At 70.9% G+C, this 54177-nt stretch carries 48 protein-coding genes; 7 read left to right on the plus strand and 41 right to left on the minus strand.

Annotated features, from left to right (window positions below):
• The 32 genes from HYV93_24415 to pilM form a co-directional block, all read right to left on the minus strand.
• Positions 1 to 2037 (minus strand): FAD-binding protein (locus HYV93_24415; GenBank protein ID MBI2529117.1); only part of this gene is annotated, 2037 nt, incomplete at its 3' end.
• Between the two features lie 3 nt (positions 2038 to 2040).
• Entirely contained in the window at positions 2041 to 2997 is a 957-nt protein-coding gene (locus HYV93_24420; protein MBI2529118.1) for a branched-chain amino acid ABC transporter permease, read from the minus strand.
• Positions 2997 to 3881 (minus strand): branched-chain amino acid ABC transporter permease, encoded by an 885-nt coding sequence (locus HYV93_24425; GenBank protein MBI2529119.1) that lies wholly within the window; start codon positions 3879 to 3881, stop codon positions 2997 to 2999. Before HYV93_24425 ends, HYV93_24420 begins: the two co-directional genes overlap by 1 nt.
• Before the next feature lie 9 nt (positions 3882 to 3890).
• On the minus strand, positions 3891 to 5123 hold the full coding sequence (locus HYV93_24430) for an ABC transporter substrate-binding protein (protein MBI2529120.1): 1233 nt from the start codon (positions 5121 to 5123) through the stop codon (positions 3891 to 3893).
• Positions 5124 to 5163: 40 nt separating this feature from the next.
• Positions 5164 to 6399 carry a 4Fe-4S binding protein gene (locus HYV93_24435; GenBank protein MBI2529121.1) on the minus strand — a complete coding sequence of 412 codons (1236 nt, stop codon included), beginning with the start codon at positions 6397 to 6399 and terminating at the stop codon, positions 5164 to 5166.
• Between the two features lie 16 nt (positions 6400 to 6415).
• Positions 6416 to 7054 carry a GntR family transcriptional regulator gene (locus HYV93_24440; GenBank protein ID MBI2529122.1) on the minus strand — a complete coding sequence of 213 codons (639 nt, stop codon included), beginning with the start codon at positions 7052 to 7054 and terminating at the stop codon, positions 6416 to 6418.
• 315 nt (positions 7055 to 7369) lie between these two features.
• Positions 7370 to 8200, minus strand: coding sequence for a crotonase/enoyl-CoA hydratase family protein (locus HYV93_24445; protein ID MBI2529123.1), 831 nt, complete (start codon positions 8198 to 8200; stop codon positions 7370 to 7372).
• Between the two features lie 40 nt (positions 8201 to 8240).
• Entirely contained in the window at positions 8241 to 8978 is a 738-nt protein-coding gene (locus HYV93_24450; GenBank protein ID MBI2529124.1) for an SDR family NAD(P)-dependent oxidoreductase, read from the minus strand.
• 135 nt (positions 8979 to 9113) lie between these two features.
• The gene (locus HYV93_24455; GenBank protein MBI2529125.1) at positions 9114 to 10463 is read right to left on the minus strand and encodes an FAD-binding oxidoreductase; all 1350 of its coding nucleotides are present in this window, start codon (positions 10461 to 10463) and stop codon (positions 9114 to 9116) included.
• Entirely contained in the window at positions 10451 to 11335 is an 885-nt protein-coding gene (locus HYV93_24460; GenBank protein MBI2529126.1) for a decaprenyl-phosphate phosphoribosyltransferase, read from the minus strand. Before HYV93_24460 ends, HYV93_24455 begins: the two co-directional genes overlap by 13 nt.
• Entirely contained in the window at positions 11326 to 11661 is a 336-nt protein-coding gene (locus tag HYV93_24465; GenBank protein MBI2529127.1) for a hypothetical protein, read from the minus strand. The genes HYV93_24460 and HYV93_24465 overlap by 10 nt, the downstream gene beginning before the upstream one ends.
• An 11-nt stretch (positions 11662 to 11672) precedes the next feature.
• Positions 11673 to 12737, minus strand: a complete 1065-nt coding sequence (locus tag HYV93_24470; protein MBI2529128.1) for a DegT/DnrJ/EryC1/StrS family aminotransferase — start codon at positions 12735 to 12737, stop codon at positions 11673 to 11675.
• A 35-nt stretch (positions 12738 to 12772) separates the two neighbouring features.
• Positions 12773 to 14938, minus strand: coding sequence for an LPS-assembly protein LptD (locus HYV93_24475; protein MBI2529129.1), 2166 nt, complete (start codon positions 14936 to 14938; stop codon positions 12773 to 12775).
• A 45-nt stretch (positions 14939 to 14983) separates the two neighbouring features.
• A complete protein-coding gene (locus tag HYV93_24480; GenBank protein MBI2529130.1) occupies positions 14984 to 16291 on the minus strand; it encodes a bifunctional folylpolyglutamate synthase/dihydrofolate synthase in 1308 nt (435 codons plus the stop codon).
• Positions 16288 to 17148, minus strand: coding sequence for an acetyl-CoA carboxylase carboxyltransferase subunit beta (locus tag HYV93_24485; protein MBI2529131.1), 861 nt, complete (start codon positions 17146 to 17148; stop codon positions 16288 to 16290). The genes HYV93_24480 and HYV93_24485 overlap by 4 nt, the downstream gene beginning before the upstream one ends.
• A gap of 30 nt (positions 17149 to 17178) precedes the next feature.
• Positions 17179 to 18090 carry a tryptophan synthase subunit alpha gene (locus tag HYV93_24490; GenBank protein MBI2529132.1) on the minus strand — a complete coding sequence of 304 codons (912 nt, stop codon included), beginning with the start codon at positions 18088 to 18090 and terminating at the stop codon, positions 17179 to 17181.
• A 61-nt stretch (positions 18091 to 18151) separates the two neighbouring features.
• Entirely contained in the window at positions 18152 to 19303 is a 1152-nt protein-coding gene (gene trpB / locus HYV93_24495; protein MBI2529133.1) for a tryptophan synthase subunit beta, read from the minus strand.
• A 71-nt stretch (positions 19304 to 19374) separates the two neighbouring features.
• Positions 19375 to 19992: a phosphoribosylanthranilate isomerase gene (locus HYV93_24500; protein ID MBI2529134.1), complete on the minus strand. Its 618-nt coding sequence runs from the start codon at positions 19990 to 19992 to the stop codon at positions 19375 to 19377.
• A 5-nt stretch (positions 19993 to 19997) separates the two neighbouring features.
• Positions 19998 to 20789 carry an indole-3-glycerol phosphate synthase TrpC gene (trpC, locus tag HYV93_24505; GenBank protein ID MBI2529135.1) on the minus strand — a complete coding sequence of 264 codons (792 nt, stop codon included), beginning with the start codon at positions 20787 to 20789 and terminating at the stop codon, positions 19998 to 20000.
• Between the two features lie 16 nt (positions 20790 to 20805).
• Positions 20806 to 22023 carry a nicotinate phosphoribosyltransferase gene (locus HYV93_24510; protein ID MBI2529136.1) on the minus strand — a complete coding sequence of 406 codons (1218 nt, stop codon included), beginning with the start codon at positions 22021 to 22023 and terminating at the stop codon, positions 20806 to 20808.
• 170 nt (positions 22024 to 22193) lie between these two features.
• A complete protein-coding gene (gene galU, locus HYV93_24515; protein ID MBI2529137.1) occupies positions 22194 to 23072 on the minus strand; it encodes a UTP--glucose-1-phosphate uridylyltransferase GalU in 879 nt (292 codons plus the stop codon).
• 34 nt (positions 23073 to 23106) lie between these two features.
• A complete protein-coding gene (locus tag HYV93_24520; protein MBI2529138.1) occupies positions 23107 to 23985 on the minus strand; it encodes a mechanosensitive ion channel family protein in 879 nt (292 codons plus the stop codon).
• Between the two features lie 20 nt (positions 23986 to 24005).
• Positions 24006 to 25406, minus strand: coding sequence for a sigma-54-dependent Fis family transcriptional regulator (locus tag HYV93_24525; GenBank protein ID MBI2529139.1), 1401 nt, complete (start codon positions 25404 to 25406; stop codon positions 24006 to 24008).
• A gap of 7 nt (positions 25407 to 25413) precedes the next feature.
• A complete protein-coding gene (locus tag HYV93_24530; protein ID MBI2529140.1) occupies positions 25414 to 26850 on the minus strand; it encodes a PAS domain S-box protein in 1437 nt (478 codons plus the stop codon).
• Positions 26851 to 26867: 17 nt separating this feature from the next.
• Positions 26868 to 28154 carry a type II secretion system F family protein gene (locus HYV93_24535; GenBank protein MBI2529141.1) on the minus strand — a complete coding sequence of 429 codons (1287 nt, stop codon included), beginning with the start codon at positions 28152 to 28154 and terminating at the stop codon, positions 26868 to 26870.
• 4 nt (positions 28155 to 28158) lie between these two features.
• Positions 28159 to 29889, minus strand: coding sequence for a Flp pilus assembly complex ATPase component TadA (gene tadA, locus HYV93_24540; GenBank protein ID MBI2529142.1), 1731 nt, complete (start codon positions 29887 to 29889; stop codon positions 28159 to 28161).
• Positions 29886 to 30257 carry a tetratricopeptide repeat protein gene (locus tag HYV93_24545; protein MBI2529143.1) on the minus strand — a complete coding sequence of 124 codons (372 nt, stop codon included), beginning with the start codon at positions 30255 to 30257 and terminating at the stop codon, positions 29886 to 29888. The genes tadA and HYV93_24545 overlap by 4 nt, the downstream gene beginning before the upstream one ends.
• A 266-nt stretch (positions 30258 to 30523) precedes the next feature.
• Entirely contained in the window at positions 30524 to 32230 is a 1707-nt protein-coding gene (locus HYV93_24550) for an AAA family ATPase (GenBank protein MBI2529144.1), read from the minus strand.
• Positions 32231 to 32236: 6 nt separating this feature from the next.
• On the minus strand, positions 32237 to 33943 hold the full coding sequence (locus HYV93_24555) for a hypothetical protein (GenBank protein ID MBI2529145.1): 1707 nt from the start codon (positions 33941 to 33943) through the stop codon (positions 32237 to 32239).
• A gap of 8 nt (positions 33944 to 33951) precedes the next feature.
• Positions 33952 to 34950 carry a hypothetical protein gene (locus HYV93_24560; protein MBI2529146.1) on the minus strand — a complete coding sequence of 333 codons (999 nt, stop codon included), beginning with the start codon at positions 34948 to 34950 and terminating at the stop codon, positions 33952 to 33954.
• Positions 34947 to 35579 carry a hypothetical protein gene (locus tag HYV93_24565; protein ID MBI2529147.1) on the minus strand — a complete coding sequence of 211 codons (633 nt, stop codon included), beginning with the start codon at positions 35577 to 35579 and terminating at the stop codon, positions 34947 to 34949. The genes HYV93_24560 and HYV93_24565 overlap by 4 nt, the downstream gene beginning before the upstream one ends.
• On the minus strand, positions 35576 to 36604 hold the full coding sequence (gene pilM, locus HYV93_24570; protein MBI2529148.1) for a pilus assembly protein PilM: 1029 nt from the start codon (positions 36602 to 36604) through the stop codon (positions 35576 to 35578). Before pilM ends, HYV93_24565 begins: the two co-directional genes overlap by 4 nt.
• 597 nt (positions 36605 to 37201) lie before the next feature.
• Between pilM and HYV93_24575 the strand changes: the two genes are divergently transcribed.
• From HYV93_24575 to HYV93_24585, 3 genes are read left to right on the plus strand one after another with little or no spacing between them, the layout of a single operon-like run.
• Positions 37202 to 37855, plus strand: a complete 654-nt coding sequence (locus HYV93_24575; GenBank protein MBI2529149.1) for a hypothetical protein — start codon at positions 37202 to 37204, stop codon at positions 37853 to 37855.
• Complete coding sequence (locus HYV93_24580) at positions 37852 to 38535, plus strand: prepilin-type N-terminal cleavage/methylation domain-containing protein (protein ID MBI2529150.1); 684 nt, start codon at positions 37852 to 37854, stop codon at positions 38533 to 38535. The genes HYV93_24575 and HYV93_24580 overlap by 4 nt, the downstream gene beginning before the upstream one ends.
• Positions 38536 to 38546: 11 nt before the next feature.
• Entirely contained in the window at positions 38547 to 40439 is a 1893-nt protein-coding gene (locus HYV93_24585; protein ID MBI2529151.1) for a hypothetical protein, read from the plus strand.
• Here HYV93_24585 and HYV93_24590 read toward each other — a convergent pair.
• Positions 40436 to 40822 (minus strand): hypothetical protein, encoded by a 387-nt coding sequence (locus HYV93_24590; GenBank protein ID MBI2529152.1) that lies wholly within the window; start codon positions 40820 to 40822, stop codon positions 40436 to 40438. The genes HYV93_24585 and HYV93_24590 overlap by 4 nt on opposite strands.
• Before the next feature lie 147 nt (positions 40823 to 40969).
• Here HYV93_24590 and HYV93_24595 point away from each other — a divergent pair, with 147 nt between their 5' ends.
• A complete protein-coding gene (locus HYV93_24595) occupies positions 40970 to 42805 on the plus strand; it encodes an adenylate/guanylate cyclase domain-containing protein (GenBank protein ID MBI2529153.1) in 1836 nt (611 codons plus the stop codon).
• On the opposite strand, the gene HYV93_24600 is transcribed toward HYV93_24595, so the two are convergent.
• Entirely contained in the window at positions 42745 to 43239 is a 495-nt protein-coding gene (locus tag HYV93_24600) for a hypothetical protein (protein ID MBI2529154.1), read from the minus strand. The two genes, HYV93_24595 and HYV93_24600, sit on opposite strands and share 61 nt — an antisense overlap.
• Positions 43240 to 43246: 7 nt before the next feature.
• Positions 43247 to 43624, minus strand: coding sequence for a response regulator (locus HYV93_24605; GenBank protein ID MBI2529155.1), 378 nt, complete (start codon positions 43622 to 43624; stop codon positions 43247 to 43249).
• Between the two features lie 93 nt (positions 43625 to 43717).
• Between HYV93_24605 and HYV93_24610 the strand changes: the two genes are divergently transcribed.
• Positions 43718 to 45709 carry a tetratricopeptide repeat protein gene (locus HYV93_24610; GenBank protein MBI2529156.1) on the plus strand — a complete coding sequence of 664 codons (1992 nt, stop codon included), beginning with the start codon at positions 43718 to 43720 and terminating at the stop codon, positions 45707 to 45709.
• Positions 45688 to 47277 carry a hypothetical protein gene (locus HYV93_24615; GenBank protein MBI2529157.1) on the plus strand — a complete coding sequence of 530 codons (1590 nt, stop codon included), beginning with the start codon at positions 45688 to 45690 and terminating at the stop codon, positions 47275 to 47277. The genes HYV93_24610 and HYV93_24615 overlap by 22 nt, the downstream gene beginning before the upstream one ends.
• Before the next feature lie 45 nt (positions 47278 to 47322).
• Here the strand turns inward: HYV93_24615 and HYV93_24620 are convergent, their stop codons facing one another.
• The 6 genes from HYV93_24620 to HYV93_24645 all read right to left on the minus strand — a co-directional run bounded on the left by HYV93_24620 (position 47323) and on the right by HYV93_24645 (position 53331).
• The gene (locus HYV93_24620; protein MBI2529158.1) at positions 47323 to 48306 is read right to left on the minus strand and encodes a GDP-mannose 4,6-dehydratase; all 984 of its coding nucleotides are present in this window, start codon (positions 48304 to 48306) and stop codon (positions 47323 to 47325) included.
• Positions 48307 to 48312: 6 nt separating this feature from the next.
• On the minus strand, positions 48313 to 49320 hold the full coding sequence (locus tag HYV93_24625) for a kinase (GenBank protein ID MBI2529159.1): 1008 nt from the start codon (positions 49318 to 49320) through the stop codon (positions 48313 to 48315).
• A 90-nt stretch (positions 49321 to 49410) separates the two neighbouring features.
• Complete coding sequence (locus HYV93_24630) at positions 49411 to 49671, minus strand: type II toxin-antitoxin system prevent-host-death family antitoxin (protein MBI2529160.1); 261 nt, start codon at positions 49669 to 49671, stop codon at positions 49411 to 49413.
• Positions 49672 to 49696: 25 nt separating this feature from the next.
• Positions 49697 to 51172, minus strand: coding sequence for a cobalamin B12-binding domain-containing protein (locus tag HYV93_24635; GenBank protein MBI2529161.1), 1476 nt, complete (start codon positions 51170 to 51172; stop codon positions 49697 to 49699).
• Complete coding sequence (locus HYV93_24640) at positions 51165 to 52097, minus strand: NAD(P)-dependent oxidoreductase (protein ID MBI2529162.1); 933 nt, start codon at positions 52095 to 52097, stop codon at positions 51165 to 51167. The genes HYV93_24635 and HYV93_24640 overlap by 8 nt, the downstream gene beginning before the upstream one ends.
• A 19-nt stretch (positions 52098 to 52116) precedes the next feature.
• Positions 52117 to 53331, minus strand: a complete 1215-nt coding sequence (locus HYV93_24645; GenBank protein ID MBI2529163.1) for a DegT/DnrJ/EryC1/StrS family aminotransferase — start codon at positions 53329 to 53331, stop codon at positions 52117 to 52119.
• A gap of 305 nt (positions 53332 to 53636) precedes the next feature.
• Between HYV93_24645 and HYV93_24650 the strand changes: the two genes are divergently transcribed.
• On the plus strand, positions 53637 to 54177 hold a 541-nt coding region (locus tag HYV93_24650), incomplete at its 3' end, for a glycosyltransferase family 2 protein (protein ID MBI2529164.1).

Genomic DNA, 54177 nt, shown 5'->3' on the forward strand with positions numbered 1-54177 from the left:
CCCGGGCTCCGCGCGTGCCGCCGCGAGTCCGGCCGCGGCGCCGAACACCTGCGTCTCGCTCAGCGCGTTCCCGGCCAGGCGGTTCACGCCGTGCACGTTGCCGGTGACCTCGCCCGCCGCGAACAGGCCAGACACCGAGGTGCGGCACTCGGGGTCGATCTCCACCCCGCCGAGGCAGTAGTGGACGCCCGGGTAGACCTCGAGCGGCGTCGTGCGGGGGTCGATCCCGAGCCGGAGCTGGCGCTTGAACTCCCCCGGCATCCACTGCTGGAGGAGCCGCCCGAGCTCCTCCGGGCTCCGGGGCGAGCAGCGGAGGTCGGTCCAGACGCCGCCGTGCGGCGTCCCGCGCCCTTCGGCGACCTCGGCGGCGATGGCGCGAGAGAGCCGGTCACGGACGGGGAACCCACCCAAGAATTCGTCGCCGCGTCCGTTCAGGAGACGGCCGCCGGCGAGCGCCTCCGAGAGCACGAACTCGTAGTAGAAGGCCATGCCCCGGAGCGCGCGGGGATGGCAGACCACGCTGGGATAGAAGAGAACCATCTCCAGGTCGGTGAGCCGCGCCCCCGCCTCCCACGCCGCCACCGTCCCCTCGCCGGTCGCATCGGAGGAGGCGTCGGTGAACGACCAGATTGCCTCGTACCCTCCCGTGGCCAGCACGACCGCCCGCGCGCGCACCCCGCTGACGCGGCCGGTGAGGAGGTCGACCAGGACTGCACCCGTCACGCGCTGCCCATCGGTTACGAGTTCCACAAGCATCGCGTCTTCCAGCACGTCGACGCCGCGCCGGCCGAGCTGTCGATCGAGCGCCGAGACCAGTCCCCACCCGCCGCCCCGCACGTACGCGTTCCGCGGGCGAGAGAAGCCCGGCATGCTGAACAAGCGCAGCGACGCGTCGGGCATTCGCTGGAAGAGCACCCCGTAGCGCTCGAGGTCTCTGAGGCGGGCGGGGGCCTCCTCGACCAGGCGCCGGGCCAGCGCGGGGGAACCGAGGCCGCCGGCCTCGCGAAGGGTGTCTCTCAAGTGGAGCTCGATCGTGTCGGTCGGGTCGAGGACTGCCTGCACGCCCCCGCCCGCCATCGGCGTGTTGCCCGACTTGCCGATGGGCCCCTTGCTCACCAGCAGGGTCCGGGCTCCCGCCGATTGGCTCTCGATGGCGGCCCGCACCGCAGCCGCCCCTCCCCCCACCACCAGCACGTCGGTCTCGATGACGGCGCGCCGCACCTCGGGCCGGGCCCGGCCACCCGGCCGCCTCCGGGTGCGGGTCCCCTCGCCGAGCGCGCTGCCAAGGTACACGCGGCGTACGCGCTCGTCGGTCTGCGCCTGGGCGGGCGTCCCGTCCAGGATCAGCCGGCCCGAGTCCAGGACGACGACGCGCTCGGAGACGTCCATCACGAGCGCCATGACATGCTCGACGAGGAGGATCGTGAGGTCCAGCTCGCTCCGGAGACGGCGGAGAAGGGTCTTGAGCTCCTGGATCTTCGGCCGGCTCAGCCCGGCCGCCGGCTCGTCGAGGAGCAGGAGGCGCGGCCGGGCCGCGAGCGCGCGCACCACTTCCAGGAGCCGTTGGTCACCGAACGAGAGGTCCGCCGCCGGTGTGTCACGCACCGGGTCAAGCCCGACCAGTGCGAGCAACGCCCGCGCCTCCTCCACCGCGCTGGCCTCAGCCCTCACCGCCGACGGCAGCCGGAGCCCCGAGCCGAACAACCCGTGTCGCACCCGGAGATGGCTGCCCACCAGCACGTTGTCGAGCACGCTCAGGCGGCGGAAGATCTCGAGGTTCTGGAACGTGCGCCGGACCCCCAGCGCCGCGATCTGGTTGGGCCGGAGGCCGAGAAGCGAGCGACCGTCAAGCCGGATGTCGCCCCGGGTCGGTCGGACGATCCCGGTCACGGCGTTGAGGAGCGTGGTCTTGCCGGACCCGTTGGGGCCGATCAACCCGCAGATCTCGCGGGGCCCCACCGAGAAGCTCACCTCGCCCAGCGCGTCGAGGCCGCCGAAGCGAACCGTCAGGCGATCGACCTCGAGGAGGGGGGGCACGCCTCAGCCTCCCGCCCGGGCACCCGCGAGCGGTCCGCGACACCAGAGGGCGGCCGCGCGAGCGAGTCCCCACACGCCCCGCGGCATGAAGAGCACCGAGCCGCCCAGGATGAGACCGAACGCCATGAACTGGAGGTCCTTCGTGGTCCGCAAGAACTCGGGCAAGAGCGTGATGATGACGGCGCCGACAATGGCGCCGCCGAAGGTGCCGCGGCCGCCCACCACGATCATCATCACGAACATCAGCGAGGTGATGATCGTGAACGACGCCGGGTCGATGAACCCGATGAGCGGACCGAAGAGGGCTCCGGCGACGCCCGCATAGAAGGTCGAGAGCCCGAAGGCGACCAGTTTCCAGGTGACCACGCTCACCCCCGAGCACGCCACCCCGATCTCGGAGTCGCCGAGCGCCAGGAGCGCCCGTCCGGGGCGGGTGCGCAGGAGGTTCTGCATGAACCAGGCGAGGACGGCGACGACGACGAGGATCAGGTAGAAGTACCCGAGCTCCGGTCGGATTCCGGGGGGGAGCGCGGGCCGTGAGACGGGCAGCCCCGAAGCGCCGCCGGTCAGGGACTCCCAGTGGAGGAAGACCAGGCGGGCGACCTCGCCGAAGGCGAGCGTCATCAGCGCCAGGTAGTGGCCGCTGACGCGCAGGGCCGGGAGCCCGACGACGACGCCCACCGCCGCGGCGATTATCCCCGCGACGGGGAGCGACAGCCAGAAGGGCACGCTCTTGGCCGAGAGGAGTGCGCCGGTATAGGCGCCGATCCCATAGAAGGCGGCGTGGCCCAGGCTGATCTGACCCGCCACGCCCATGAGGACGTCCATGCCCAGCGAGACGATCACCGCGACGCCGGCGAGGCTCATGAGGTAGAGCGCGTAGACGCCGACGACGGGGGCAGAGCCGGCGGCGCCGACGAGCGCCAGGACCCACCAGAGACCGCCGAGCCGCCCGGACATCAGACGCGCCGGACGGCCTGGCGCTCGAAGAAGCCCGTGGGCTTCACCAGGAGGATCGCGCCCAGCACCAGGTAGGCGATCCCGTCCTTGAACGCCATCGAGAGGTAGCCGCCGGCGAGGTTCTCGAGAATACCCAGCAAGAGCCCCCCCACGATCGCGCCAGGCAGGCTCGTGAACCCCCCGATGATGGCCGCAGCGAAGGCTTTCACCGCGACGATCCCCATGGAGGGCTCAGCGTGAATCAGAGGGGCCAGGAGCACGCCGCCCAGCGCCCCCAGCACGCTGCCGAGCGTCCACGACAGCGCGAACATCCGCCCCACGTCGATGCCCATGAGGCTCGCCGCGTCGCGGTTCTGGGCCGTCGCCCGCATGGCCTTGCCCACCCAGGTGTAGCGGAAGAAGGCGAAGAGCGCGGCCATGACGACGGCCGAGAAGGCGATGATCATCAGGCTGAGCGGCGTGATCCGGATCCCGCCGAAGATGACCGGCTCCTTGCCGAACGAGGTGGGCAGCGGATAGGGGTTCGGCCCGAAGATCAGCATGGCCAGGCTGTTCAGCACGATGCCGATGGACAGCGTGAGGATGATGGTGTTGACCAGCGACGACTTGAAGCGGACCAGCATCGTCGACACCGTGCCCCCGACGGCGAGGCCGAGGATCGTGCCCACCGCCACGGCGGCGGCCAGCGCCACCCCGAACGGCAGACCGAGCAGGCTATAGGCGACGATGCCGCTGTAGGCGCCCGCCATCATCAGGTCGCCCTGGGCGAAGTTCACCACGTCGGTGGCCTTGTAGATGATCACGTAGCCCAGCGCGATCAAGGCGTAGATGGACCCAGACACCACCCCGCTCGCCACTTGCTGGAGAAACAGCTCCATGGCCACCGAACCGACCTACGGCTTCATGTTGACGATCTCGTCCAGGACCTTGCGCCCCCCCACGACCACGTTCATCAGCTGGCGCTTCTTGCCGGTGATCTGGAAGAACGTGGCCTCGCTCATACCGTCGTGGTTGGTGGGGGTGAAGCTGATGGACATCATGAGTCCGTCGTGCGAGAACCCGCGGGTCTTCTCCAGCGCGGCGACCAGCCCCTCGCGCGTGAGGTCGGGCCCCGCCGCCTCGATCGCCTTCACGAACAGCCGCGTGGCCACGTACCCGATGATGTCGGGCAGGCCAGGACGCCCGGGATCGATCACGTTCGGGTAGGCTGCCTTCCACTTCTTGGTGAAGGCCACCATCCGCGGGTCGTCGGACTCCTCGATGACGGGGATGTAGGTCAGGAACATGGCCCCCTCGGCGTACTCGCCCGCCAGGCTCACCGTCACGCGCTGGCCGGAGGCCACCGAGCCCACCGTCTTGGCGCTCAGGCCGAGCTCCTTCGCCTGCCGGAGGTAGATGGCCCCGGGGCGGAGGTACGTGTAGAGGATCACCACGTCCGGCTTTGCTTCCCTCAGCTTCAGCACCTGGGCCGAGAGATCGGTGGCGTCGCGGTCGTGCTCGACCACCGCCACCGGCGTCACCTTGTGCTGGGCCTGCAAGCGCTCGATGACGTACTGCGCGCCGACCTTGCCGTAGTCGTCGGACTGGTTGAGGATCCCCACCCGCGCGGGCTTGAGGTGCTGCATCACGAAGTCGGCCAGGAGCCAGCCCTGGAGCTGGTCGTTGAAGGACGCGGCGCGGAAGATCGTCTTGTGGAACGGCCGGGTCACCTTCGGGGAGGACGGGATCTGGACGAACACGGGGACGTTGGACTCCTTGAGGATCGGGAGCGTGGCAACGAAGGGATTGGATCCGCCCTGGTTGATCAGGGCGAAGACCTTGTCGTTGTGGAGGAGCTTGCGGGCGGCAGCGATGGAGCCCGCCGGCGTGCTCCGGTCATCCTCGACGATGACCTTGACGGTGCGCCCGTGAACGCCACCCGCCGCGTTGACCTCGTTGATCACCATCATGGCGCCGTCCCGGGCGCCGGTCCCGTAGAAGGAGCCCGCGCCCGTGTAGAAGCCGAACATCCCGACGGTGATCGTGTCCCTGGTCACCCCGGTGCGGTCCCCCGCCCCGAGCGCCAGACCGGGCACCATTAGCAGCGTCAGCGCGACCGACACGACGAAACTCCGCGTGGCTCTCATTTCGATCCCTCCTCGGCGCTGTGCGTTGCGCGAGCGGCCGCTACGAATCGAGGCCCATGTAGACGGGGACGCTCCCCCGCATCTCGAAGGCGTCCTGCGGGCAGAGGGCCAGGCAGAGCCCGCAGCCATCGCACTTCTCCTTGTCGACGATCGCGATGCGATCGGATCCGAAGGTGATCGCGTCGTAGTAGCACCAGTGCGAACAGTAGCCGCAGCCGTCGCACAGGTCGCGGATCACATCCATGTAGATCTCGCCCTTCGGGGTGCGCTCCAGCGTGTCGAAGGTCCTGAGTTGGGGCAGCGAGATCCCTCGGAGATCGTTCACCGAGGCGTAGCCGTTCTGGACGAGATAGCGGTCCAGGCCACCGACGAGATCGCGGATGATGCCGTAGCCCTTCTTCGAGTACATGATCGCCGTGCAGACCTGGACGGTCGTCGAGCCGACCATGAGTACTTTCACCACATCCTCCCAAGTCCAGATCCCGCCGCTGAACGCGATGGGCAGACCCACCTCCTGGGCCACGCGGACCACGAACTTCTGGACAATGGGGCGCATCCACGGACCACCGCAGCCCGAGAAGCCGCCGGCGAGCAGCGGCCGTCCTGTCTTGAGATCGACCTCCAGCGCCGACGTCCGGTCGCCCACCGTCACCCCTGCCGCCCCGCCCTTCTTCGCCGCATGGGCGCCGCCGAGGATCGAATGGATCCCGAACTCCGAGCCGACCTTGACGAAGATGGGGATGCGGACGCTCTGCACGGCCGTCCCGATCATGTCCACCCACTGGTCGAATGCGAGAGACAGACCGCCCGAGCTCGAGATCGACGATCCGGAGAGGTTCGGGCACGCGAACATCCAGGCCTCGAGCATGTCGCAACCGGCATCCTCGTGAGCGCGCGCGAGGTTCCGCCAGTTCTCGAGCGAGATGGCGCCCATGCTTCCGATCAGCCGGGCATCGTTCTCCTCAGCGTACTTCTTCGCCTGCTTGAGCTCGTTCATCCACTCCTCCGGCCGGTACTCGCAGGCGAACTCGCTGGAGTAGTGGGTGAAGGAGTGAGGGTAGGCCTTCCTGTTCAGAATCGTGAACCGCGGCCGCACGTAGGTGCGCATCGGCTGGCCGCCCATCTCGTCGGGAATCACGGTCTTCGCCACCGCCGCCGCCGCCCCGCTCTCGAACGACCGCCGGAAGAACTCGGCGTTCTTCGTGGGAGTCGCCGAGGCGACGACAAGGGGGTTCTTGAGCTTCACTCCGCAGACGTCTATCTCCAACCGGCTCATCTCGCTGGCTCCTTTCTCACACGCTCCTCAGCAAGTGCTCCCTGCAGAGGGCGATGTGCCGCTGCATCGCCCTCTCGGCCTCATCGGGCTTCCCGTCGCGGATGGCGTCGATGATCTCCTGATACTGTCCATACGCCTCCTGGGCGACGGTCTGGTTAGCGACGAAGATCGCGAAGATGCGGGTCATGTGGCCGTGCAGCGTCTCGAGGATGCCGGCGAGCGTCGCATTGTTGGAAGCCCTGCCAATCCACTCGTGGATCTTCAGCCCCACAGCGATGAGGTCCTGGTACCGCCCGCTCTTGCGCGCCAGCCCCAGCTCTTCCTCGAAGGCGTCCAGCGCCTGCTTGTCCGGGTTCTGGCACGCCAGCCGCGCGGCGAAGCCTTCTAGCATCTCGCGGACTTGGAAGACCTCGTGGAGCTCCTTGAGCGACACGCCGGTGGCGAACACGCCCCGCCGGGGGTGTATGTTCGCGAACCCCTCCTGAGCCAACCGGATGAGGGCTTCCCTGATGGGGGTCCGGCTCGCACGGTAACGCCGGGCGAGGAGCCTGACGGGGATCGGGTCGCCTGGCTTCAGGGCCCCGGAGAGGATGTCGCGCCGAAGCGCCCGGTAGACGCGCTCGGTGAGGCTCGGGGTCACCGGCTGTGCTGACATGGCTCACGGTGCTGACATATCTCTGGCATACCAGCTCTGCTCAGGTTGCACTCTCGTCGCTCAGCCGCGCCGACGTCAATGAGGCGTCTGTCTCAGTCTCGTAGTTCGTCCGGCCTCGGCGAGGGTCGCCGATCGTGCATGCGCCGGTTGGGGCGGGCGTGATCGGCGGGAAGCGACGCGGGCCGAGGAGGGACCCTTTGGCATGAGTCGGCAGGCCTTGTGACCGAGGAGGCCTCCCTCATCCCCGTCGAGGCCGTGCGGACCTGCAGAGAAGTCAGCGAGGTGGAGCGGGCCTGCGCCAACCTCAAGGGTGGGCTAGATTGGCTCGCCGCTGTCCCTTTCGCGGACGGCTTGCTTGAAGCCCACCTGCTCGCAGCGGGTCTTGAAGGCGAAGCCCTCGGGGGTGTGGCGGGTGATGCCGTCGAACAGGGTGGCGATCATCTGCGTGGCGGCGAGCCCCATGTTCTCGTAGGCCTGGTTGACCATGAGCTTCTGCATCATGAGCTGGTTCCGCGGCACCCCGGCCATCCGGGCGGCCAGCCGCTCCACGGCGAGGTCGAGCTCCAGCGCCGGCACAGCCTCGGAGACGAGCCCGATGCGCGCCGCCTCGCTGCCCGTGATCAGGTCCCCCGTGAGGAGCAGGCGCTTCGCGCGCTCGGCGCCGACCCGATACACCCACATGGCTGTGGTGGGACAGCCCCACACCCGCGCCGGCGGATAGCCGATCCGCGCCTCATCGGCCATGACGACCAGATCCGCGCAGAGGGCGATGTCGCTGCCCCCCGCGACGGCGTAGCCATGCACCTTGCAGATCACTGGCTTGAAGCTCCGCCAGAGGCTCATGAAGCAGGCGGTGTTCTCGCTCATCCCCTGGTAGTCGAGCATCGGGTCCCACGGAAGGTCCTGGCTGTACTCCTGGGGCCGGGGCCGCTCGGCGTAGCGCTCGAGGTCGTAGCCGGCGCAGAAGGCCCGCCCGGTGCCCGACAGCAGGATCACGTGGACGGCGTCGTCTCGGCCGGCCTCCTCCACAGCCTGGCGCAGCGCCCGCGGCATCTCGCCGTCGATGGCGTTGAGCTTCTCGGGCCGGTTCAGCGTGATGCGGGCAATGCGTCCGTCTCGGGCGTAGAGCACCGGGGCAGCGGGCATGGCGACCTCCCTGGTTCCGGCATGGGTTGGCGCGGCGGCCTCAGAAGCGGATGCGGCGCATCGCGGCGTGAGGCAGCAAGCGGATGACGAGCATGATCCACCGCCACACCGGCGGGGCATAGACCACGCGCCGGCCAGCATCGAGCGCCTTCAGCACCGTCCGGGCCACGGGCTCCGGCTCCCCGGCGAAGGGCGGCACCGGCAGCCCTTCCGTGAGGCCGGTCCGGACGAAGCCCGGCTTCACGCAGAGCACGCTCACGCCGCGCTCGGCATAGGCATGGCCCAGTCCCTCGAGGAAGGCCGACAGCCCGGCCTTGGAGGCGCCGTAGAGGTAGTTGCTGCGTCGCGGGCGGTCGCCGGCCACGCTGCTGAAGACGCAGAGCCGCCCGCCGCCGCGGGCCGCCAGCCGCTCGGCGGCCAGCTGGCAGAGCACCACGGTCCCCGTGAAGTTCACGTGGAGCAGCTGCTCGAGCCGAGCCATGTCCCGCTGGAGCGCCTCGGACGGATCCAGCAGGCCCCCCGTCACCACCAGCGTGTCGATGCCGCCGAGGGCCTCGTCCGCCGCGGCCAGGGCCGCCTCGAAGCCGGCCGGACGAGCCAGATCCAGAGGTGCCGTCTGCACGGGCCCCGCCGCCCCGCGGGCCTCGAGGTCCCGCGCCGAGGCGGCCAGCTCGGCCGCGTCGCGGCCGAGGAGGCACAGGGCCTCCCCACGCTCGGCCATGAGCCGGCTGAGCGCCCGGCCCATCCCGCGGGTCGCGCCGACGAAGGCGACTCTCATGGGGCTCCCTCACGCTCGCCCGTTCCCATGTCGGCTCGCCTCGCCTCCGGCTGCGGCTCGCCCGGCTCGCTCACGCTCGCCCCCCTCCCATATCCGCTCGCCTCGCCTCCGGCTGCGGCTCGCCAGACAATGTCGTCATTCCGGGTCTCCCAGGAGGCGGACGGACTGGGCCGAGCGGAAGCGCCGCTCGGGGTCCCAGCGGTCGCGCACGGCTTGCCACTCCTTGAGGCGCGGCATCATCTTCTCGAAATCCGCCGCCCGCGTCACGGCGTCCTTGGCCAGGTAGATCCGGCCGCCGGCCTCGATCACCGCGGCGTTCAGGTCGTGGACGAGCGCCTCCGTGGCGGGGCCGCGATACGGCAAATCGAGGGCGAGGGTCATGCCCTCCAGGGGGAAGGAGAGATAGGCCTCGCCCGCCGGGCCGCAGTCCTTGATCACGGCGAGGAAGGAGGCCGCACCCGCGGCCGCGAGGCGCTCGAGCAGGCGGCTGAGCGCGCCGGGCCCCGCGGCCCGGGGCACCACGCACTGATACTGGAGGAAGCCGCGCCGCCCGTACATCCGGTTCCAGTCGCCCACCGCATCCAGCGGGTAGAAGAACGACTCGTGGGGTACCAGCCGCTGGCGCGGGCGGCCGCCGTGGGTCCAGTGGTACATGCGGTTGAAGCCGCGCATCAGCAGCGGGCTCAGGAGCCACTCCGGGGCGTCGGCCGGCACGCGCCAGGGGCGGCGCGGCGCGGGCGCGCGGGTGCCGGCCTCGGCGCAGGTGGCGTGGCGGCCGCGCATGAGCACGCCGCGCCCGAGCGCCCGGCCCCGCGCCAGGCAGTCGATCCAGCCCACCGTGTAGGGCCACTGCCTGGCCGAGGCCGCGAGTCCCGCCACCATGGCCGCCAGATCGGGGACGCCCTCGGTCTCGACCGCCATCCACGGGCTCTCGACGGGGCGCAGCCGGAGCGTGGCCTCCACGATGAGCCCCGTGAGCCCCATGCCGCCCACCGTGGCGAGGAAGAGCTCGCGCTCGAGGTCGGGCCCGCAGTCCACGAGCCGCCCGTCCGCCACCAGAACTGTCAGGCGCTCGACGAAGCGGCCGAAGGAGCCGTCCCGGTGGTGGTTCTTGCCGTGCACGTCGCAGGCCACGCAACCGCCCACGGTCACGTGCCGCGTCCCCGGCGTCACCGGCGGGAACCAGCCCCGCGGGAGGAAGAGGCGCAGCATCTCGCCGACGCTGAGCCCCGCCTCGCAGCGAAGCCGCCCGGTGTGCGGATCCCACCCCAGGATGCGGTCGGCCCGCGTCGTCTCCAGCACCAGCGCCGCCTCGCTGGAGGGTACTGCCGCGTCGCCATAGGCGCGGCCGAGCCCCCGGGCCAGGAGGCACCGCTCCGCGGGGGGCGGCGCGCCCAGGCGCTCCGGCCGTGCCACGCGGCCGCGGCGCCCCAGCCGGCGGCCCCAGCCGGCGACGGGCTCGAGGCGCGGGCTCAGCCTGTCCACGGGGCGTAGATCAGCACCAGGAGCGCGAGCATCCAGAGCGCCGTGTTCACGAGCAGCGCGCGGTCGTTGAGCAGGAGGTCGGAAGGGTTGCCGCCGAGCTGTCGGCGGTAGAGCAGGTAGAGGTAGCGGAAGATGCCGTAGAGCACGAAGGGCAGGGTGAGCGGCAGGAGGCGGGTGTGAAACTTGGCCACCGTCTCGGGGGACATCGTGTAGAGCGCGTAGGCCGTGACGGTGGAGGCGGTGACCACGGCGATCATCTGGTCGAGGAAACCCTCGCTGTACTCCGCCAGGATCGGCCGGTGGGCCGCGGCCTCGCCGTGCAGTGTGAGGTACTCGTGGCGCCGCTTGCCCAGGGCCAGGAAGAGCGCGATGAGGACGGTGCAGATCAGGAGCCACCCGGAGATCTCCACCTCCACGGCGACGGCGCCGGCCACGGCTCGGAGCACGAAGCCCACCGCCACCGTGAGCACGTCCAGGATCACCAGGTGCTTGAGCCACAGCGAGTAGGCGGTGAGCAGCGCGCCGTAGCCCGCCGCCACGAGGCCGAAGCGCCAGGAGAGCGCGAAGGCCCCGGCCAGGCTCGCCCCGAGGAGCCCCGCGCCGAACACCAGGGCGCCCCCGCGCGGCAGCGCCCCCACCGCCACCGGACGGTGGCGCTTGACGGGGTGCAAGCGGTCCTTCTCGGCGTCCGCCACGTCGTTGAGGAGGTACATGGCGCCCGAGAGCGCGCAGAAGAGCACGAAGGCCGCCAGCGCAGGCCAGATGAGCGGCGTGAAGAGCTGCTGGGAGAAGATCACCCCGGCGAAGACGAAGAGGTTCTTCACCCACTGCTTCGGCCTGAGCGAGGCCACCGTCGCCGCGATCACGCGCACGCCACGCCCCCATCAGGGGAGCCCGAGAGCGGTGGGGCCGGGGCGACGTGTCGGATTGCAAGACCTGACCCCCTGGGCTTGGTCGCCGCCGCCGCGACGATCCCCCACACCGAGAGCCCCAGGTGGCGGCACATGACGGCCAGCTCGTTGTCGCCGCGGGCCAGCTGCTCCACCCGCCGACGGTCGGCGTCCACGCCGATCACGGCGAAGCCGGCCCGGGCGAATGCCACCGCCAGAGGCAGGCCCACGTAACCGAGCCCCACGACTGCGACGGTCGCCGACCGCGACTGGAGTCGCCCCTTCAGCGCGCGGGCAAGCGCGTTCATCTGGGCGGCGCTCAGGAGAGGCGCGAGAGCACCGTCCGGACGGCGGCCGCCACGGTCCGCACCTCCTCGTCGGCGAGCTCCGGAAAGCAGGGCAGTGACAGGACCTCGCGCGCGGCCCGGGCGGCCACGGGGAAGGCGGCCTCGCCGCCCGCCTCCCGGAACAGCGGCTGGGCGGGGAGGATGGTCGGGTAGTGGACCGCCGTCCCGACCCCGAGATCCTCGAGCCCTTTCACGAGGGCGTCCCGCTGCGTCGAGCGCACCGTGAACTGGTGGTAGATGTGCTGCGCCGGCGGCCGCTCCACCGGCAGGGTAAGCGGCAGCCCGTCGAGCAGGGCGCGGTAGCGGGCAGCCAGGCGACGGCGCGCCTCGTTCCACTGGGGCAACCGCGGGAGCTTGACGCGGAGGAAGGCGGCCTGCAGCTCGTCGAGCCGGCTCGAGTGCCCCAGCTCCGGGTGCTCGTACTTGCGGAGCGCGCCGTGGTCGCGGAGCCTGCGCACCCGCTGGGCCACGTCCTCTCGGTTGGTGAGCACCATGCCGCCGTCGCCACAGGCGCCCAGGTTCTTCGTCGGGTAGAAGGAGAGGCACGCGGCGTCCCCCCAGGCGCCCACGCCGCGGCCGGCGTAGGTCGCTCCCACGGCCTGGGCGGCATCGGCGATCACGGCGAGCCCCCGGGCGCGGGCCAGGGCGATGAGGGCATCCATGGCGGCGACCTGGCCGTAGAGGTGGACCGGCACCACGGCGCGCGTGCGGGGGGTGATGGCCCGCTCCACCAGCGCCGGGTCCAGGTTGAGGGTGACGGGATCCACGTCCACGAACACGGGCCTGGCCCCGCACAGCGCGATGGTGCTCCCCGAGGCCACGAAGGAGAAGGCGGAGGTGATCACCTCGTCGCCCGGCTGGACGCCCAGCGCCTTGAGGGCGAACAGGAGCGCGTCCGTGCCCGAGTTGACGCCGACCCCGTGGCCGGCCTGGCAGAGGGCGGCCAGCTCGGCCTCGAGCGCCCGTCCCTCGGGACCCAGGATGAACCAGCCCGAGGTGAGGACGCGGGAGGCCGCGTCGAGGAGCTCGGCCCGCATCGCCTCGTGCTGGCGCTTGAGGTCGATCTGCGGGATCACCGGAGGCTCGTGCCGGCGCGCGCGCCGACCTGGCCCAGCCCCAGGAGGTTCACGGAGAAGCGCAGCTCATCCTCGTTCTGGTGGCGCGCCACGTACTCGAGCGCGATAGCCCAGCACTGCCAGCTGAGGTCGAGGCCGAAGCGGTGCTCCACGGCGACGCCCTGGTTTACGTCCCAGCTGGTGGCGGCGCGCGCGGCCAGGTGGCGCGTGAGCCGGCCCGCGACGCCGCCGTCCACCGTGTGGTAGCCGGTGATCTCGTCGAAGCGCGTCCCCACCTCGGCGCTGACGTCCCGGTAGCTGCCCGTGGCGCCGACTCCGGCCGTCCGCATGCCGAGACCGTACACGTTCCAGGCCGCCTCACCCCGCAGGCCGAAGTGCTCGCTGGGCTTGAGCAGCACGTCGGCCCGGAGGTCCTTGAAGGGCTCCGCGGCGCCGGGCAGGAGGTTGTAGGTCTGGCTCACGACGAGCCGCGCCATCTCCCAGCGCACGGCCTCCTGGTTGGGGCCGGCGACGGTCTTGCCGTTCACGCGGTTGGTGAGCGAGTAGGTGACCTGGCTCACCTTGCCGACCCGGTCGATGTCCGTATCGTACAGGGGCAGGGCCTTCTGGTCCTCGCCGCGGATCTCGAGCCACGTTGCGCGGGGCTCGACGAGGTGCTGGACGGCGGCGAGCCCGCCGGCGCCGCCGAGGGCGTAGACGCGCGAGGCGCGGGTCTCGGCCTCCACGCCGCCCTCGACCTGCCGCCTCACCCGGTCCTCGCGCACGGCCTCCTCCACCGGGAACCCGCCGACCCGCGCGTTCCGCTGGCCGATGACGCGCTGGTCGTAATAGGTCGCGCGGCCCCCGGCGAAAGGCGTCAGGGTCAGGAGCCCCGCCACGGGGACGGGCAGGAAGAGGCGCGGGTGGAGATCGAGCCGCGGGCCCTCGGGACCCACGACGCGGACGAACTCGGTGAACGAGGACTCCACCTCGTAGAGGAGGCCGGGCACGCCAGGGACGGGTTGCCGGTGCCCCCGCAGCCGGACCTCCGGCACCCGCTGCAGCTCCACGGGCCGCGTGGTCGTGAGGTCCTGGTACCACAGGACGGCCCCCACGAGGCTCCACGCCTCCCAGCGCTGCGAGAGCGAGACGGTGGTCTCGGTGCGCTGGCTCGTGCGCTCGTGGAGCCGGTCCCCGTACTCCCGGAGGACGAAGTCGTCGGAGACGACGTTCGCGTCGACCTTGAGCGCCATCCGCGGCGCGATCTGCCAGTCGTGCCTCAGGGAGAAGGACTCCCGGTCCTCCCCGTTGCGGGTGTCCTTGCGGCCCTGGGTGTCTCTCAGTGCCTCGTGGATGTAGAAGGCGCGCGCGACTCCGCGCGCCTGCTCCGAGAGGAGGTAGCGGTACTCGCCCTCCAGGCCGACGCCGCGCTTGGCATAGGCGTCGAGCGTCAGGGTGGCGTCCTGGCTGTCGCCGATGGCCCAGAAATAGGGGATCTTGGCGAAGACCCCCTTGGTGCTCGAGATGCCGAGTCGCGGGAACAGGAAGCCCGACTGCCGCTCGCGGCGGATGGCGGCGGCGAAGTAGGGGATCCACGGGATCAGCGGCACCTTGCCGACCCAGAACGAGGCGTCGCGCCCGGAGATGAAGTCGTTGAGGTCGGCGGTGGCCGAGCCGACCCTCACCGACCAGGCGGGCTCGTCGCCCTCGCACGTGGTGAAGACCCCCTGCCGGACCTCGTAGACGCCCTCGCCGACACGATCCAGGCGCTCGCCGGAGAGCGAGTAGTAGGGTGCCGAGAAGGCCGAGCCGTGGTAGACGACGCCGGTTCCCGTCCGCAGGTTGTAGTCGATGCGCTCGCCCACGAGCCGGTCCTCGCCATCGTAGAAGACGACCTTGCCCTGGGCGACTGCCTCGCCCGTGTCGCGGTCAAGCTCCACGCGATCGGCCAGGAGCCGGGTGGCGCCGCGCGTGATCTCCACGTTGCCGACGGCGATCAGGAGGTTCGTCGTCCCACCCACCTGCTGAATGCTGTCGGCCAGGATGCTGATCTCGCCGCCATCCCCGGCGAGGGTCAACGGGGACTGCTGGGCCAGGAGCGGCCCGGGAGCGGTCAAGAGCAGGGCAGCGGCCAGCGTGAGGAGGGTGCTGGCGAGCGGCAGACGCAGGCGCATAGGCTGCATGGGGTCGTCTCGGAGAGGCCCAAACCGGGCCGGGCCCCTATGCTATCAGCCACGCTCAAGACCGCAAAGAATATCGGGAGTTTCGGGGCGCTGGGCCAGGACCTCGCCGATGAGGAAGAGCGAGCCTGCGACACAAACTGTGGGGGTCCGGGGAGCGGACAGGGCCAGGGCTAGGGCTTCGGCCGCCGAGGCCGCCGTCTGGATCGTCGAGCCCGGGGGGCGATTGAGGCCGGCCGCCACCCGGGCCAGCGCCTCCGGGGAGGCCGCCCGAGGGTGAGCGGACGCGGTGACGATGAGCCGCGAGGCGAGGCCTGCCAGCGGCTCGAGGATTCCCACCTGGTCTTTGTCCGCCGAGATCCCGATGACGAGGGTGAGGGGCTGCGCGGGGAAGTGGGCGCGCAGCGAGGCGGCCAGCGCCCGCGCGCCGCCGGGATTGTGGGCGCCGTCGAGCACCAGCGTGGGGTCGCGGCCAAGGACCTGGAAGCGCCCGGGCCAACGGACGGCGGCGAGCCCCGCGCGGATGGCCCGCTCCCCCGCCCCGAGGGCACGGGCGGCAGCCGCGGCGACCAGCGCATTGCCCGGCTGAAAGACACCCAGGAGGGCGCAGCGCACGTCGTCGAGGCGCCAGCCTGGACCGCTCAGGTCGAGGCGCTGTCCCTCGAGGGTGGCCGGTGCCGCCGCCGAGACCCGAAGCTCCCGGCCCTCGAAGGCGAGCGGGACGGCCATGGCCGCGGCGCGCCGGACCAGAACCTGCTCGACCTCCGGCTCCTGACGGGCCGACAACGCGATCCCGCTCCTGATGATGTGGGCCTTCTCGGCGGCGATCTCGGCGAGGGTGTGGCCGAGCTGCGCCTGGTGGTCGTGGTCGATCCGCGCGATGATCTCGACCTCGGGCGACCCCACCGTGGTCGCGTCCAGCCGGCCGCCGAGGCCCACCTCCAGCACCGCGATCTCCACCGCCCGGCGCGCGAAGTGGTCCAGCGCCAGCGCCGTGGCGGCCTCGAACATGGTCGCATCCAGCCGCGCGACGAGGGTGCCGAGCGCCTCCACCCCGTCGGCCACGTCCGCCTCGGCGAGGGGCCGTCCGTCCACGCGGATGCGCTCGCGGAACGAGCAGAGGTGTGGCGAGGTGTAGAGTCCCGTGCGGTGTCCCGCCGCAGTGAGGATCGCCGCGAGCATGGCGGCGATCGAGCCCTTGCCGTTGGTGCCCCCGACCTGCACGATCCGGAACTGGCGCTCCGGCTGGCCGAGGGCGTCGAGCAGCGCGCGGATGCGCGCCAGCCCGGGCCGCATGCCCGCGACCTCCCCACCCCTGAGGCCGAGGAGGCGCGCCACGGCCTCCCCGTACGTCATGGAGCAGGTTGCTGCGGCGGTCCCCCGAAGAAGGCGAGGATGCGCCGGAGCGTCTCCCTCAGCTCGCGCCGCTCGACGACGAGGTCGAGCTGCCCGTGCTGCAGGAGGAACTCGGAGCGCTGGAAGCCCTCCGGGAGGGGCTGGCGGATGGTCTCGGCGATCACGCGTGGGCCGGCGAAGCCGATCAGGGCCCGCGGCTCGGCCATGACGATGTCGCCGAGCATGGCGAAGGAGGCCGTCACCCCGCCGGTGGTGGGATCGGTGAGGAGCGAGATGTACGGCACGCGCTCCTCGCCGAGCCGATGGAGCGCGGCGGCAGTCTTCGCCATCTGCATGAGGGAGAGGATCCCCTCCTGCATCCGGGCCCCCCCGGAGGCGGACACGATCAGGAGCGGGATGCGCTTCTGGAGGGCCAGCTCGATGGCCCGTGTCAGCTTCTCGCCGACCACGGACGCCATGCTGCCTCCCATGAAGCCGAACTCGAAGACGGCGAGGACTACCGGGTGCCCCCCGATGCGCGCGGTGCCGGCGAGCACCGCCTCCTCGAGCCCCGTGGCCTTCTTCGCCGCCTTGATCCGCTCCGTGTACTTCTTGGTATCCTTGAACTCCAGCGGGTCCCGCGAGGCAAGCCCCGCATCGCGCTCCTCGAAGGAGCCCTGATCCACGAGCGAGCCGATGCGCTCCCGGGCCGAGATCCGCAACGGATACCCGCAGCGCGGGCAGACGCGGCCGGCCCGCTCCACCTCGGCGCGGTAGACGATCTCCTTGCACGAGTCGCACTTGAGCCACAGGCCCTCGGCGATCTGGACCTTCTTGGCCCGCTCCTCCCCTTCCTTCTTCTTCCAGAACCACGCCATCGCTATGGGGTCAGGTCTTGCATTACGACATCATCGGCAATGGGGGCGGTCATGTCTTGCGAGATGGGTCAGGGTACGGGTGACCGTGTACCGCCTGGAGCGGAGCCGCGGTGCAGCTGGGGCGACGTGTCGGATTGCAAGACCTGACCCCATCCTTGCATCCTTGAGGGCGGCGATGAAACGGCCGACCTCGGGGACGAGCACGGGGGAGCCCGCATGCTCCTCGACCACGCGCACGATGGCCGAGCCCACGATGACTCCGTCGGCGAGCCGGCCGACGGCGGCGGCCTGCTCCGGCGTGCCGATGCCGAACCCGACGCACACGGGCTTGGTGGTGATGCCGCGAAGCCGTCGCAGGCGCTGGAGGAGGTCGGGCGGCAGCTCCGTCCGCGCGCCGGTGACTCCCGTGAGGGAGATCATGTAGATGAAACCGCTGCTGGCGCGCGCGATCTTCCGCATGCGCGCAGTCGGCGAGGTGGGCGCCACCAGGTGGATCAGATCAAGCCCAGCCGGGCGGGCCTCGGCCTGGAGGGGGCCGGCCTCCTCGGGCGGCAGGTCGGCCACGATCACGCCGTCCACGCCGACCTCCACGGCCGTCTGGCAGAAAGGCTTGAGCCCGAAGGCGAGAAGGGGGTTGTAGTAGGTGAGGAAGACGAGCGGCACCGAGACCTCGGCCCGGAGTTCCCGCACCAGCTCGAGCACCCGCGGCAGCGTCACCCCGGCTCGGAGCGCCCGCTGCGTCGCGCGCTGGATCACCGGTCCGTCGGCCAGCGGGTCCGAGAAGGGAATGCCCAGCTCGATGACGTCGGCTCCCTGGCGCGCGGCCTCGGCCACGAGCTCGGCCGTGAGCGCCAGCGATGGGTCGCCCGCGGTGAAGTACGGGATCAGGGCGGGCTCGCCGCGCGAACGGAGCCTCTCGAAGGTGGCCTGCAGTCTGCTCATCTATCTCGCTTGAACGTGGATGACATCGCGCTGCGGTTGGGCCTCTTCGCGCCTGCGGCGCTCATCGGGATGCCGGGTCCGTCCCGTCGCTGCGCGTGCTGCCGAGCGCGGTGGAGACGGTGTGGACGTCCTTGTCCCCGCGTCCCGACAGCCCGACCACGATCGTCTCGCGCTTCTTCATCTCCCGGGCGGCGCGCATGGCGTAGGCCACGGCGTGCGCCGACTCCAGCGCGGGCATGAGCCCTTCCAGCCTTGCCAGGGTCCGGAAGGCGTCGAGGGCTTCCTCGTCGGTGACGGAAGCGTACCGGAAGCGGCCGAGGTCCCGGTAATAGGCGTGCTCGGGTCCCACCCCGGGGTAGTCGAGCCCCGCCGAGATCGAGTGGGCCTCGGCCACCTGCCCGTCGTCGTTCTGGAGGACGTAGCTCATGCTTCCGTGGAGCACCCCCACGGCGCCGGCGCCGAGGGAAGCCCCGTGCTTGCCACTCGCCAGGCCGTGGCCGCCCGCCTCCACGCCAACGATCCGGACGTCGCGATCGGTGATGAACGGCCAGAACAGCCCGATGGCGTTGGAGCCGCCGCCCACGCAGGCGACCACCAGGTCCGGGAGCCGCCCCGTGAGCCGGCGCGCCTGGGCGCGCGCCTCCTCGCCGATCACCCTGTGGAAATCGCGCACCATCATCGGGTACGGGTGCGGGCCCATGGCCGAGCCGAGGAGATAGTAGGTGGTCCGGACATTGGTCACCCAGTCCCGGAGCGCCTCGTTCACGGCATCCTTGAGCGTGCGGGAGCCCGACTCCACGGGGATCACCGTCGCCCCGAGCAGCCGCATGCGGAAGACGTTGAGCGCCTGGCGCTCCACGTCCACGCTGCCCATGTAGACCTCGCAGGGGAGCCCGAAGAGCGCGGCCGCTGTGGCCGAGGCCACGCCATGCTGACCGGCGCCGGTTTCGGCGATGATCCGCTTCTTCCGCATCCGGGTGGCCAGGAGCGCCTGCCCCAGCACGTTGTTGATCTTGTGGGCGCCGGTGTGGCAGAGGTCCTCGCGCTTGAGAAAGATGCGCGCCCCCCCGCAGCTCCGTGTCAGCCGCTCGGCGAAGTAGAGCGGCGTGGGGCGGCCCGCGTAGTGGGTGAGCAGGTCCCGGAGCCGGCGCAGGAAGCTGGCATCGGCGCGGGCGGCCCCGTATGCCCGCTCGAGATCCATGAGCGGCGCCATGAGCGTCTCCGGCACGAAGCGCCCGCCGAAGCGGCCGAAGTGGCCGGTGGCGTCCGGAAGCGCGGAGGGGTTCACGCGGCGGACCTGGCGGCGGCGATGAAGCGGCGCACCTTGTCGGGGTCCTTCAGGCCCGGCCGCGCCTCGACGCCGGAGTTCACGTCCACGGCATACGGGGCAGCGACGCGCACGGCCTCGCCGACATTGTCGGCCGTGAGCCCGCCCGAGAGGATGATGCGCCAGCCGGCCTCGCGCGACTGCCGCGCCAGCGCCCACGAGATCGGGGCGCGCGCCGCCCCCTCGCTCCAGCGCGCCGGCGAGTCCAGGAGGAAGGCCGAGACGCGGTAGCGCGCCATCCGCCCGAGGGCCTCCGGGCCCTCCACCTTGATGGTCTTGATGGTCGGCAGCCGGTAGCCGCCGAGGTCCTCGGGGGCCTCGTCGCCATGGAACTGCAGCGCCCGGAGCCCGCACTCCTCGGCCACCGCCTTGACCTGGCCGGGGGCGTGGTCCCAGAAGACGCCCACCGGCGTGACGAAGGGCGGGAGCCCGGCGATGACGGCGGCGGCCTGCGCCGGGGTGACCTGGCGCGGCGTCCCTTCCACGAAGATGAAGCCGAGGGCGTCGGCCCCGGCCTCCCAGCAGAGCCGGGCGTCCTCAGCGGTCGTGATCCCGCAGATCTTGACCCGGACCATGGCGCTCACGAGCCCCGGAGCGTCAGCTCGCGAACCTTCGTCGGGATGTCCCCGGCCGTCACGAGCGCCTCGCCCACGAGCACCGCCTGCGCCCCGGCGGCCACCACGCGCTGGACGTCCTCGCCGGTGACGATCCCGCTCTCGCTGACGGCGATACAACCCGGAGGCACCATTGCCAGGAGCGCGAGCGAGGGCGCGAGGCTCGTCTCCAGCGTCTGCAGATCCCGGTTGTTGACGCCGACGACCCGCGCGCCCACGGCCAGCGCCTCCTCGACCTCCGTTGCCGTGTGGGCCTCCACGAGCGTGCCGAGCCCGACGCCCTTGGCCGCCTGGAACAGCTCCCGGAGAGCGCCGCCTCCCAGGGCGGCCACGATCAGGAGTACGGCGTCGGCGCCGGCCGCTCGCGACTCCCAGAGCTGGTACTCGTCCACGATGAACTCCTTGCGGAGCACGGGCAACGCGACCGCGCCGCGGACCGCGGCGAGATCGCCGAGCGTTCCGTGAAAGTACTTCTCGTCGGTGAGGACCGAGAGCGCTGCGGCCCCAGCCGCGGCATAGGCCCGCGCCTGGGCGGCGGGATCGAGGGCGGCGCGGAGCAGTCCCCGGGACGGGGAGGCCCGCTTCACCTCCGCGATGAGCCTGACCCGCTCGCCCGCTGCCGGGCGGAGCGCCCCCTCGAAGTCCGCGGCGGCGGGGAGCGCGCGGCTGGCCGCCTCCAGCGCGCTCAGGGGGCGGGCGGCGCGGCGCCCGGCCACTTCGGCGCGCTTGTGGGAGAGGATCTCATCCAGGATGCCCATGCGGCGGGCCCCGCTCTCAGTAGTCCCCGCGCAGGCCCCGCTCCCGGGAGGCATTGAGGTCGATGCGGGCCATCTGCTCCAGCACGTACTCGCGGATGGTCCGGGGCGCCGGCAGGTCGCGCACGAGGCGGCCGGCAGTGATGAGGGGCTTGAGCAGGGCCTCGGCTTGGCCGCCGTCGGCGGCCACCGGCGCAGGCTTGTGGGCGGGGAGGACGACGTTGTCGACGGCGCCGGGCAGGCGCCACACCTGCTTGGCGCCCGAGCGCTTGCCGCGCTTGGCCATGGGCCGGCCCTCGATCTCCATGATGTCGAGCGCGAACGAGAGCACGGGGGCGTTGGCGATGGCGGTGCCGACCCCGTAGCCGTCCACCAGCGGGTTGAGCCTGAGGATCTCGTACTCGTCGATCCCGCCAGAGGCGAGGATCCTGACGTGCTCGAAGCCGCGGAAGTCCAGCTCCCAGCGCACCTCCTCGAGGATCCGGTAGAAGTCCCCGCGCCGCGAGGACGGGGTGTCGAGCCTCACGGCGTAGAGGTCCCGGCCCAGGGCCTCGGCGACGCGGATGGCCTCGAACTTCTCGTCCTGCAGCGTGTCGATGAGGGCGACGCGGCGCACCTTGGGGTCCACCACCTCGTGGAAGGCCCGGAGCGCCTCCACGGTGTCGCCGAACATCAGCACGAGGGCATGCGGGATGGTCCCCATGGGATCGGCGTCGATCAGCTCGGCGGCCCGGGTGACGGCGACGCCGTCGCAGCCGCCGACGAAGGCGTTGCGCTCGATCATGGGAGCCAGCGCCGGGTGCATGCGCCGGGCGCCGAAGGAGATCACCTGGCGCTCCCCGGCGGCGCGCTTGCAGCGGGCGGCCTTGGTCGCGATGCCCGAGGCCTGGCAGAGGAAGCCCAGCAGCGCCGTCTCATACTCGGCCCAGCCGGTGTAGGTCCCCTCGACGACGAGGACCGGCTCGTAGGGGGTGAAGATGGTCCCCTCGTCCATGGCCCACACGTTCACGGGGAGGCCCTCGAGCAGCGTGGCCGCCTCCTCGATCCCGGCGAGGATGCCAAAGGCCCAGTCGGCCTGGGGGAAGCTCTTCAGCCGGACCTCGGCCTTGACCCGCTTGTTGAGGTCCTTGGACTTCAGGATCTGCACCGTCCTCGCGAAGTAGACGTCCGAGATATGCCCGGTCTTGATGTCGGCTTCGGAGGCGACGTGAAAGGCCCGATTGGGGTGGTTTGGCATATGTGCCCGAAGCCCGCTTGGCGGCAAGCCGTTCAGGTGCGCGGATTCTCCCAGAATCCCCCCGGGAAGTCAATCGAGCGGCGGGTCATCCCGGCCGCAAGTCCCCGTCACAGCGCCAGAATCCGCCGGGCCACGGGCCTCGCCGGCCGGATGCGGAGCAACTCCACAGGTTAGAGGTCGAGGCCCTTGAGGTACCCCCGGAAGGCATCCGCCAGGTCCGGCCTCGACAGGGCGAACTCCACCGTCGCCTTGAGGAAGCCGAGCCTCTCGCCGATGTCGTAGCGCTTGCCCTCGAACTCGACGGCGTAGATGGGGCGCCGGGCCCGGAGCGTCCGCAGGCCGTTGGTGAGCTGGATCTCGCCCCGGCTGTCAGCGGGGGTCTCGGCCAGGATGGCGAACAGGTCCGGGGTGAGGACGTACCGGCCGATGATGGCGAGGTCGGAGGGGGCCTCCGCCGGGGCGGGCTTCTCGACCAGGTCCTGCACTTCGAAGACGTTGCCGCCGAGAGCCCGGGGGGCGATGACTCCGTAGCGGCCGATCTCCTCGCGGGGCACTCGCATGACGGCCAGCACGGGGCCGTCGTGCACCTCGTAGACGTCCAGGAGCTGGCGCATGCAGGGCACCGCGGCCACGATGATGTCGTCCCCCAGAAAGACGCCGAAGGGCTCCTGGCCCACCAGCGGCTGCGCGCACAGGATGGCGTGGCCGAGTCCCAGCGGCTCCTTCTGGCGAACGTAGGAGACGGTCGCCAGCTCCGAGATGCTCCGGATCTGCGCCAGCTCGTCCAGCTTGCCACGGTCCTGAAGGTAGTACTCGAGCTCGAAGGCGGCGTCGAAGTGATCCTCGATGGCGCGCTTGTTCCGGCCGGTGATGAGGATGATGTCCGCGAGCCCGGAGGCCACCGCCTCCTCGACCACGTACTGGATGGTGGGCTTGTCCACGAGCGGCAGCATCTCCTTGGGCTGCGCCTTGGTGACCGGCAGGAAGCGGGTGCCGAGCCCCGCAGCCGGGAACACCGCCTTGCGAACCTTGATCGGGCTCGTCGCCATGAGTCTCTCCCGGAAAGGATCGTCGCCGGCCGCGTCAGGCGCCGGGCTTGTCCGCTCGAAGGTACACGACTCGCTGGGCGGACGGCACCGGGATGCCTTCGAGGTCGAAGGTCTCCTTGATGCGGCGCCGCAGCTCCATCTCGGCGTCCGCGCGCTTGTCCGCCCGCACCTTGACCATCAGCCGCAGGCCCAGCTCCCCGTCACCGAAGCGGACGATGCCCTGTGCCTGCGGCGCCTCGAGCGCGAGCCCGGTCTCCTCCCCCCACTGCCGGGCCGTGCGCTCGAGTACGTCCAGCGCGCGCCTCACGTCGACGTCGTAGGCCACGCTGACGTCCAGCACCGCGCGCGCCCACCCCCGGTTGTAGTTGGCGAACTGGGTGAGCTCGCCATTGGGGATCACGCGCTCGGCGCCGTTGAGCATGCGGAGCTTGGTGACGCGCAGCCCGATGGACTCCACCGTCCCCACATGCGGGCCCACCTCGATGACGTCCCCCACGCCGATGAGCCCTTCGAAGAGGATGAAGAAACCCGTGATCACGTCCTTGATGAGACTCTGTGCCCCGAGCCCCACCGCCAGCCCGAGCACGCCGGCCGAGACCAGGAGCGCGCGGACGTCCACGCCGATCTCCCGGAGCGTGATCATGAGGGCCACGAAGGTCAGCACGTAGCGGATCACGCTCTTCATGAGCGGTCCCAGGGTCCGCGCGCGCTGCACCTTGGCGGGATAGTCGGAGGCGCCCTCGAACGGCCTGAGCAGCCGGTCGACGAGCCGGGAGCCTGCCCGGTACCCCGCGAGCGCCAGCCCGATGGTGGCGAGGACGACGAGGATCCGGGAGACGACCACCACGAGAGGCCACTCGATGCTCGCGAGGCGGCCGAGGAGGGCCGCCAGGGCCTCGGCGAAGGTGTCCATGGGCGTCGTGGCTGGCGGGATCAGGAGACCTCGCCCGGAGGCCTCATTCGGGGGGGGGTCCGCACCTGGATGCCGAGCTTCTTGACCCGGTACCAGAGGCTGCGCTCGGAGATGTTGAGGAGCTTGGCGGCGCGGGCCTGGACGCCGCCTGACTGGCGCAGCGCGTCGAGGATCATGCGGCGCTCCCACTCCGCGAGCACCTCGTCGAGCGAGCCGGAGAGCGACGGGACGGCCGCGGCATCGGGGGGCGCGGTCACGCTCTGCTGGATGGCCGGTGGCAGATGCTCCGGGAGGATGACGCCGTCGGAGAGCACCATGGCGCCTTCCAGCACGTGCTGTAGCTCGCGGACATTGCCGGGCCAGTGGTAGGTCCAGAGACACCGGAGCGCCTCGGTGGAGACGGTGGCCGGCAGCCGCGCCAGCCGGCGCGCCGCGCGCTGCAGGAGATGGGTGACCAGGTCCGGCAGGTCGTCGATCCGCTCGCGCAACGCGGGGATGTGCAGGCGGACGCCCTGCAGACGGTAGAAGAGGTCGGCGCGGAACTTCCCCTCCGCGACCAGGCTGTCGAGGTTCTGGTGGGTGGCGGCGATGACCCGAACATCCACGCTGATGGGCCTGGTGCCGCCCACGCGCTCGATCTCCCGCTCCTGCAGCGCCCGGAGGATCTTCACCTGCATGGCGGGGGGCATGTCGCCGATCTCGTCGAGGAAGAGCTTGCCCGAGCGGGCCAGCTCGAAGCGGCCGGGCTTGGAGCGCACGGCGCCCGTGAAGGCGCCCCGCTCGTGGCCGAACAGCTCGGACTCGAGCAGCCCCTCCGGGATCGCCGCGCAGTTCACCGGGATGAGCGGCCCCTCCTTCCGGGTGCTCAGCCGGTGGATGGCGCGGGCCAGCACCTCCTTGCCCGTCCCGCTCTCGCCCTCGACAAGGATGGTGACGTCGGTGGGCGCCACCCGCTGCGCCATCTCGATCACCCGCCGCAGCGCCTGGCTGCGCCCGATCAGCTCCTCGAAGCCGCTCCCCTGCGCCGCCTGCAGCGCCCTGACCTGCTGCTGGAGACGCCGCCGCTCCAGCGCGCGGGCGACCACCACCTGGAACTCCACCATCTTGAGGGGCTTGGTGAAGAAGTCGTAGGCGCCGCGCGTGATGGCCTCGGTGGCGATCTCCCGTGTGCCGTGCGCGGTCATCACGATGATGGGAGTGTCCGGGGCCAGGTCCCGGCATCGCGGGATGGCGTCGAGCCCGTCCATGTCCGGGAGCTTCACGTCAAGGAGGATCAAGTCCCACGCCGAGGCCTTGAGCTTGTCGAGGAGGGCGCCCGCCGTGGCCGCCACCTCGACCTCGTAGTCCTTCCGGATCAAGGCCTCGCGCAGGACGAAGCCCAGGTCCTCGTCGTCCTCGGCGATCAGGATTCGCTCGGCCATCTCTCGCTCAGCCTCGCGCGGCCGCCACCACCGGGGCGGTGGTGGACAGCTCGACGATGAACGTGGTCTCCGACACGCCGTCACTCTCCACTCTGAGGCTCCCCCGGTGGGCGTCCACGATCTGCCTGGCGATGGCCAGCCCGAGACCCGTCCCCCGGGACTTCGTCGTGAAGAAGGGCTGGAAGATGCGCTCCCGGACCTCGGCCGGGATGCCCGACCCTGTGTTCCGCACCGAGACGCGGACGCGGTCACGGCTACCGGGTCCCACCGTGACCTCCACGGTACCATCCCGCGGCGTGGCCTCGAGCGCATTCTTGATCAGGTTGGCGAACACCTCGCTGAGACGGAAGGCGTCCCCCACGGCGGCGGGCACGGAGCCCGGCGGCCGCGCCAGGCGAAGGCGCGGATCGCCGGGCAGCATGCCGACGACATCGTCCAGCAGCTCGGGCAGAGGCACGGGCTGCCAGTCCTCCGGTTCCGGATGGCTCAGGGTCAGGAGGTTCTCGACCAGGTGGTTCTGCCGGTCCACGGCCTGGAGCAGCCGCTCCATGTACTCGCGCCGCGAGTCCGAGGGGGGCAGGTCGGCCTGCAGGAGCTCGACGAGGCCGCGGATGGTCGCCAGGGGGGTGCGGATCTCGTGCGCCACGCGCGCGGCCATCCCCCCGAGGAAGGCGAGCTGGTCCGCCCGCCGGATCTCCTCCCGGATCCGCTGCTTCTCCGTGGCGTCCCGGAAGAGCAGGACCAGCGCCGTCGAGTCGCGCCCCCACTCGCGGTGCTGCGCCGTGATCTCGAGCAGGAGCTCGCGCCCCTTCGCCGTCGTGGCCGTCACCTCGCTCATGTGCACCGAGCGCTCGCCGACCGTGGCGTCGTCGAGGAGCCGCGCCAGGGGATCATTGCCCTTGAGGGCCGGCAAGGGACCCTGGCTGGACAGCAGGGGCAGTCCGCGGAACGACTCGAGCGACAGCTCCAGCAGCACCTCGGCGGCGGTGTTGAACGACAGCAGCTCGCCCGCGGGCCCCAGGAGGAGCATGCCCTCGGGCAGCCGGGTGAGGATGTCGCTGTCCCGGACGAAGCGATCCATGGACAGCGTGAGCCGGCCCACCGCCTCGTCCAGCGCGCCGATCTCGTCGGTGGCGCGCGACGGGGCGGCCCCGGCCGTCTGCGGGGAGAGCGCCTCTGCCTTCCGGGCGATGCCGCGGATGCGGCCGGCCACCCGCAGGCCGACCACGAGCCCGGCCACGGCCGCGGCAGCCCCCGCCAGCGCCGCGCCCGAGAAGAGAAGCACGGTCGCGCGGGCCGCCTCCTGTCCGCCCAGCTCGGTGATGAACGGCCGGGCGAGGTAGAGGAGGACGAGACCGCTCGCCGTGGCCGCGACGGCCATGAGGAGCGAGAAGACGACGTAGAGCCTGACCGATACGCGGTAGGGCGGAACCCGCTGGGGCATCGCGGCGGCGCTGCGGGTTACTTGATGCTGCCCTTGAGCGCCTGACCCAGAGTGAAGATCGGGAGGTAGAGCGCGAAAATGATGCTCCCGGCGATGGCCCCCATGATCACGATCATGATGGGCTCGATGAGCGTGGACAGGGTGGCCACGGCACTGTCCACCTGCTGCTCGTAGTAGAGCGCGGCCTTGGCCAGCATGGCCGGCAGCGTGCCGCTCTCCTCGCCGGTGGCCACGAGCTGGGTGACCATGCTCGGGAACTCGCCCGTCTGGCGCAGCGTCTCGGCGATGGTGCCGCCGTCCCGCATCCGCTGGGTGGCCGCCGCCATGGCCTCCTCGACGACCTGGTTGCCCGCGACGTGCGACACCGTCTCCATGGCCTCGATGAGCGGGATGCCGCTGTTGAGCAGCCCGCTGCGCGTGCGGCAGACCCGCGCCATGATCGCCTTGCGGATGAGCGAGCCGAAGAGCGGCATCTTGAGCTTGAGGCGGTCGAAGGTCCGGCGCCCGACCTCCGTCTGCAGGGCCGCGAAGACACCGATCACCACGAGCAGGAGGGCCACCAGGACCGTCAGCGTCGAGTCGCGCACCGCGTTGCTGAACGTGATGAGCAGGCGGGTCGGCGCCGGCAGCGTGGCGTTGGCGCGCGCGTAGACCCCCTGGAAGATCGGCACGATCTTCACGACCATGACGAAGACGACGAGGAGGGCGACGGTCAGGATCACGATCGGATAGGCGATGGCGCCCTTGACCTTGCGGCGGAGGTTGGCCGTCTTCTCCAGGTAGACGGTGAGCGTGTCGAGCACCGTCGGCAGGGAGCCCGAGAGCTCCCCGGCCCGGATCACGGCGACGTAGAGCCGGTCGAAGACGTGCGGGTGCGCCCGCAGCGCGTCGGCGAACCCGGTGCCGCCCGTGATGGCGTCGCGGACCTCCTCCAGCACCTTCCGGAAGTTCTTGTTCGTCGTCTCGGCCGCCAGGGCGGTGAGGACCCGGACCAGGTGAAGCCCGCCGGAGAGCATGGCCGCCAGCTGGCCGGTGAACAGCACCATCGTGGCCAGGTTCACGCCGCCCGACACGCGTCGCCACAGCTGTCGCGCCGCGTCCACGGATGGCTGGAGCGTCAGGCCGGCGCCGAGGCCCGTAAGGCCGAGCCCGCCGCCGAGCCGCGCGCCGGTCGGCCGGACCCCCACCACCAGCTGCCCCTGCTCCTTCAGGCGGGCGATCACGTCGCCCTGGGTGTCGGCCTCGGCCCGCCCCCGCGTCACGCCCCCCCGGCGATCCGCGACCTCGTACTCGAAGAACGGCACGGGCTCAGTCCTGGTCGGCGACGACGGCCATGACTTCCTCCAGGGTCGTCATCCCCTCGACCGCGCGCCGGAACCCGGCCTGCCTGAGCGTCACCATGCCGTTGTCGACGGCGTACTTCCGGATCATGTCCCCGTCGGCGCCGTCGATCACCATCCGGCGCACGTTTGCGTTGACCCAGAAGACCTCGTAGAGCGCCAGGCGGCCCCGGTAGCCCAGGTTCCGGCACTCCTTGCATCCCCGGCCCCGGTACAGCATCTCGGGCGCCGGCTCGGGGGCGAACAGGCTGACCTCCTCGGGCGTGGGCCGGTAGGCCTCCTTGCAGTGCTTGCAGATCTTCCTCACGAGCCGCTGCGCGGCCGCCACGTTGACGGCGGTGGCGACCAGGAACGGCTCGACGCCGATGTTGATCAGCCGCACGAGCGTGGACACGGAGTCGTTGGTGTGCAGCGTCGAGAGGACGAGGTGGCCCGTGAGCGCGGCGCGGACGGCGATCTGCCCCGTCTCGGCGTCCCGGATCTCGCCGACCATGATGATGTCGGGGTCCTGGCGGAGGATGGACCGGAGCGCGCGCGCGAAGTCGAAGCCGATCTCGGACTTGACCTGCACCTGCTGGATGCCCGGCTGGCGGTACTCGACGGGGTCCTCGACGGTGACGATGTTCTTCCGCGGCGACTTGATCGCCTTGATCGCCGTGTGCAGCGTCGTGGACTTGCCGCTGCCGGTGGGCCCCGTCAGGAGCACCATGCCCCACGGCCGGAGGATGCCCTTCATGAACGACTCGAGCTGGTCGGGGGCGAAGCCCAGGCTCTCCAGCGTGTAGCTGGTGACGACGGCTTCCTTCTCGAGGAGCCGCAGCACCACCTTCTCGCCCCAGATCGTCGGCAGCGTGGAGACGCGGAAGTCGATCTCCTTGCCGTGGATGCGCGAGGCGAAGCTGCCGTCCTGCGGGAGCCGGCGCTCGGCGATGTCCAGCCGGGAGATGATCTTCAGCCGCGAGACCACGGCCAGGTGCAGCGAGCGCGGCACCTCGAGGAGATCGAAGAGCAGGCCGTCGATGCGGTAACGGACCCGCGTACGGTCCTCGTGGGGCTCCACGTGGATGTCGGAGGCGTGGTCCTCGGCCGCCCGGCCCAGGAGGTAGTTCACGACCTTGACGACGGGGGGATCGTCGGCCTGGGTCCGCAGCTGCTTGACGTCCACCGCCTCCTCGGCGGTGGGAGCCAGGCCGACGCTCAAGCCCAGGTCCTGGCGGAGGGCCTCGTCGATGCCCTCCGTGGAGATCACCTTTCGGTAGCACTTGTCGATGGCTTCCTGGATGGCGCCGCCGGGGCCGATGCGGAAGTCCACGTCGAGCCCCGTGGCGCGCCGGAGGTCGTCGAGAGCGACGACGTTCAGCGGGTCCGCGGTGGCGACGATGAGCCGCCGGCCATGCCGCTCGGCGGCGATGATGCGGTGCTGGCGCGCCACCTCTTCCGGCACGAGCTTGACCACGTCGAGGTCCAGCGCGGCCAGCTCCTGGCGGGTGATGGGCTCCTTCCGGAACTGCGCGCCCAGGTACTTGAGCAGGACCTCCTCATCGATGAGCTTCATCTCGATGAGGACCTGGCCCAGGCGGTCCTTCACCTTGCGCTGGCGATCCAGGGCGGAGGCGAGCTGCTCGTCGGTCAGGATGCCGTCCTGGACGAGCATCTGGCCCAGCGGCACCCAGCCCCAGCGCTCTGTCGGCTGGGTCATTCGCGACCCTTCCGGCTGCTGATCTCCACGAGCCGCCGGCGCACGTCGGCACGGGCGGGATGGTCTTCGGTGCTGAGCGCGAGGAAGACCCTGTAGTGGTCCGCCGCCTCCCGGGGCTTCCCCTGTCGGTCGAGGGCGACGCCGAGGTTCCGCTCGGCCTCGGCATGGGTGGGCTGCAGCCGCACGGCGCGACGGAAGGCCTCCACGCCGGCCGCCACCTCTCCGGTACGGACCAGCGCCACCCCGAGGCCGTTCCAGGCGTCGGGATCGGCCGGCGCCAGCTTGGTGGCCTGCCTCAGGAGCCCCGCGGCCTCGCCGAAGGCGCCGCGCTCCGCGGCTTCGGTCCCCCGGGTCAGCAAGGCTCGCAACCGCTCATCCGCCTCGGAGCGAGAGGATTCCGCCTGGACAACCGGCTGTGGGGAGGGCGCCCGAGCGGCGACCGGCGCCGGGGCTGGGCGGGGTCGCGCGTAAATGGCCAACCCGATGGCTGTCATCCCTCCTAGGATAACCAAAGGGGCGCCCATCCGCCACTTCCGTCGGCGGGCGGTCGGAGGGGCCAGGTTCGGGATCCCGCCGAGGCCGCGGGGCCGGGAGCGGCCGCGATCCAGCCCCGACAGGATGTCCGCCAGCCTGCTCACGGACGCGGGGTTTCGGTGATGGTGGGGCTGAAGCGGCCGGCGATGACCCGGGAGAGGGCCAGCGTGGTCCGCGGCCCGACGATCCCGTCCTCCTTCAGGCCGGTGGCGCGCTGGAAGCGGCGTACCGCCAGCTGGAACCGGTCGCTGTTCCCGGCGGGCAGGGGGGGGCTCAGGTGGCCGAGCTTCTGCAAGCGCAGCGCCAGCGTGGCCACCACCGTCGGCGTCAGCTCCTGGTTCGGGTCGGTCGGGAGCAGGTCGATATTCCTCCAGATGATCCATGCCTCGTGGTTCCAGGCCGCCTCGAGGCTGTCGAGCGCCAGGCGCGCCTCGTCGCCCCGCGGCGTGGCCAGGACAGCCGCGTCTCCCTCGATGCGCCGCAGGAGCAGCGGGCGCGCGCCCTCACCAGAGCCGACCCGCACGAGCGCGGGCAACCCGATCGCGCGCAGCTCGGCAAGTGTCGTCTCGGACAGGAGTGTCACCGAGAGCTGGTAGCGCGCGGCGATGGCAGCCATGTCCGGGATACGGGCGGCGTCCATGGGCCAGGCGGCCACGACGCCGTCGGACAGATCCTCGTTGACGCCCCAGAGCCTCAGCGCCTGCACGAGCAGGCTCGTCATCCCGTCCAGCCGAAAGGCGCCGCGCTCGCCGCGCGCCGCCGGCGGCGGCTGGGCGGCGGGGGGCGCTGTGGGAGGCAGCGGCGCCGCCACTGGCGGGCGCCAGGCGGCCGCCGGGAGATCGGACCGCCCAGGGAACTGGAGGAGCGGAGGCGCCCAGCCCGTCCAGTACCCGACGGCCGCGCCGCCGAGCAGCACGGCCGCCAGCACGCCGGCGGCCACGGCGGCGCGACCCCAGCCCCATGAGGCCCTCGCCGCCCTCGCGCCGCGCCGCCGGCCCCGGCTCTCGCCCTCCAGGTTCTTGACGGCGGCCCTGACGAGCGCTGGCGTGATCTCGCGCGCGCGCGCGCTGTAGGCGGCCATGAGCGCCCGGTCGCAGACCATGTTGATCACGCGGGGAATGCCCCGGCTGTGGGCGTAGATCCGCGCCATGGCGGACCGCGTGAAGGGCAGGGCGCCGGGCAGGCCGGCGATGCGCATCCGGTGCTCGACGTAGCGGAACGTGTCCTTCCTGGACAGGGGCTTGAGGTAGCAGCGGATGCCGATGCGCTGATCGAGCTGGCGCAGCTCCCGTTGCTTGAGCTTCTCCTCGAGCTCGGGCTGCCCCGAGAGCACGATCTGCAGCAGCTTCCGGGTGGCGGTTTCCAGCGTGGAGAGGATCCGGATCTGCTCGAGGGCCTCGACGCTCATCTGCTGGGCCTCGTCGAGGATGACGACCACGGTCTTGCCCTCGCCCCCCGCGGCGAGCAGGTACTGGGAGAGCGCCGTCATCAGCTCGCCCTTCGTGCTGCCGCGGCGCTCGATCCCCAGGTCGTCCAGGATGGTCCCGACCAGCTCGATGTCGGAGAGGTGCGGGTTGAGGACCAGCGCGCTCTGGACGTCCCTGGGGATCTCCTTGAGGAGGGCGCGGCAGAGCGTGGTCTTGCCCGTTCCCACCTCCCCGATGAGCGCCATGAGGCCCTTCTGGCTCGTGATCCCGTAGAGCAGCGTCCCCAGGATCTCGTGGTGCCCCTTGGAGCGGAGCAGGAAGCGGGGATCGGGCGTGAGGACGAACGGGGCGTCCTCGAGACTGAAGAACGCCTCGTACACGCGGGGTTACCTCTTCGCGGCGCCGTCTGGTCTCTTGACGACGGTGGGCGTGAGGATCACGATCAGCTCCTCGCCGTCCGTGCTGGTCTCGCGCTTCTTGAAGAGCCAGCCCAGGATGGGGATATTCCCCAGCAGCGGCACCCCGCGGAGCGTCTTCTCCGCGTTCTCCTTCACGACGCCGCCGATCACGAGCCGCTCGCCCTCGGTCACGACCACCTCCGTGATCGCCTTGCGCTTGAAGATGGCCGGGTTGTCCGCCGTGGCCCGGACCGCCGAGGCCGAGAAGCTCGGCTCGTCGTTCTGGACGATGACCTTCATCCGGATCTTGGTCACGCTGCCCTCGTAGATGACGTTCGGAGTCACCGTCAGCTCGAGGAGGGCGTCCTTGAACTGCACCTGGGTGCCCTGCTGCGAGGTGCTCGTGAAGGGCACCTCGAAGCCGCGCGACATCACGGCCTTGGCGTTCTCGACGGTCACGATCTTCGGCTCGGAGAGCGAGCGCGCCTTGCCCTGGGTCTCCAGCGCCTGGATGGCGAGGTTCAGGTTGAAATCGCTGGCGACGATGCCGAAGAGGAGCCCCAGCGCCGGGTTGGCCGCCGTGATGGGCAGGTTGATCAGATTGCCCCCCACGGGGAAGCCCGTCGTGGGCGAGATGGGCAGGAGGGTGTTGCCGGGACCGAGGAAGTTCGGGTTCTGGCTATAGGTCCCGAGCACGGCCGTGCCGCCGGTGGGGGGCGTGGGGATCTGGCTGCTGCTCCCCTGGGTCACGTTCGACTGGGAGTACCCCTGGCCGATCAGCGCCGGGTCCCTCGGGTGCCGCGGCTGGCCGATCGCCGCCCCGCCCCACGCGATGCCGATCTGCTCGAGGGCACTCTGGGTGGTGATCACCATCTGCGCGGCGATCTGCACCTGGGGCAGCGGGATGTCGAGGGACTCCTTGATCAGCTTCACGATCCGGTTGAGGTCGTTCTCGTAGAAACGGATGAAGATCGTGTTGGTCGGCTTGTAGGCCCTGACGGTGAGCCCCTTGGCGAGCGCCTCGGGGGGTGGCAGGGGGGCCTGGGCGGGCATCGTCGGCGGGGCGGCGGGCTGCGCCGGGATGTTCACGGGTGGGGGCGGCGCGTAGATCTGCGGCTGGAGCGTCGGGACCAGCTCACCCCCGGGTGGTAGCCCCAGGATCCCCGAGATGGTCCTGGCCACCTCCTCGGCGTCCGCGTAGGAGAGCCGGATCGTCATCTCCTTGACGGGCCCCCGCGCCCTGAGCTGCTCGAACTCCTCTTCCTTCTGCCTGGCCTCGAGGATCTTCTGCCGGGTCTCGGCCTCGAGCCGGGTGCGGTCGTCCTGCGCCTTCTGCCGCTCCTCGGCCTCCTGCTTGAGCCGGGTGACGGTGCTCACCCGCAGCACGCCCTGCGCCGCCACGCACTGCAGGTTGGCGGAGTCGATGATGACCTGGAAGACGTCGCGCGCCGGGACCTGGTAGAAGTCGAGCGTCACCGTCCCCTTGACCTCGTCGGTGACCACCAGGTTGACCCGGTACTGCTGCGACAGCAGGCGGAGCGTCGTCTGCACGTTGGCGTCGCGCAGGTTCAGCGTGATGGGCTCGGCGGGGAGCCTGTCGTGACAGCTCTCCTGGGCCGGCGCCGGCCCCGACAGGGACAGGACGAAGACTGCCAAGCCGAGCAGCGCGCACGGGACCCGCATCCAGGACACCATGTTCTCTCTCACCTCCTGAGCCCCGCCGGCGGGGCCTGAGCCAGCCCCGGCAGGGAGATGGTCCGTGTTCCCCCGGCGGGCTCCCGGAGTACCACCGTCTCCTCCGTGATCCGCTCCACGCGGTGCCCGGCGATGCCGTCGCCGACCTTGACGATCTGGTTGTTGACGATGGCGAGAAAGCCGCCTGGGAAGCCCACGATCCCCTTGAGCTCCATCACGACCTTGGGCGTCTCGGCACGCGGAGCGGCGGGCGCACCAGGCGCGGTGCCGGCCGGGGTCCGGCCTGCGGCGACGGGCCGGCGACTGGCCACCGGCGGCGCCGGGGCCCCTGGGGCCGCCGCCGTGGCGCCGAAGGTGAACGGATCGCGGGACTGCGCGACGCCGGCCGCCGGGGTCGGCAAGGGCAATGCCAGCGCGGGCCCGGGGGGGGCCTGGCCGGCCCCGCTGGCCGCCAGGGCTCGCTCGAGGACCCGCTTGGCCTCCGTGGTGAGCTCGAGCGCCGTCATCCTGAACTTGGCCTCGACCTCGTCGGAGCGGCCGGTGCCAGGAAGCACGTTCTTCGGGACGCTGATCGACATGTCCTCGAGGATGCCCCTCTGGGCCTCCACGCGAGCGGCCAGATCGCGCAGCTCCCGGTAGGGCGCCACCAGCTGGATGGGGTGCCACGACTTGTTGAACTGGGCCGTGGCCTGACGCTCCAGGTTGCCGATGCCGACCACCTTCATGCGCTTCTCGCTCGCCAGCTCGGCGAGCCGGGTGAGGAACGCCGAGGGGTCGCCACCGGCCGAGCTCCACTGCATCTCCTGCAGGAGCCCGGCGCTGGCGCGCATCTCCCGCACGATCTCCTCCTCCCTGGACCGGATCTCGCCGCTGAGGCGCACCCGCTCCCCGGCCGCGCGGACGCCCTCGGTGGAGAGCGAGCGCCACTTGCCCAGCTCGTAGAACAGGACGAGGGCGAAGACGAGGGCGACGACGACCCAGGCCACCGTCATCGCGCGGTCCTTCACGACGGACGCTCCGCCAGCACGATGCTGATGCTGAGGAACTGGAGCGGGTCGGTCGCCCCGCCGCCGGGAGGCTTGATCTCCCAGCTCCTCAGCTGGAAGCGCCGGCTCACGACCGGGTCGCGCATGAGGCCGGCCATGAACTGGGCGACCTCGAGCAAGGGCGGGCTGCCCGGGCGCAGCGGCGTGATGGCCTCGATGCGGAGCAGGCTCTCGGAGCGCACCTCCTGGGCCGGCTGGCCCGCAGCCGGTGGCGGAGCGACCCGGGCCGACTCGAGGGACTGGATCTTGAGCGTCGGTGGCGTCTGCTGGCTGAAGGCCGTCATGAGCTCGGCCCACCGCACCTGGCGCCTGGCCTCCGCGGCGAGAGCCTGCAGGTTGGTCCGGAGGAGTCCGAGATCCGCGTCGGCGGCCGCCAGGTCCTTCTGGAGCCGGGGGATTGCGGTGAGGTCGGCCGAGAGCCGCCAGTAGGTCGGCAGGATGCCGCCGACCAGGACGAGGAGCAGCACGCCGGCGGCGCCGAGGATGAAGAAGCCGAGTCGTCGCCGCCCCTGCACGCCGACGAACCACTCCTGCCAGGTGACGGCGACCCGGCCGGGGTGCAGAAGATCGACGGCGAACCGTCCGGTCACAGCCCCCTCAGCGCCAGGCCGAAGGCCTGCAGGAACTGAGGCCCGGCCGCCGCCAGGTCGGGGCTCAGGCTTGGGGTCTTCACCTCCACCGCCTTGAAGGGGTCCATCACCTCGAGCGGCGCGCCGAGCCCGAGCCGGTCGGCGACCCAGCGGCCCACATAGGGCAGGTCGACCCAGCCGCCGATCGCGTAGCGGGGGAGACTCTCCCGGTCGTACTCGGTCCGGTAGAATGTGAGCGAGAGCCGGATGTCCTCGGCCATGCGCTCGACGAGCTCACGACACGCCGCTTCCGCGCGGGGCACCTCGGTGACGGGCAGGCTCTGCACGAAGGGCTGGGTCGAGTAGGGCGAGACCTCGAAGGTGACGCGGAGCTGCTCGGTGAACGCTTCGGCGCCCACGTCGAGATAGCGGGCCACCACCGGCCCCTGCTCGCTGAACAGACACAGCACCGAGGTCTGCCGGCCCACGGTGAGCAGCACCAGGAGCTCACCCGGATCGAGTCCTGACAGATGCAGGGCTCCGTTGAGAAGCGCCAGGGGCTCCACGTCGAGGATCCGGACGGTCACAGTGGCCTGCTGAAGCAGCTTCAGCCGGTCGTCGATGAGAGACTTGGGGGCGCTGACGGAGAGGATCTCGCTGGAGGTCCCGTCCTTGGAGCGCCGGAGCACCTGGGCGTCCATGACGGCCTCTCCCGGGGGCAGGAGCCCCAACTCGCGGTGCTGGATCTCGAGCGCCGGGAGGATCTTGGCCGGGGGCAGCGGAGGCAGCGACACCTGGCGGATCACGACCTCGGGGCCGCCGATGGCCGCCACGACGGGTTCGCCGTCGGCCCCGGCCTCCGCGAGGGCAGCGTGGATCGCCCCACTGATCTGCTGGGAGTCGCTCCTGGCCTCCAGCGCGGTCACGCCACGGCCCACCACCACGATCTCCGAGCCCCGGCGCTCGGCCGTGAGAGCCTTGATGGAGCCGCTGCCGACGTCAAGGCCCACCGACCGCTGCTTGCGAAAGAGACTCTTGAGGCTCATTGACCCCTGACGTCACATACGTCACGCATGACCGCCCGAAGTCCGCTCCAACGCACGGACCTCATAACATTCGGGGGCTCTGAATATAGCAACGAACTGCGCTGTAGCAAACGGAAAACTCGGATGCATCGAGCACGATCCTCGCTCCGCCGTCGCTGCGGCGTCGCCGGGAGGAATGGCTCGACGGCGCGAACCGGGCCCCTGCGCCGTCGGGGGTCTACCCTTGGTCCCGGCGCTCGTGGGCTCTGGCGACCGGCAACGGCGGACAGGCCCCGGGAATGGTCCTCCCGGAAATCGCCTCAGTCCTGGCACCGTGCTTGCTAGGATGTGGACTCGGATGCCGCCCCGCCCGGGGGCGGAGGCAGACAGGGCTTGCCCGCGGGTCATGCGGGTGATAATCAAGGCGCGGAACACGTCGACCGACCCCCGATCTCGGGGCGGTGCAGAGGCGCCGGAGGGAAAGGCGGAGTGCAGGGAGTGCTTGGGGGCCTTCGGGCCAGTGTTACCTGGACTTGCCATGCGGATCGGGCCCTGCCTCGGGATGCTCCAATTCCTGGAGGAGCCCCCTCATTTCGAGGCCCCAGGGGCAGTCAGGCGATGGCCCTGACGCGCGGTCAGGCGGGGTTCGCCCTGCTCGAGATCATCGTGACGGCCTTCGTGGTCGGCATCGCCCTGGTCGGCATCGCCCTCATGTTCAGCTTCGGGAATACCTGGGTCGTCGCCAAGGGGGACAACCGGGTGGGGCTGAGCCTGGCCCAGCAGAAGATCGAGCAGCTGAAGGCGATGCCCTTCCAGTGCGTTCCCGTCCCTCCGTTCCCCGCCAGTGGCGCGGGGGGGCCCGGGACCGCGGGCCAGACGTTCTCCCTCAACGGGGTCGTGGTGCCCCTGCCCCAGCAGCCGTGCCCGGCCACGCCCACCTACGTCCAGGTCTACAACGAGCCGACGTGGACCACCGTCACCGCGACCAACGCCCCGGCGCCCTCCGATCGGAACTTCATCCGGCTGACCTGCGTGCAGTTCGTCAGCGAGACGGACTTCTCGCTGCCAGCCTTCGCTGGAAACGCCCTGACGGGGCTGCCCTGCGATCCCTACGTCGACACCTCGACCTCCGCCTCGTGCACGACGCTCGGAGGCAGCTGCGTCACGACGAACGTCAAGCGCATCACGGTCATCGTGCGGCCCACCCAGCAGAGCCAGGCCGATGACCCAGTGGTGCTCCAGGCATGGATCACCCCGTACGGTCGGCTATGAACAACCAGCGCGGCTTCTCGCTCATCGAGTTGACGCTGGCCTCCGTCATCGGGGTGGTTGTCCTGCTAGGGGTGTTCTCCCTGTACCTGGCCACCACCTCCGCCTTCAACCAGTCCAGCTCCCACGCTTATCTCCAGCGCCAGGGCACCCTCGCCGTGGACGCCATCGCCCGCCGGGTGCGGGGGGCCTCGGCGATCGCCCGGAGCTGCACGCCGGCGGCGCCTGGCGGCACCACGGGCCGCGTCGTGGAGATCACGCTCAGCGCCCCGAACCCGGAAGCCGGCGCCTACTGCTACTACGCCGGAAACGGGCTGAACGGTGCCGAGGCGGGGGTCCTCTGCGAGCGCTTCACCCCCTCCGGAGGCGCCACCGGCCTGTGTCGGAACCTCCTCGCCGGTCCCCAGGCGAGCCTCCTTCGCCAGACAGGACAGACCGGGATCACGCTCATCCAGCAGACGACGCCCGCGGACACGCGCTGCCCGCGGAACACGCGGTACACGACGGGCGTGGAGGCAGTCCCGGGAGGCGAGGCCATCGCGGCGGGCGAGTACTGTCTGGCCCTCTCCGTGGGCCCGCCGGCGCCCGTGACTCCCGCCGACACCAACGCCGACATCGCGTTCTTCATCACCGACGGCGTCGACGGCATGGCGTTCAGCGTCAGCCTGACGCGGCGGAACTGAGGAGACCGGTCATGCGACGATCCTGGCATCTCACGTTCGGGAACGAGCGGGGCAGCGTCTTCCTCGCCGGGCTCGTCCTCGTGACGATCCTGACCTTCCTCGGGCTGGCACTGTTCGACCTAGCCCGCATCGAGGGGGCGCTGGTCATCCAGGACACCGCCTCGACCCAGGCGCTCTATCAGGCCGAGGCCGCGCTCAGCTACAAGATCGTCGAGATCAACGATCCGCTCCGGCGCGTCGCGCTGATCGCGTCGATCACGGGGGCGCCCGCGGGCACCACGGTCACGCTGACCTCCGACACGGTCACCGTCGGAGGTGCCGCGTACGCGAGGACCGTGGTCTCCAGCGACGGGCCCACCGGCGGGGAGAAGTACATGACCGCCGCCATCTCTCCCCCCACGGCCGGCGACACGGAGCGCGTGCTCCGCGTGACGCTGGGCTTCCTGGACCCCACCTTCCAGTACGCGGCCGTGGCCAACAACGGCGACCTGATCCTCAGGGGGACGGGGGGCGTTCCGGGATCCGGACCCGGCGGCGCGGACCTCGTGAACGGGGACCTCTTCATCCGGGGAAACGTCTTCCTGGGGACCCCGGGGTCTGCCACCCCGGACGTGAAGGTGACCTGCCTGACCGTCCTCTCCGACTGCACCGATAGCCGGCCCACGATCTCCCAGCCCGTGGGGACGAGCTTCATCGTGAACAACCCCCAGGGGGATGCCGCCTTCCCACAGAACGAGGCGCTCAAGACGGGGCTCCAGCCCGACATGCCCATCCCCGATGTCCCCGGTTACGTGTCGGCGCTGAAGACGGCCGTCGGCGTCGCCGGGAGCGACCCCATGTCCGGGGGCAGCATGACCGGAACCTACCGGGGAAGCCCGGTCTACAACCTGGCCGCGATCTTCAGCACTCTCGGCACCAACGGGGACGGGAGCCTCCGCTCGCCCTCCGGCTGCGGCTGCGGCGGCTCTCCCACGGGCAGCTGCGCGCTCTACTGCACGCTCCAGCCCCTGGGGCTCAAGAAGAACCCCACCGACCGCCTCGTGGAGGCCGTGAGCACCCCCGGAGACGACTACTACTTCGACGGGGTCAGGCCGGGAGGGGAGCTCATCTCGGGCAAGACCGGCCAGCGGGGGGCGCAGCGGCGGGTCGACTTCAACATCTCCAGCCAGCCGCCGATCTTCGTGGCCGACGGCAACGTGCGCTTCAGCGCCTACGACTCCTACGGCTTCGCCATCAACGCCCGGGCCACCATGGTCGCCACGCGGGACCTGATCCTGTCCGACAACATGATCTATCAGGGGGGCAACACCGACACCAACCCGCTCACGGCCGACCTGATCGCGCTCGTGGCCCAGCGCGACGTCTGGTTCGGCGACCCGGAGTTCGGGACCTTCTATGAGGGCTCCGGGGTCATGCTGGCCGGCCGCGACTTCAACTACGTCTTCTACGACAACCTGGGCAATTCCAAGACGCCGGAGAACGCGGTGACGCTGAACGGCACGATGCTGGCCAACCGCCAGATCGCGGTGTTCCGCGACTTCGCGAACCCGACCAACGCCAACGGGACCTGCCCCGCCGGGACCACCGGCTGCCGGCCGGCCGTCTTCTACAGGAGCGACACGAGCTGCGGTTCGGTGGACGGCTGCTGGCGGTTCATCACCCGGGACAGCGACGGCAACATCCTCCCCGACACCTCGATCCCCGCCTTCCAGGACTGCGGGGCCGGGTCGGGCGGCTGCGCGGGCGCCACTCGCAAGATCACCCACTACCAGATGACGCTCAGCTACGAGACGCGGCTGCGGACGAACTCGAGCCTGGTCCCGCCCGGGCTGCCCACGGGCGCCAGCCAGGCCTTCAGCAGCTTCTACAGCTGGATCGAGTGCCGGAACCCAACGTGTAGCTAGGGGGTGGGCAGAGAGCGCTCGAGGGACATCGGGATGACCAGGATCGGGTCTCCACGATAGGCGATGGCGGGGTGCGACCACTTGAGCCTGACGGTCAAGCCCCCGGCGGCGGGCAGGACGTTGACGCTTCGTTCGTCGAGGAGAAGGCCGTAGCGGCGGGCCCGGAGCACGACGTCGGTCCGGACGTCGGCCACGAGATCGTCAAGCTGTGGCTGGCTCCCCGAGGCGGCACCGGCCTTCACCCGGGAGGCCGCCTCCTGCAGCACCTGGTCCACCATGCTCTGCGTCGCGAAGTAGCTCGATGACGCGGTGACCGCCGAATACCCCAGCCAGGCCAGGACTAGCAGTCCGACCACCCACCGGACGAAGGTCCGAAGTCTCATGGGCTCTCTCCCAACGCGAGGCTTCCGCGTGCGCCCACTGTACCGCCCCTGGGCCCCGGGAGCCAAGTTCGCCGAGCTCCGGCCCCGAGGGTCGCGGGGCCGAGTGCCCCCTGGGCTGCCTCTCGGCGGCGTGCTAGGCTGGCGCAGGTGAGATTCCTCGGTCCGTCCGCGCGACTCCTGCTGGCCGGTGCCCTCGTCGGGCTCGGCGTGGCGCTCGCCTCCTGGGTGGATCCCTCCGGCTTCTTCGAGGTCGCCGAGCTGAAGGCCCTCGACGGCCACTTCGCCCTCCGTGGAGCCCGCCCGCCCGCCTCGCCCATCGTGATCGTCAGCATCGACGAGGATTCCTTCGACGAATTGAACCTGGCCTGGCCGTGGCCGCGCGCGCTGCACGGCCAGCTCCTGGATCGGCTGAGCGCGGCACGCCCCGCCGCGGTGGGGCTCGACATCGTGTTCGCGGAGCCCTCTTCACGGGGTCCCGAGGACGACGCGGCGCTGGCGCAAGCCATCGCGCGGGCCGGCAACGTGGTGCTCGGGGCGGCGCTCACCACCGTCCAGGAAACGGGCTTCGTGAAGGAGGACCTGAACCCGCCAATCCGCCCGATCCGCGATGGCGCGGGATTCGGCTTCGTGAACTTCGATAGCGACGCCGACGCCTTCGTGCGCCGGGGCTCGCTCACGCGCCCCTTCCAGGACCGGCAGCTCGAGAGCTTCGACCTCCTGCTCTTCCGCCTGGCCGAGCAGGCCGGGATCGGCTCGAGGCGACTGCCCCGCCGGAGTCCGGTGCTCATCAACTTCCGCGGCGCCCCGCGGACCTTCCCCACCATCCCGTATCACCGGGTCGTCGCCGGCGAGGTTTCCCCCGAGGCCTTTGCCGGCAAGATCGTGCTCGTCGGCGCCACCTCGATCATCCAGCACGACGTCTTCCCCACGCCGTTCGCCACCGCGGGCAACATGTCCGGCGTGGAGATCCACGCCAACATGCTCGAGACGCTGCTCGAGGGGATCCCCATCCGCCGCGCGCTCCCCGGGATCGCCGGCACCGTGGCGGTGCTGGCCGGGGCGCTGGCGGTGTGGGCGGCGGGAACGATGCGCCCGCTGGCGGCAGCGGCCGTCGTGGGCGGCACGCTCGCCGGCTACCTGGCCACCTGCCACGGGGCCTTCGTGCTCGAGCGCTACTGGGCGGACGTGGTCCCGGTGCCGCTGGCGCTGGCGCTGGGCTACCTCGGCACCGAGGCGCGCAACTTCGTCCGGGAGCAGCGCGAGAAGCGCCGCCTGTCGCGCTTCTTCTCGCCGGCCGTGGTGCGCGAGATCGTGAGGTCCCAGGACGGAGACGACGCGCTGGGCTCGGCCCGGCGGCTCGTGACCGTGCTCTTCTCCGACATCCGCGGCTTCACCGCGCTCTCCGAGCGGCTGCCGCCTGAGGAGGTGGTGACCTTCCTCCGCGAGTACCTGACCGTCATGACCGACGCCGTGTTCCTGTATGGCGGCACCGTGGACAAGTACATCGGCGACGCCATCATGGCGCTCTACAACGTGCCCTTCGAGGCCCCGGACCACGCCGCCCAGGCCGTGCGCACGGGGCTCGAGTTCCAGCGGCGCCTGGGCCCGCTCGCCGAGGCCTTCACCGCCAGGCACGGCGGCAGTCTCCGCTGCGGCGTCGGCATCAACACCGGCGAGGCGGTGGTCGGCACGCTGGGCTCCAAGCAGCGGCTGGAGTACACGGCCATCGGCGACACCATCAACCTGGGCTCGCGGCTCGAGGGCGTGACCAAGGACTTCGACGTGCCCATCATCATCAGCGAGGCGACCTACCGCGAGGTGAAGGACCTCTTCGACACGCGCTACCTCGGGGAGGTCACGGTGAAGGGCAAGGAGGTGGCCGTGAGGATCTACACGGTGCTGGGGGAGCGCGAGCCTTCCGGCTACTCGAGCGGGGGCTTGCCGGCCACCGTGACGTCCGCGAGCCGGTCGCCGTCGAAGTAGAGCCCCCAGCCCCCAGGGTAGATCCACATCTCCTGCGCGCGGGGCTGGATGGCGGGCCAGAACTCCTTGGCCGCAGCCTTCATGACAGGCTCGTCCCGGGTGGTGCCGTCGGGCGGCCCCGCCAGCAGCGTGACCTCGTCCTTCGTCATGCCCACCGCGACGCGCCGGTGGAAGCGGAACTGGCTGGCGCGCGGGGAGGTGCCCAGCTCGGGGTGCCGGTTCAGGTAGTCGGCCACCCGATCGTCCAGCTCGCGGCGGAACTTCTCCGACTCGTCGAAGGTCGGCAGCCGCCCGTAGCCCCGGGCGAACCGGACCATGTAGATCTCTTCGGCCGTCGGGCCGTCGGTGGCGCGCTGGACCTGGCTCCCGAGGCCGCCGAGACAGCCGGCCATGGCAAGCCCGGCGAGGAGAACGAAACAGGGGAGACGGAGCACCGAGGGGCTAGGAGTCCCGGGATGCGGAGACCTGGATGGTCACCGCCTGGTCGAGGTACTCGAGATCGAAGGGCTTCGGGATGTAGTCGGCGGCGCCGAGCGCGAGGAGCTTGGAGGTGACGCCGACATCGGCGTTGGCAGTGACCATGATCACCGGCAGCCTCGGGCTGAGCGCGACGAGCCGCTTGAGCGTCTCCACTCCGTCCATCTCCGGCATGGACACGTCGAGGAGCACGACGTCCGGCTTGAAGGTGTCGAGCGCATTGAGCGCCTCGGGCCCGCTCTCCGCCGAGTACACCTCGTACCCCTTGGTCGCGAGGAACTCCTCGAGCACCTGCCGGACCTCCAGCTCGTCGTCCACGACCAGCACTTTCCCCGCGCTCATGACCGCTCCTCGCCGGGCCGAGCCGCCCGCCCGTCAGGTTCCTCGCATCCTAACGCCGGCCCGGGAGACGGTCAACAAAAGTAATATGGGAACATGAGGGCGCGGCTCGCCTGGGCCCGCTGGCTGCCGGCTGGGCTGGTAGCGGCGCTGACGGTCCTGACCTTCCTCCCGTCGCTCCAGGGGGAGTTCGTCAACTGGGACGACGACGAGAACTTCCTCTTCAACCGGCATTACCGCGGGCTCGGCTGGACGCAGATCCGCTGGATGTTCACGGCGACCCACTCGGGCCTGTACGTCCCCGTGACGTGGCTCACGCTGGGCCTGGACCACGCGCTGTGGGGGATGGACCCGCGCGGGTATCACCTCACCTCCCTCGTCCTGCACGCGCTGAACGCGACGCTCTTCTACCTGCTGGCGCGGCGGCTTCTCGCCACCGGCTTCGCCGCGCCCCCGGCGGCGGTGAGCTGGGGGGCAGTGGTCGCGGCGCTGTTCTTCTCGCTCCACCCGTTGCGCGTCGAGTCCGTGGCCTGGGTCACCGAGCGGCGCGACGTGGTGGTCGGGCTCCTGGTGCTCCTCACGGTCTCCGCCTACCTCCGGGCGTGGCGGAAGGGGGCAGGAGGAAGGCTCCACCGCGGCTGGTACTGGGCGGCCGTCGGCTGCTTCGCGCTGGCCCTGCTCTCGAAGTCCATCGCGGTGGGGCTGCCGGTGGTGCTGCTGGCGCTGGATCTCTTCCCGCTCCGACGCGCCGCCGCGCTGCCCGGGGCCCCGGCGCGACGCCTCGCGGCTCTCGCGGTGGAGAAGCTCCCCTTCCTCGCTCTCGCCGCCGGGATCAGCGCGGTCACTCTCGGCGTCCTGGTGAACGAGCGCCTCCTGGTCTCACGGGAGGGTCTCGATCTCGGCCAGCGGCTGGCACTGGCGGGGCACGGGCTGGCCTTCTACCTCTGGAAGTCCCTCGTGCCGTGGCCGCTCTCGCCGATCTACACGCTGTTCCATCCGGTGCTGCCCTGGAGCGCGCCCTACCTGGTTCCGGCGGGCGCGGTCATGCTCCTCACGGCTGCCGTCGTCCGCGCGCGCCGCCTCTGGCCCGCGGGATCGGTCGCGTGGGTCTCCTACGTGGCGCTGCTTCTGCCCGTCCTCGGCCTCTTCCACAGCGGCCCACAGCTCGCAGCCGATCGCTACACCTACCTGGCGAGCCTTCCCCTGGCCCTCCTGCTGGGCGCGGGCGTGACGTGGTGCTGGCAGTCAGGCCGCGCCGGGGCCCTCTCTCCGGCGCTGGCCCGCGCGGTGGCAGCCGCCGCCGCTCTTCTGCTGCTCGGACTCATCGCCCTCACGATGCGCCAGGTCACGGTGTGGCAGGACTCGGTGACACTCTGGCGCCACGCCGCCGCGGTGGACCCCGACAGCGACATCCCTATCTTCTATCTTGGCTGGGCGCTCCTCGAGAAGGGGCGGCTCGGGGAGGCGCGCGAGCACTGGAGCCGCTCGCTGGCGCGCGTTCCCGCCGACCTCCGGCCGCTCCGGGCGCGGCTCGTGACCGAGATCGGCGTCGTCGAGCAGCGCGCGGGCGATCACGGGGCGGCCGCGCGCCGCTTCCGCGAGGCGCTGACCCTCGATCCCGAGCAGGCGGTGGCGGCGCTACGGCTCGGTCTGGCGCTCTTCGCCCAGGGTGCCACCAACGAGGCCGAGCGCGCCTTCGCCGCCGCCCTGCCGCTCGTGACTGGCCCGCGCCCCGCGATCTGGGAGCTGCGCGCCGCCGTCGCCGAGGTCCCGGCCGCGTTGCCGGAGGCCCGCGGCCGGCTCGCCTTTGCCCTCGCGTGGAGGCTCCAGCAGCGCGGCGCGCTGGAAGAGGCGGGCGAGCAGTACCGCGCCGCCGTCGCCCTCCTGCCGCGACACGCGCAGGCCTGGAACAACCTGGGCGTTACCTACGCGCTCCGCCGCCGCCTGGGCAGGGCGCTGGAGGCCTTCCTCCAGGCCCTGCGCGTGGAGCCGGGCCACGCCGAGGCGTGCCGGAACGGTCGGCGCGCCGCCCGGACCCTCGGCGTGGCGCCCCCCGAGCTTGGACAGTGCCCCCCGACGCGCGGGTGATCTCCCGCACTCCCGGCCCCGTCCGGTCCACCCGGTGGTGGATCCCCGCCCTGGTGGTGCTCGTCACCGTGGCCGCCTTCCTCCCGGTGCTGGACGGAGGCTTCGTCAACTGGGATGACGACGACAACTTCCTGCGCAACGCCCACTACCGGGGACTGGGACCGGGGCAACTCCGGTGGATGCTCACCGCGTATCACATGGGGCACTGGACGCCGCTCACCTGGCTCACCCTCGGCCTCGACTACGTGCTGTGGGGCATGGACGCCCGCGGCTATCACCTCACGAATCTCCTCCTCCACGCGGGGGCCTCGCTCCTCTTTTGTTTCCTGTCGCTCCGCTTGCTCCGCTTCGCCCTGCCCGCGACGACCGGCGAGATGGATCTGCGGGTCGGCGCCGCGGCGGCAGCGCTCCTCTTCGCCGTACATCCGCTCCGCGGCGAGTCGGTGGCGTGGGTGACCGAGCGCCGGGACGTGCTGTCGGGCCTGCTCGTCCTGTCCGCCGCCATCGCCTACCTGAGGGCTGTCGGGAACCAGGACAGGCGGCGAGCCGGCTGGTACTGGGGGGCGGTGGCGCTCTTCGGCGGAGCGCTCCTGGCGAAGGCCAGCACGCTGACGCTCCCCATCGTCCTCCTCGTGCTCGACGTCTATCCGCTCCGCCGACTGGGCGGCGCCCGCGGCTGGCTCCGCCGGGGCGTGTGGATCGAGAAGCTGCCGTTCCTGGCGCTGGCTGCAGCGGCCGCGCTCATCGCCTTCCAGGCCCTGGCGCCGCTCGGCAGTACGCCGTCTCTCAGGCAGTTCCCCGTCGCGCTCCGCGCGTTGATCGGTGTCTACGGGCTGGCGTTCTACCTGCTCAAGACCCTTCTGCCCTTCGACCTGTCACCGCTCTACCAGGTCCCCGAGGGCGTCACCTGGCTGCACTTCGGCATCGTCATCGGGGGCACCGTCGTGGCGGCCACCACGTGGCGGCGGTGGCCTGCCTTCACGGCGGCCTGGGGCCTCTACGTGGTCATGCTGCTCCCCGTGCTCCGCCTCGTACAGGGAGGCCCGCAGGTCGTCGCCGACCGCTACAGTTATCTGGCGTGTCTGGGCTGGGCGCTCCTCATCGGCGGCGCTGCAGCGCGCCCGTGGGCGGGGGCGCGCGTCCTCCGCGGGGTGCTGGCCGTGTGGATCGCCGCGCTCGCCGCGCTGACCTGGCAGCAGGCGCAGGTGTGGCACGACTCGGAGACCCTGTGGAGCCACGCCGTCGCCGTCAACCCGGAGAGCCGGGCCGCCCACGCCAATCTCGCCCGGGCCCACGCCGCCGAGGGACGCATCGCCGCCGCGGCCGCCCATTACGAGGAGACGCTCCGCCTCTCACTCCACCAGGCGCCCTACCATGCCATCATCGGCCAGCTCTACGAGCGGGTCGGGAGCGACCGCGGCGCCGCCGCGCGCTTCGCCGAGGCGCTCAGGCTCGCGCCGGGACTGCCCGAAGCCTGCGCGGGCCTCCGCCGCCTCGCCGCCCGCGGCGCGGCGCCCCCCGACGCCCTCTCCTCCTGCCGGGGTCAGGTCTTGCAATCCGACACGTAGCCCCGCCCCACACCCCTGCCGATGTCGGAATGCAAGACCTGACCCCTAAACAACCTCGGCCCGCGAGTGCTCGAGCAGCTGCGCCAGGCTCTCCTCGAAGCTGTGGCGCGGCTGCCAGCCCGTGGCCTTGACGAACTTGTCTACGTTCGGGATCTGCAGCGTCACATCCGCCGGCCGCAGCAGGCGCTCGTCGAGCCGCGTCGGGATCGGCACCCTGGCCAGCGCCACGAGCCGGTCCAGGACCTCCCCCACCGTCATGGTGGTCGTGCCACCGATGTTGTAGGCCTCGCCCGGCTCGCAGTGGCAGAGCGCCTCCCAGTACGCGCGCATGGCATCCCGCACGTCGAGCATGGTGCGGACGGAGTCCAGATTGCCGTGCCGGAGCTCCGCCTGGTGCCCCCGCTCGATGCGCACCACCTGGCGCGCGAAGGAGGTGGCGAAGAGGTCCGCGCGCCGCGGGTTCAGGTAGGTGAACATGCGCGTGCGGATGATGCGCATGCCGTAACTCCTGAAGTAGCTCCAGCCGAGCATGTCCTGCGCCGCCTTGGACACGGCATAGGGGCTCGCCGGGCGCATGGGTGTCTCCTCGTCGATGGGCACGCGCGAGGGATCCACCACCCCGTAGACCTCGGAGGTGCTGCAGAGCTGGATCGTCGGGTCGAGCCCCAGGAGGCGCACGGCCTCGAGGAGGTGATCCGTTCCCAGGATGTTGTCGGCGAGCACAGCAGCCGGCGTGACGAAGGACGCCCGCACGTTGGCGTGGGCAGCCAGGTGGAAGACCGCGTCGGGCTTCACCTCGCGGAGCACGACGAGGGTGGAGCCGAAGTCCCGGAGGTCCGCCTCGTGCACGGTGACTCGCTCGATGATCCGGGCGAGGTTGTTCCGCGTGGTGCTGTGCCACCTGAGCAGCCCGTGGACCTCGACCTCCGGGTGGCTGTCGACGATGTGCTCGGCGAGGTAGGAGCCGCCGGAGCCGCCGATGCCGGTGATGAGCACCCGCTGGAACGACCGCCCCGCCCGCCGCGCCATGCCGCCCTACGTCCGGCCGGCCGGCAAGTCCGGCCGCTCGTAGAAGATCACGTGGCTGCCCACGGACTCGAATCGGAAGGGCACCCGGAGGAGCCCCGGGAGCGCCGCCGCGACCGCGGCCTGCGCCTCGGGCGGGGTGAAGAGCAGGAGGAACCCGCCGCCGCCGGCGCCGATGAGCTTGCCGCCGGTACAGCCGGCCCGCCGGGCCCGCGCGTAGAGGTCGTCGATGAAGGGCGTGGAGATCCGGTCGGTGAGGCTCCGCTTGAGCTGCCAGCTCTCGTCGAGGAGCCTGCCGAAGTCGTCGAGGCCCTGCGGGCTCTTCAGGATGTTGATGGCCTCGTCCACCATCTGGTGCATCACGCGCAGCTCGCGCGCCTTGTGCGGGGAGGCGCTCACCTGCGTGGCGGCGATGTCGGAGGCGGTGCGCGAGAGCCCGGTGAAGAACAGCATCAGCCGGTCCTGGAGCTCGTTGAGCCGCTCCCAGGGGATCATGATGGGCGAAGGGCGGAAGCCGGAGTCACCCCAGAAGTCGATGCGGTTGAAGCCGCCGTAGGCGGCGATGACCTGGTCCTGGCAGCCCACGTGCTCCTTCAGCCGCTCCTGCTCGATGAGGATGGCCTCGCGGGCCAGCTGCTCCTTGGCCGGCATGATGCCCCGCAGCCCGTAGAGGGCGTTGAGCACCCCCACCGTGAAGGCCGAGCTCGAGCCGAGGCCCGTGCGCGCCGGCAGGTCGCCCTGGTGGTGCAGCTCGATGCCCTCCGTGACGCCGAGGACGCCCAGCGCCTCCCGCACCACGGGGTGCTGGATCTCCTCGCGCGCCTGGACCAGCTCGATCTGCGACCAGACCACGCGGCTCCTGTGGCTGAAGAAGGGCGGCAGGTAGCGGCAGGAGATGTAGCAGTACTTGTTGATGGTCGTGGCCAGCACCGCCCCGCCGTGCTCGCGGAACCAGACCGGGTAGTCGGTGCCCCCGCCGAAGAACGAGACCCGGAACGGCGTCCGGCTGATGATCATCGCGCCTCCCTCCTCACCCATCTACCACCGAGTCCCTTGGAGGCTCGATGGCTACAGAACGTGTAGCGAAATCCTTTGAGGTGAATTGCCTCACCGATCCGGTTTCTTGCCTTCATAGGCCGCGAGCGGGACAAGCCGACCGGCCTTCCGGTCCGCCTCAGCCTCAGCGATGAGCTTTCGGATCTTCGGGCTGTGCTCGAGCACGAAATCCTCGAGATCGTCTTCCGAAAGTGCCGTGATCGACGCCGCCGGCTTCCCGCGGTACGTGATGATCACCGCCTCCCCCTTCATGACCTGGCGAAGCAGCTCGTTCGTCTTGTTCTTCAACTCCACGGCGCTGGCGACTTTCATTCGGGCTCCTCGTGCCGCATGGGGTCTAAGCATGCCTGCGGTCGAGGCGGTGGCTGGCCATCTCGCGCACGTGTGCGGCCGTCTCCGGGCCGAACTTCCGCTCCACCATCTGCAGGTACTCGGGCCGGGTGAAGTAGATCTCGAAGGCGCGGTCCCGGAAGCGCAGGACCTCGGCGGCCGAGAGGAACCGGGTCGGCAGCGGGAGGGTGTCCACCGCGTGCTGCGAGTAGCCGCTCCAGGTCCCGGGCAGCGGCCACCCTTCCGCGAGCGCCATATCGTAGAGCCGCGAGCCCGGATAGGCCATGGCCGAGTAGAAGTTGGCGAACTCGCACTGGAGCTCGCAGGCCAGGTCCAGCGTGGCCTGCATCGTCTCGTGGTCGTCGTCGGGCAGCCCGAAGATGTAGTTGCCGATGACGTTGATCCCGGCGGCCTGGATGGCGCGCACCGTCGCGGCGATGTCGGCGCGGCCGAACGTCTTCTGCGCCCCATCGCGGACGTGCTGGCTGCCGGACTCGATCCCCAGCGCCAGCCAGCTGATCCCCGCGCGCCTGAGCCGGTCGAGGATGGACTCCTTGACGGTGTCCACCCGGGCATAGGCCCAGATGTTGAGATCGTGCCCCCGCTCGATGATGCGGTCGCAGACGCTCTCCACGTGCCGGTAGTTGAGCACGAACATCTCGTCCAGGATCTTGATGTTCCGCACGCCGTGCTTCTGGACCAGCAGGTCGATCTCCGCGATGACGCTCTCGGCGCTGCGGTAGCGGTAGCCGGGCTTGCCGAAGGGCGAGTTGATGCAGCAGAAGCTGCACCTGTAGGGGCAGCCGAGGCTCGTGTAGATCGAGGCGTAGGGCCGGCGGCGGTCGAGGAAGCCGAAGCAGTGCCAGTTGTGGGCCCGGTACTTCGGCACCGGCAGGAGGTCCCAGGCCATCTGCGGCAGGTCCCGGTCCAGGTTGTCCAGGAGCGGGGCCGGGGGCGTGGAGTGGATCGCCTCGCCCTCCCGATACCAGAGCCCGGGGACCTGGTCATAGCCGTTCCCGCCGGCGCGCAGCGCCTCCAGCAGCCCCACGATCGTGTGCGGCCCCTCGCCCTGGCAGACGAAGTCGCAGGCCTCCTCCCTGAGCGTGCGCTCGGGCAACGCCGACACGTGGCCGCCCACGAGGAGCGTCGGGATCCCGGGCGCGCGCGCCCTGAGCGCGGTGCAGATGGCGCCGGCCGCCGGCATGGTCTGGGTGGAGGCCGAGGGCTGGTGGCCGAAGACCACGACGGTGGCAAGCCGGGGCGCGAGGGTGGCGAGCCTTTCCGCCACCTCGGCGGGGGCCAGGTCCTCGGCCTCGGCATCCACGATCTCCACCGAGTAGCCGCGGGCGCGGGCGAAGGTTGCCATGAGGCCCGCCCAGACAGGCGGCTCGATGGCCGTCAGCGTCGAGCCCAGTCGCTGATAAACCTCCATCCGGCTGCCGGGCTGGACCAGCGCCAGGTCGAGACGCCCGCGCTCAGACATTGCCATAGCCCTGGCGGCGCACGACCTGGTAGCCCTTGATCAGCTCGGCGATGCCCGCGTCCAGCGACACCTCCGCCCGGAAGCCCGTGGCCTCGATCCTGGCGTTGCTCACGATGTAGTTGCGCTGGTCGGGGTCCCGGCCCACGGCGGCCTCGGCCCAGTGAAAGCGCGGCACCTGCTTCTGGATGGCCTCGCACAGTTCCCGCTTGGAGAGGTTCGCCTCGCTGAGCCCCAGGTTGTAGACCCGTCCGCGCATCTGCTCCCAGTGGCCGAGGCAGTGGCTGACGGCGCGGGCCACGTCCCGGACGTGGAGGAAGTTGCGCTTGAAGTCTCCCTCGAAGAGGACCACGAACCCGTCGGTGACGGCACGGTAGGCGAAGTCGTTCACCAGGAGATCCATCCGCATGCGTGGGCTCACCCCGAACACGGTGGCCAGCCGCAGGGCAACCGTGCTGGGCGCCGCCAGCACCGCCCGCTCGGCCTCGACCTTGAGCCGGCCATAGAGCGACACCGGCCGCAGCGGCGTCTCCTCGGTGCAGAAGACGTCCTTCTCCCCCACGCCATAGCCGCTGTTGGTGTTGGGGAAGATCAGCCGCTGCTCGGGGCGCTTGAGCTCGAGGAGCATCAGGACGGCATCCAGGTTCACCGTCCGCGCGCCCACCGGATCCCGGTCGCAGGCGGGCGCCCCCGTGAGACAGGCCAGCGGGAGAATGACCTCGGCCTCCCGCAGCTGCGCGGCCACGAGGTCCCGGTCCCTGGCGTCGCCCCGGACGATGGCGAGTGCCGGCTCGTGGCAGCAGTCGAGCAGCGAGGCCTGGCCGTACATGAAGCTGTCGATGACGGTGACCGTGTGCCCCTCGCGGAGCAGGTGCGGCACCAGCACCGCCCCGATGTACCCTCCGCCGCCGGTGACCAGGATCCTCATGCTGGGGTCAGGTCTTGCATTACGACAAGTGTTGAATTGCAAGACCTGATCCCGGTGAGGGCTCCGGGGGCACCGACAGGACGACGTCCGCGATGCGGTGGATGTCGTCGACGCTGAGCCCCGGGTGGTTCGGCAGCATGAAGCTCCGCTCGTGGATCAGGTCGGCCACCGGGAAGGACTGGGCCCCGTAGCGCTCCACCCAGAAGGGCTGGCGCGACATGTTCCCGCCGCCCAGCGGGCGCGTCTCGATGCCGTGGGCCCCGAGCGCCCGTCCCACCCGGTCCCGGTGCTCGAGCGAGGCGGCCAGCGCCACGAAGGAGATGCTGCAGATGGTCGCCCGCGGGTTCCGCTGGCACGTGAAGCCCGGCGCCGCGGCGAAGCGCGCCACGTAGGCCGCGTGATTCTCGATGCGGCGGGCGACGACCCGGTCCGCCCGGGCCAGCTGGCTGAGCCCGATGCGCGCGTTCAGGTCCGTGGAGCGGACGTTGAAGCCGGGGTAGTAGAAGGTGAAGCGCCGGTTGAACTCGAGGACCCCGTGCTCGCGCGCCTGCAGGGCCTCCTTCTCCGGGGCGAGGTTCTTGGGCCAGCCGTGGCTGCGGATCTGCAGCAGGATGTCGTGGAGGGCCTCGTCCGCGGTGCAGACCATGCCGCCCTCGATCGTGGAGAGGTGATGCCCGAAGTAGAACGAGAACGCGCTCATGTCGCCGAAGGTGCCCACGAGGCGCCCGTCGTAGCGGGAGCCCGTGGCGGCGCAGGCGTCCTCCATCAGGAGGAAGCCATGCCGCTCCCTGAGGCGCAGGACCGGCTCCAGGGCCACCGGCACGCCGAGGACGTGGACGAGGATCACCGCCGCGGGGTCGTGCTCGCGGCAGAGCGCGTCCAGGTGCGCCGCGTCGAGCCCGAACGTCTCGCGGTCCGCCTCGCACATGATCGGCTCGAAGCCGAGCTGGAGCGCCGGCGCCACCGTCGTCGCCCACGAGACGGCCGGCACCACCACCCGACGGTTGCGCAGCCGGCCCGAGCAGAGGGCGGCGTAGTACATGAGGAGATTGGCCGAGGAGCCCGAGTTGACGAAGGCCGCGTGCGGCACGCCGAGCCAGCGCGTCCAGCGCGCCTCGAACTCCTCCGTGAGCGGCCCCATGGTGAGCCACGGGTCCGTCTCGAGCCACTCGATGAGCTGCCGGAGGTCGTGGCGGTCGATGGTGTCGTCCGCCAGCCGGTAGCGCAGCGCCATCTCAGAGGGGTCCCCTGAAGCGGCAGATGCGCCGGAGCGAGCAGCAGAGCCGGGCCTGCGTCGCCGGATCCACGAGGCCTGAGTGGTGCAAGCCGGGTTCCATGCGCCCGGCCGCTCAGCGACTTTTCGTACCTGGCATCGCCCCGGTATTGTACGATACGTGCGGTGCGCAATTTGCCAGACTTTTCGAGCGCATCTCGCGCAGTGACGCCTGCGCACCCCCTGGCCTCCCCGGCTCGGGAGGCGCGAGCCGGACGGCGCCCGGGACACCCCCCGAGCCTCGATGTGCGGGGGACCCTGCAGGAATGAGACCGTCGGCGACGCTGCTCGTGCCCACCTGGAACGAGATCGAGGGGATGCGCCAGATCATGCCGAAGATCGAGCCGGGCTGGTGCGATCAGATCCTGGTCGTGGACGGCGGCTCCACGGACGGCACCCAGGAGTACGTCCGGGAGCACGGCTACGACCTGATCGTCCAGCAACGCCGGGGCATCCGGAACGCGTACGTGGAGGCCTTCCCGCACGTGCGCGGCGAGATCGTCGTCACCTTCAGCCCCGACGGCAACTCCCTGCCCTCGGCGGTCCCCGAGCTGATCCGCGCCGTCGCCGGGGGACAGGACATGGTCATCGCCTCGCGCTACCTCGGCGCCGCGCGAAGCCAGGACGACGATGTCCTGACGGCGCTCGGCAACTGGGGCTTCACGAGGCTGATCAACCTCCTGCACGGCGGCCGCTACACCGACGCCTTCGTGATGTTCCGCGCCTACCGCACCAGGCTCTTCTGGGAGCTGGAGCTTCACCGGGACGAGGGCTATGCCCCGGAGAAGCTCCTCGGGACCGTGATCG

This window comes from Candidatus Rokuibacteriota bacterium (assembly GCA_016188005.1).
GTDB lineage: Bacteria > Methylomirabilota > Methylomirabilia > Rokubacteriales > CSP1-6 > UBA12499.

Bases quoted from the DNA above. Each gene is read 5' to 3' on its own strand.
- HYV93_24590 (MBI2529152.1), bottom strand. From the start codon at position 40,822: ATGAGACTTCGGACCTTCGTCCGGTGGGTGGTCGGACTGCTAGTCCTG.
- HYV93_24630 (MBI2529160.1), bottom strand. From the start codon at position 49,671: ATGAAAGTCGCCAGCGCCGTGGAGTTGAAGAACAAGACGAACGAGCTG.
- HYV93_24485 (MBI2529131.1), bottom strand. From the start codon at position 17,148: ATGGCGTGGTTCTGGAAGAAGAAGGAAGGGGAGGAGCGGGCCAAGAAG.
- HYV93_24580 (MBI2529150.1), top strand. From the start codon at position 37,852: ATGAACAACCAGCGCGGCTTCTCGCTCATCGAGTTGACGCTGGCCTCC.
- HYV93_24450 (MBI2529124.1), bottom strand. From the start codon at position 8,978: ATGAGAGTCGCCTTCGTCGGCGCGACCCGCGGGATGGGCCGGGCGCTC.
- HYV93_24510 (MBI2529136.1), bottom strand. From the start codon at position 22,023: ATGCCAAACCACCCCAATCGGGCCTTTCACGTCGCCTCCGAAGCCGAC.
- HYV93_24435 (MBI2529121.1), bottom strand. From the start codon at position 6,399: ATGAGCCGGTTGGAGATAGACGTCTGCGGAGTGAAGCTCAAGAACCCC.
- HYV93_24605 (MBI2529155.1), bottom strand. From the start codon at position 43,624: ATGAGCGCGGGGAAAGTGCTGGTCGTGGACGACGAGCTGGAGGTCCGG.
- HYV93_24530 (MBI2529140.1), bottom strand. From the start codon at position 26,850: ATGCCCCAGCGGGTTCCGCCCTACCGCGTATCGGTCAGGCTCTACGTC.
- HYV93_24440 (MBI2529122.1), bottom strand. From the start codon at position 7,054: ATGTCAGCACAGCCGGTGACCCCGAGCCTCACCGAGCGCGTCTACCGG.
- HYV93_24625 (MBI2529159.1), bottom strand. From the start codon at position 49,320: ATGATCATCAGCCGGACGCCGTTCCGGGTCTCGTTCTTCGGCGGGGGC.
- tadA (MBI2529142.1), bottom strand. From the start codon at position 29,889: ATGACCCAGCCGACAGAGCGCTGGGGCTGGGTGCCGCTGGGCCAGATG.
- HYV93_24645 (MBI2529163.1), bottom strand. From the start codon at position 53,331: ATGGCGCTGCGCTACCGGCTGGCGGACGACACCATCGACCGCCACGAC.
- pilM (MBI2529148.1), bottom strand. From the start codon at position 36,604: ATGAGCCTCAAGAGTCTCTTTCGCAAGCAGCGGTCGGTGGGCCTTGAC.
- HYV93_24520 (MBI2529138.1), bottom strand. From the start codon at position 23,985: ATGGACACCTTCGCCGAGGCCCTGGCGGCCCTCCTCGGCCGCCTCGCG.
- galU (MBI2529137.1), bottom strand. From the start codon at position 23,072: ATGGCGACGAGCCCGATCAAGGTTCGCAAGGCGGTGTTCCCGGCTGCG.
- HYV93_24585 (MBI2529151.1), top strand. From the start codon at position 38,547: ATGCGACGATCCTGGCATCTCACGTTCGGGAACGAGCGGGGCAGCGTC.
- HYV93_24640 (MBI2529162.1), bottom strand. From the start codon at position 52,097: ATGAGGATCCTGGTCACCGGCGGCGGAGGGTACATCGGGGCGGTGCTG.
- HYV93_24490 (MBI2529132.1), bottom strand. From the start codon at position 18,090: ATGAGCAGACTGCAGGCCACCTTCGAGAGGCTCCGTTCGCGCGGCGAG.
- HYV93_24525 (MBI2529139.1), bottom strand. From the start codon at position 25,406: ATGGCCGAGCGAATCCTGATCGCCGAGGACGACGAGGACCTGGGCTTC.
- HYV93_24445 (MBI2529123.1), bottom strand. From the start codon at position 8,200: ATGCCCGCTGCCCCGGTGCTCTACGCCCGAGACGGACGCATTGCCCGC.
- HYV93_24555 (MBI2529145.1), bottom strand. From the start codon at position 33,943: ATGGTGTCCTGGATGCGGGTCCCGTGCGCGCTGCTCGGCTTGGCAGTC.
- trpB (MBI2529133.1), bottom strand. From the start codon at position 19,303: ATGGCGCCGCTCATGGATCTCGAGCGGGCATACGGGGCCGCCCGCGCC.
- HYV93_24420 (MBI2529118.1), bottom strand. From the start codon at position 2,997: ATGTCCGGGCGGCTCGGCGGTCTCTGGTGGGTCCTGGCGCTCGTCGGC.
- HYV93_24475 (MBI2529129.1), bottom strand. From the start codon at position 14,938: ATGCAGCCTATGCGCCTGCGTCTGCCGCTCGCCAGCACCCTCCTCACG.
- HYV93_24575 (MBI2529149.1), top strand. From the start codon at position 37,202: ATGGCCCTGACGCGCGGTCAGGCGGGGTTCGCCCTGCTCGAGATCATC.
- HYV93_24635 (MBI2529161.1), bottom strand. From the start codon at position 51,172: ATGTCTGAGCGCGGGCGTCTCGACCTGGCGCTGGTCCAGCCCGGCAGC.
- HYV93_24470 (MBI2529128.1), bottom strand. From the start codon at position 12,737: ATGCGGGCCGAGCTCCTCGACGCGGCCTCCCGCGTCCTCACCTCGGGC.
- HYV93_24430 (MBI2529120.1), bottom strand. From the start codon at position 5,123: ATGAGAGCCACGCGGAGTTTCGTCGTGTCGGTCGCGCTGACGCTGCTA.
- HYV93_24620 (MBI2529158.1), bottom strand. From the start codon at position 48,306: ATGGCGCGGCGGGCGGGGCGGTCGTTCCAGCGGGTGCTCATCACCGGC.
- HYV93_24465 (MBI2529127.1), bottom strand. From the start codon at position 11,661: ATGAACGCGCTTGCCCGCGCGCTGAAGGGGCGACTCCAGTCGCGGTCG.
- HYV93_24500 (MBI2529134.1), bottom strand. From the start codon at position 19,992: ATGGTCCGGGTCAAGATCTGCGGGATCACGACCGCTGAGGACGCCCGG.
- HYV93_24610 (MBI2529156.1), top strand. From the start codon at position 43,718: ATGAGGGCGCGGCTCGCCTGGGCCCGCTGGCTGCCGGCTGGGCTGGTA.
- HYV93_24480 (MBI2529130.1), bottom strand. From the start codon at position 16,291: ATGACGTACGGGGAGGCCGTGGCGCGCCTCCTCGGCCTCAGGGGTGGG.
- trpC (MBI2529135.1), bottom strand. From the start codon at position 20,789: ATGGGCATCCTGGATGAGATCCTCTCCCACAAGCGCGCCGAAGTGGCC.